This window comes from Streptomyces sp. Je 1-332 (assembly GCF_040730185.1).
In the GTDB taxonomy this organism is placed as follows: domain Bacteria; phylum Actinomycetota; class Actinomycetes; order Streptomycetales; family Streptomycetaceae; genus Streptomyces.
Map to the genome: position 1 here is coordinate 6,433,822 of NZ_CP160402.1, position 57,671 is coordinate 6,491,492.

Below are 57,671 nucleotides of genomic sequence, written 5' to 3' on the forward strand. Positions count from 1 at the left end.
GGTCACGGTGAACCGGCACTCCGCCGGGGAGACCTGGAGCGCCACGGGGCGCCCGGAGACGTGCTGGCTGCGTGCCACGCGCCGCTCACCGCCGCGCAGCCCGTCCTCCCAGGAGATGAGGGTGAGGACGGCGGGCTCGGGCCACGCGAACCGCAGCTCGGCGCGGTCGGCGGCCACGCGCCGCACCTCCAAGTCCCGTACCTCCCCCTGGTGTTCGACCACCACGTTCGGTCCGGATACCGCGCGGTCGCCGAGCACGCTCACGGCCGTCATCCGCAGCCGCTCACGGGGCGGCGGCAGCACGTCGACGGAGGTCGGCGGCGTGCCGTCGGGCGGGCCAAGGCGGCCCACGTGCTCGGACACGTCGGCGCCGGCCGGCACGGGATGAGCGAACCACGGCACCAGGTGGGCATCCCCGCGGGCGGGCGGACGCCACGCGACACGTACACGACCGTCGTCGAGGCGCCGTACGGAGAGCTCCTCCACCGGCGACGGCCAGCGTTCGACACGGGCGGTGACCGTACGCCCCGGTGACCGGACGAGCCGCCCGCCGGGGCCGGCGTACGCGCACCGGACCTCGTAGACGTAGCCGCCCACGGCGAGCGGCGTGTCCAGGAGCCGGTCGTGCTCGCAGAACACCCGCTGCCCGGGGCCGTTGTCGCCCTCGGCCCTCCGCACGGCACTGACCTCCAGGGCCGAGGGGTCCGGCAGCCACCGCAGCCGCACGCCGTCCGGCACCGCTTCGACGCGCAGCTGCGTGACGTCCGGGGTGAGCAGCACCTGCGCGGTGACGCGCGGGATCCCGGCGATGCGGTCCCCGCGCATCGGGAACACGGCGTAGCGCAGCGGACGCCCGGTGGGGGGATCGAGGTCGGCCCGTGCGAGGGCGGTGTCGTCGGCGGACACCTCGACGGCGAGTTCGGGAGCGCCGTCGGGGTACCGCAGCACGCGGTACGACACCGGGGAGGTGCCCGGGCGCGAGTGCGTGTGCGTGTCCCGGCCGTGCCCGCTCGGGGCGCGCCAGGAGAGTCGTACGGTCCGTTCGCCGACGGCGGCCGTCACCTCCGACTCCGGTGAGGTGGTGGGGGCGTCGGCCAGAAGCGCGGCCACGCGCAGGAGTCCGGCCCGCGCGTCCACGTCGTCGCGGGCCTGCCGCAGGGCGTCGAGCCAGGCGCCGGCCGCGCCACGGAGGTCGCCCTTGCCCGTCAACTCATCTGCTGTGCGGCAGAGTTGGCTGACGGCGGCCGCCCGGGATCGAAGCGTGCCGAGCAGCGCGGACAGTACGTGATCCGTGGCCGCCGGGGCGAGCAGCTCCGCGAGCCGTTCGGCCTCGCGCAGACCGGTGCCGGGCCAGACGTCGTTGAGGGTCTCGGCGGCGTTCCGGGCCTCTCCGGCCGTCGGGAAACGGACGGCGGAGACGGCGTCCGCGAGCGGCCCGGCCTCGGCGTGGTGCACTCCGAGGGCGACGGCGTGCGCGGCAGAGGGAGGTGTGCGGGAGGCCCCGCCCTTACCCTCCGCGACGCTGTCGACCAGCCGGCAGCACAACTCCCACAGGACGATGCGGCGCAGGCCCATCGGGTCGTCGCGCACGACGGTCTCCAGGGTGTCCACGACGGCGGCCACGTCCAGGGCGCGCGGGTACCCGGAGGCCATCCACTGGGCGCGGCACTCCTGGACGTACGCCAGGTCGGCGCGCCGCCACAGGCCGCCGCGGGCGGGGAACCACAGGCCGTCGAGGATGCGGAAGCCGTCGTCGGTCTCCGCCTGCGGCAGCGTGCCGAAGAGCGCCTGCGTCGACTGCCCCGAAGCGTTCGCGGGAGCGGGAGCGCGGAGGGCGTCGGCGGCGTGCCGGAAGCCCAGTTTCCTGATCTCCGCGTGCAGTTGGACGTAGCCGCGCATCGCGGGGAAGGCGGGGAGGCTCGGCAGGGGGAGCCTGGAGATGTCGTCCGGCGGGCGCTCGCCGGGGAGCCAGTTCGTCATGGATCAGCCGCCGGGCACCGTGTAGAAGTACACCCTGACCGTCGCCGTCGACGCGGGGTCGCCCAGTTTGTGGAAGTCGTCCGTCGCCGTCTTCTTGGTGAACATCCCCGGACGGCCCTTGTCGAGCAGCGAGTTGACGCGGTGCGCGTACGCCTCGCCGCTCCTGGACCCGCCGAACGTCAGCACCAGCGCCGCCTCACGGCCCGCCCACCTCCCGGTGCTCTTGTGGATCTGCGCGGCGAGATCACCCTTGTCGGTGCCCTTGACCCGGAACTCCTCGGGCTGCAGCTCCACCGAGCGGGGACCTGTCGGTGTGGGGGACGGCGAGGGCTTCGGGCTCTGTTTGGACGCCTTGGGGCGGTCGGCCAGGGGGTCCGGACGGTCGGCCATCGACACCAGGGCCAGGACGAGGAGCAGATCGGCGAAGAGCCATCCCGCGAGTACGACCACGCTGATCCGCCCCCGGCGCCGGGTCCGGCTCACGCGTCGCCTCCGGCGGGCGGCCGGTGCGGTGGCCACGGTGGCGGATCGACGGGGTCGGCGGGGGCGGGGATGTGTCGTCCGCGGGCATGCAGGGCGCGGGTCGCCTCACTGCGGAGACTGTCGTCGGCGACGTGCTCGTCGATCGTCTGCTCGTCGGCCCTCCGCTCGGCGAGCCCCTGACCATCGGCAGCGAGCCCGTCTCCGGCGTGCGCGTCGGCCGTGTCGACGCTGAGGCCGCTCCACGGATCGCCGCCCGTCGCTTGGACGCCCGTCGCTTGGACGCCCGCCGCTTGGACGCCCGGCGCATGGACGCTCCCCGTGCCGCCGTTCACCTCCGCGCCGCCGCTCCAGCCGTGCCCATGGCCCGCGGCCCCGGCAGAGGCAGGCACGGTCGGCGCCCCCAGCGGCATCGAAGACCCCGCCAGCGCACCGATCCGTGCGTCGAGCCGTGCCGCCGCGTCCTGCCAGTGCGCCGCCGCCGCGTCCCACCGCTCCGTAGCCTCACGCATCCCGTCCACCGCGTCGCCCGTACGCCCGGTGCTCGCGACCAGCGCCTGCGACGCGCGGTCGGTGGCCTCGGCCACCGACTCCGACTTGATGACCAGCGACTGCTGCGCGGCGATCAGGGACTTCAACGAGGCCTCGACCGTGTCGCCCGCCGCCTTGACGCGGTCGGCGATACCGCGCGCCGCGTCCGCGCCCGCCGTGCTCGCCTTGTCCGCCGCCGTCCGGCCGTCGCGCAGGGTCTGCTCGATACGGGATGCCGCGACGCCCAGCTTCGGCACTTCGAGGGTGAGCGCGTCCGCCGCCGCCTTCAGCGCGTCGATGGACTGGCTCACCGCCGTCGTCGTACCGGTCAGCGCCTTGTGGCTGGTCTCCGCCTTCGACGCGAGCTGCCGCATCTGGCCCGCCGCCTTGGTGAGCTCGGAGGTGAACTGCCTCGGTGAGGCGCTGCGGTGCGGGGCCAGCACCATCTGCGTACGCGTGAGGACGGAGGCGAGTTCGGCGAGCAGCCGCTCCCGCTCGCTGTGTTGCTCCGTCTCCTCGCGCTCCGTGCGCGACCGCACCCGTGCGTGCCACACCGACAGCAGGACGAGGAGGGCGATCAAAAGCACCGCCATCAGGGCGACGTTCTCGAAGCGGCCGAGAGCCGACAGATGCCCGCCGAAGCCCGACTGCCACAGCTGGAGGAAGGGGCGCGTCGATTCCTTGGGATCCTCCTTGCTCAGTTCGCCGTACGCCCGCACGGCCTCCCGCAGCCCGAACCACGTGACCAGGAGCGGGATGAACACGAGGATCCCGAGGGCGGCTTCGAGGCGGCCGTCGTGGCGCCCGGCCCGCCCGGCGGGCGGCGTGAGGACGCTCTCGGGACGTACGTAGGCGTCCACGAGGTCCACCTCGGCCCACCGGTCGAGCTGGTGGGCCGGTTTCAAGTCCGCTGCAAGCACCGACAGTTCGGCCGAACGGGGCGCGAGCGATGGATGGGCCGCCAGACGCTGCAGCTCGTCGACGAGTTTCTGCTTGTCCAGCAGTTCTGCGGGCGTCAAACGCTTCCCCCTGTTCTCGGGCCCCGCCGGTGGCGCCCGTCGCGGTTCAACCGCCGCAACAGGGCTCCGGCATCGGCATGTTCAGGATTCCATGTGAGGCACTTCCCCAGGGCCTCGATCGCTTCATCGCGCCCCCCGAGTCGCTGTACTTCGACCGCGTGCCGGTAGGTGCGCTCCGCGAGCAGGCCGCGCACGCGCTCACTGGTCGGGTCGTGGCCGTACGCGCACCGCAGCCAGCGCTCGGCGTCGGGGAAGTGGGCGGGCGAGGTGTCGGCCATCGCGGCCGCGCAGTGCACGTCGATCATCGCGTCGAGCACGTCGGCTCCGGCGGGCCTGGTGGCCGCCCCCATCCACGCCGCGTGCGAGGCCTGCACGGCATCCTCGTACCGGCCTAGTTCCAACAGACTCTCCGCGCGGGCGAGTTGACGCAGCGCGACCCGGTCGGCCGGAGGCGGTGTCGGTGCGTCGGGCGCGACCGACGGCGGCTCCGCCGTCAGCTCGTCGAGCAGCTCGGCCGCCTCCGAGACGATCTCCCGCAGGAGTGTCACCGCCTCTCCCGCGCGCCCCTGTCCCGCGAGCAGCCGCGCCTGCTGCACATCCCTGCGCGGCGAGAACGAGAACTCCCGGGCCTGTTCGACGCCCCCGACCACCGTGGCAGGCAGGGCGGGCGCGTCCGACAGCGTGTCCTCCGCCGGGTCGGCGGGCTGTGGCGGGCCCTCCTCCAGCGCGGCGGACCCGGCGGCCCCGCCCGCGAGCCGTACCGCGTGCTTCAGCGCCCCCAGGGCGAGCAGCTCGGGCGGCGCCTGCACCCGGTGCCGGCCGAGCTCGGCCACCCCCGAACCGATCTGCTCCATCAGGGTGGTGCCGCCCGTCAAAAGCAGCGTGTCGACGTCCGCGGGCCTCATCCCGGCCTGGTCGAGCAGCGACCGCGCACGGTCGACCGTGCGCCGTACGTGCCGGGCGAGATAGGCGTCCACGTGGGGCCGTGTGAACCGCACCTCGAGCGGCGGCCCCGCCCCCACGTCCAGGGACAGCTCGGCGGCGCCCGCGCCGCCCGGTGTGCTCAACGCCTCCCGCGTCTCCTGCGCCCGCGCCCGCAGCGCGAGCCACACCTGAGGGTCCACCCCGGACACCGAGCCGGGACCGCGGTGCTCGCGGAGCAGACGTACCGCCGACGACAGGACCTCCCCGTCGAAGGCGCGCCCGCCCGAGGTGGCCGCCCCCTCGAGGCCGAGCGCGCGGTAGTGCCCCCGCACCCCGCGCACCAGGCCGAGTTCGAAGCCCTCGTACCCCATCCCGTACACGAGGAAGGTCCCGCTGTCCCGCTCCGAGGCGTGCCCGGCCACCGCGGCCATCGCGTCGCTGATGAGCCGCGTGGGGGCGAGGCCTGCCTCCTGCGCCGCGTCCCGCAGCGCCGCACGCTGGGCCGACCGGTAGGCGACGGGAACGCTGATCACGGTCTGCGCGACCGTCGCCGACGTCCGGGCCTCAAGGCGCTCCCGCAGCTCCCGCAGCATCCGCACCACCAGACGCTCCGGTGGGTACGAAGCCCCCCGCACCGGGACGGGCCGCCCGCCGCCGACCCGGCTCTTGAGGCTGGGGAAGGAGACGGGCAGGACGCCCGCCGGTGCGGGCTCGCACAGCAGCCACGGCCAGTCGGGCCGGTCGGGCCGGTCGAAGGGCGCCGCGTCGAGCCGGCGCGCGGGCTGTCCCGGCAGCGCGAACAGCGCACGCAGGCCCGTGCCGCCGAAGTCGAGCCCGAGGCACACGGAGTCGCGCCCCACCGCTGCACTCATCCGTCGACCGTGTCTTCCCCGACCTGGAGGATGCCGCCGTAGTCGGGCCGGTCGGGCAGCGACCGCACCCGGCGCTCCGACTGGGCCACCGCCACCAGACTGCGGAGGTTGCGGGCCTGCTGCGACGTCTGCACCCGGTTGCCCTGCCGGTGTGCCTGCTTGACGAAGTCGACCGCCTCGTTGATCTGCCGCACCGTGTCCGGCGGCGCGCCCTCCGAGGCCAACTCCGCCTGCCGGAACTGGCTGGCCAGGCCGCACTGGTGGAACACGTCGTCGAGGAGCAGCTCGGTGAGCCGCTTGTACTCACCGCTGTCACCCATCGCCGCCGCCCGTTGGGCCTGCTCGATGTCGCGGCGCACCTTCATCGCCTGCACCGGCTCGATGTACGTGCCGTACCGCTTCAGGAAGTGGTCCGCCTCCCGCTCGGCGTACCCCAGCTCCTCGCGCAGCACATGGCTGTCGACCTCCGCGCCCGTCTCCGGCGGCGGGGTCCTCGGCCGCTCTCGCTTCGGGTTCGCCTCCAGGGTCATGTCCGTGCCGCGCACGTTGATGCGTACGGTGATGATGCGGTCGGCGGAGTAGTTGAACGACACGTCCACGTGCCGGTTGACCTCGATCTCCTGCGGCAGGTCGAACTCGACGACGCCCTGCTCGTGGTTCTCGCTCGCCACCTGGCTGTCGCCCTCGTAGACCGGGACGCGGATGCGGCGGCTGTCGGTCGCGTGGAAGGTCCGCTGTCGCGGCTCGGGCAGCGGATAGGGCGAACCGGCCGGAATGATCTCCACGAACACATCGCGCTGGGAGCCCTTGACCGCGGCGATCCCCATGGCCATGGGCGTCGACTCGTACAGGCCCGTCGAACCGACGGGACGGGCGTTGACCAGGCTCTCCGCACAGTCCTCGCAGGTCTGCGCGGAGTCGTCGTTGACCTTCGCGCACCGCGGGTCCGGGCACTCCACGCCGTCCAGGGTCTCGGCGAGCACGCCCGCGCCGAAGGCGACACACTCCATGGGGTTGATGTTCCTGCGGACCTTCTCCTTGCCGAAGTACCCCTCGACCGCCTCGTACACCGGCCTGGTGAGCGTGCCGCCGCCCACCAGGAGGACGTCGGAGATGTCGCCGGGCGCAAGTTCGTAGCGGCCGAGGGTCTCCGTCACCAGGTCCATCGTCCGGGACACCAGCGGCGCGATCATCGCGTTGAACTCGCCCTGGGAGAGCGTCATCTCGACGTCGAGCACGCCCTTCTGGCCGGTGTACGCCGCCGGGATCACGATGTACGTCTCGTCGAGGTCGTTCAGCTCACGCTTGGCGCGCTCGGCGGCCTTCTTCGCCTGGAAGAGGAACGACTTGTCGCCCGACGGGTCGACCTGGTGCTCGTCCCGCATCCACTGGATGATCCGCTCGACGATGGCGAGGTCGAAGTCGTCACCGCCGAGCCAGATGTCGCCCGCCGAACGCAACACCTGGAACTGGCTGTTGCCCGCCCCGTCCTTGACCGCGTTCAGGACCGAGATGTCGAAGGTGCCGCCGCCCAGGTCGTAGACGAGGACCCGGCTGCGCTCGCCGCCCGGCTTGTGCAGGCCGAAGGCGACGGCGGCGGCCGTGGGCTCGTCCACGATCTTCTTCACCACCAGGCCCGCGCGCTCGGCGGCCTCACGGGTGGCGGCGCGCTGGGCGTCACGGAAGTACGCGGGCACGGTGATCACGGCGTGCGTCACCTGTTCGCCCAGGGTGCGCGTCGCGTCCTGGACGAGCTTCTCCAGGATCATCCGCGATACGTCGGCGGGGGTCAGGATCTTCTCGCCGAGCACCACGTGGGCGCGCGGGTCGTCGTCCGGCCCCGCGACGATCTCGTAACTCAGCCTGCCGCGCGCCTCGGCCACCGACGTGTCCGCGAAGTCCCGGCCCATCAGTCGCTTCACGGACACCACCGTGTCCTTGGGCTGCCTCATCGCCCAGTTCAGCGCGTCCTCGCCGACCAGCGGCTGGTGCGGGCGGTCCTGCCGGGCCAGGCCCACCACGGACGGGGTGAGCCGTTCGCCCTTGCTGTTGGTGAGCACCGCGATGTTTGCGCGGTGCGGGTCGTGGGCGGCGACCGCGCTGTTCGTGGTGCCCAGATCGATGCCGATGGCCTTCATGAACGCTCCGTTCCCTGCTCAGGGCCGCCGGTGACGGCGACGACCACCCGGGCGGCGCGCAGGACGTGCCCCCGGTATCGGTATCCGCGCTGCTGAACCTCCAGGACCTCGTCGTCGGCGGCACCGGGCGGTGCGGCGCGGACCTCGGTGACGTGGTGGGTCTCGGGGGCGGCGCGCTCACCGACGCGGCCCACGGGCTCGACTCCCTGGCCTGTCATGGCCGTTTCCAGCTGCCGCGAGATCAGTTCCAGGCTTCTGCGGTAAGACTCCGGGTCGCCCGACCTGCCGTCGGCGAGCAGCCGGTCGAAGGAGTCCAGGGTGTCGGCGAGCACGAGAAGAAGCTGTTCGGTCAGCACCCGGTGGGCGGCGTCCCGCGCGGCGATGGCCAGCGAGTTCTCGTAGGCGAGACGGGCGGCGGTGGCCGTCGCCGCGGGGGGCGGGTCCTGCGTACTCATCGAAGGCGGTTCCTCAGATGTCGAAGGAGATGAGGTCGTCGAGGAGGTGCACGATGTGATCCGGCAGCGGGTGTGGGGGCGGATCCTCGCGCCCGCGAGGCTCCCGCACCAAGAGCGTGGCGTCGAGTGCGGCGTCGAGCGCCGCGTCCGCCGCCGCTAGCTCCGTGGTCAAGTCAACGTCGTACAGGAGCAGTTCGGCCAGCATTCTGCGGCGTACGACGCGCAGCTCCTCCCAGGCCTGCTGGGTGGCCGGTGTCATCAGGCGCCGCGCGAGCAGCTCGAACGAGACGTCCTGAAGGCCGGCGTGCGTCATGCCGGGGGTGACGCCCACCTCGGCGAGCGCGTCGTAGGGGTACGGGCCGCCGTCCCAGCTCGTCGCGGGGTCCCTGATCACTGTTCGTCTCCTTCTGCCGCGCTGTCGGTGAGGCCGTCGAACCGCCGCCGCACCGCGTCGAGCAGAGCCCGCCGGATACGGCTGTTCGTCGGGTCGGCGCGGGTGGCGCGGATCAGGTGGTGCAGGGCGCGCCGGATGTCGCCGCTGCTGAGGGATTCCTCTGCCTTGTCCGTCAACAGGGCTGACCATGCTCCTAGTTGGGTTTCATCGGGCGGGTCCTCCTCGCTGTCGCTGCGCATCAGCTCCCGCAGTCCTGCCACCCCGAGGTCCTGGGCGAGGAGCCGCTCCAGCTCGTCGAGGGCCTCGCCGAGGGTCTCTCGGTAACCGTGCGTCAGGGCCTGCCCGAGGCCCACGTCCAGGAGGCCGAGCGCTTCGTGGAGGATCTCCAGGCGGCCCGGGATCGTGTGCGTGTGCGCGTCGAGGGTGAAGACCAGGGCGCGCGCGAGATTGTCCCGGGCGTGGCTGGACGCCGGGTTGAGGGCCAGGGCGCGGCGCAGGTCGGCCTCGGCCCCGTAGGCGTCGGAGCGCATGCCGTACTTGGTCCGTGTGTAGCCGCGCCACACGCCACGCGTGGACAGCAGCGCCGACAGTCTCGCTCGCAGTTGATCAACCAGGTCGCGGTCGAGCGGATGCAGGACAGGCGGTACCGCCTCGACGAGCGTGACGGCCTCGTCCAGGCAGTCGCCGCGCTGTGCGCCACCGCGGTCGACCAGCGCCTCGACGCGGCCGAGCACGGCGGTGACCACCGCCTTCTTGCTGCGGGCCTGCATACCGGCCCGCCGGGACACGCGCACGAGCTCGGCCCACTCGTCGAGTGCGCGGTCGAGGCCGCCCGCGCCGTCGGTGAGGGCGGTACGGGAGAGGGCAAGGCGCACCCGCACGGCCAGCTCGACGCCGTCCTGGAGCAACTTGGTCCGCCGCTCGGCAAGTTGCACGTACGCGGGGTTGCGGCGCAGGAAGTCCTGGCAGTACGCGCACGCCTCGATGTGCGCGGCGGGGGCGGGGGCGGATGCCGGGCCCGCGCAGTCCTCCGGAAGCGTGGTGAGGGTGGCGAAGGCCGGCAGCGCACGCAGGGCGGGCTCGAACTTGTGGACTTCGGAGAGGGCGAAGCTCTGCGCCAACTCCGAGAAGGCCCACCGTAGTTCGCGCGCCGCATAAGCCCCGGGGTCCTTTCCCTGCTCGGCTGCCGCGTCCAGGGTGGCGGCGAGTGCGCCGAGCGGTGCCTCCAGGTGGAGCAGGCGCAGGTAGCGGGGGCCGCAGGCGAGGGGTGCGGAGCCGGTGCCGGGCACGTCGCGCAGGCCGCCCAGGTCCTTCAGGACGCGGGCCGCGCCGAGTTCGGCCTCCAGGAGGGCGGCCAACTCCGCATAGGCAGCGGCCTGTTCGGGCCGCTCCTGCTCGGTGTGCCGCTGTTCGCACGCGGACAGCTGCCCGAAGAGGTGCTGGCTCAGTTCGAGTCGCAGCTGGGCCATGTCCTCGCCCGGCAGATCCCGTGCGTAGCAGGCGGCGCGCTCGGCCCGCCAGCCGTCCCAGTACTCGTCGTCGCTCAGGAGCGCGGCCCAGTAGGCCAGCGCGGACTCCCAGGCGGTGACGGCGTGCTCCCAGGCCCCGCTCTGCTCCAGCTCCTGCGCCTGCCAGAGCCGGGCGGCGGCGAGTCCATGGACGACGGCCATGTCGCCCGGGGCCGCCGCGAGCCGCCGCTCCCATTCGGCGGCGGCGGCTTCCCGGTCCCGGGCGAGCAGCAGCAGGAGGGGCGCGTCGCGCGGAAAACGTTCGCACAGGTCGCCGATGAGCCCGGCCCCCGCTCCCGCCCCGGCTCCCGTCCCGGACCCCGCCCCGTCGTCCGGTGAGAGTCCGGCCATCGCGTCGCGCAGCGCGGCGGGCGAGTGCCACCGGTACAGGAGCGCGTCCAGTTGGAGCCGCCGCGCCGGAAGCCGCAGCCGGTCCCAGGCGACGCGCTCGGACCACGTCATGCCGCCGCGTTCGAGCAGCGTGTACGAGGCGTCGTTGACCACGTCCATGGTGGCGCCGGGGTCGACGCCCGCGTCGCGGAGCGCGAGGTAGGGGTACGTCGGGTCGCTGGACGCGAAGGGGTCGGCGACGAGCGGGGCGCTGGTGAGGCCGTCGGCCCACGGCAGCAGTTCGAGCAGCCGCCGGAGCCTGCGGCAGCGCGCGTCGGCCCGGTCGAGGCCGTCGCCGGCCTGCTCGTACGCGGCGACGGCGTCGCTCCACCGTCCGTCCGCCTCCAGCAACCGGCCCTGTGCGTAGGCGAGATGGGCATCGGCGTCTCGGTGCCCCGCACATCGCTGGAAGGCGTCGGCGGCCTGCTGCCACTCCTGGTGGGCGTCGGCGAGGCGCCCGCGTGCGTAGGCGCAGAGCGCGGCGGCGTCCCGGTACTCCCCGAGTGCGGCGGCCTCCTCCTGCACCCGCCCCCAGTCACCCTCGGCCTCGGCGAGCCGCACCTGGGCGTACCTCCGCCGGACGCCGGCATCCGCAAAGCCTGCGGCCTCGGTGCTCAGGGCGCCGTAGGCACACACGACACCACGCCACTCCGAAGCGCCGGCGGCGCCCGCCTCGTCGATCCGAGCTCGCGCATATCGCCGCCGCACGACCACATCCTCCCAACTACCGGGCAGCGCCTCGTAGCTGAGGAGCGCATCGGCCCAGGAGTCACTGAGCTCGTGGGCGCGGGCGAGGGCGTAGAGGTGGAGGTTGCGGGGTTCTCGGCGGGGGTCGGGCTCGCTGTCCGGGGAGGCCGCGTTCGCCCCGTCGGCAGCTTCGGTGGGGCAGGACAGGGGATCCCGGTGGGTGGTGTTGTCGGCGCTCGCTTCGGGGTCCCCCGTGGGGAGCCCCCGGGCGTAGATCTCGCAGGCCCCCGCCCAGTCGCCCCTTGCCTCGGCCAGGCGGCCCTCGGCCTTGCGGCGCAGGGCGCCGACCGTGCCGGCGCGGCCCGTGTCGGGGACGTCGGCCAGCAGGCTCAAAACCGCGTTCCAGTCGCCGCGCAGTTCGGCGGCGACGCGGGCGCGCGCGTAACGGCGGCGGTCGCGCACATCGCCGTGGGCGTACGTGTCGGGCAGCCGGCCGAAGCCGTCGATCACGCCGGACCACTCGGCGCGGGCGTCGGCGACCCGGCCGCGTGTGTACAGGAGGCGGTCGGGCACGTCGAGGAGGTCCGACGAGAGCCGGGCGAAGCAGTCCAGCGCGTCCTGCCAGCGAGACTCGTCCTGGCAGCGGCGGCCCCGCGCGTAGGTCCCCAGCTCATCCGCGTCGTCGAGCCCGCCGCCCGCCTCGGCCGGCCCCGCGGCGACGCACTCCGCGAACGCCTGCGCGGACTTCGGCCAGTCACCGTCCGAAGCCGCCAACTGGCCCTGGGCGTAGTACATGCGTGGCCGCACGTCCCGGTGCTCCGGGGGCAGCAGGTCGAGGTTCGCCCGTGCTTCGGGCCAGTTGCCGGTGGCCGCCGCCTCCAGCGCCTGCTGGTACACCCGTTCGCGTAACCCGCTCAACCACGGCTCCGCGTCCCACCCTTGGGCGGCAGCGGCTTCCAGGTCGGCCATCGCCTCCGGCCAGGCTTCGCGGTCCGCTGCACAACGCCCCCGCGTGTACAGCAGCCGCACACCCGCGTCCAGGAATCCATCGGCATCGGCGAACCCCGCCACGGCGTCGGCCCAGCCGTCTTCCCTCTCGGCGGCACGCCCGGTCGCGTAGGCGTGCCAGTGGGGGAGGTCGGGGCCGGGGGTTTCATTCCCCGCCTCCCCGAACGCCGCCTCCGCCCCCGCCTCCGCGAACGCCGACCGCGCCGCCCCCCACTCCTCCGCCTCCGCCGCAGCACGCCCCCGTACGTACGCCGCCCGAGCCGCGGAGTCCTCGAGCCCTCCGCCCGCCGCGTACCCGGACTCCGCCCCGCCCCACTCCCCGGCGTCCTGCGCGACCCGCCCGCACACGTAGGCCGCGCCCGCCGCTGCGCCGAGGTGGTCGGGCCGCAGGGCGAGGACATCGGCGTACGTGGCCGAGGCGGACGCCCAGTCCGAGCGGTGGCGGGCCCGCTCGGCGGCTTCGAAGGCCTCCGACACGTGGAGTTCGTCGCGGGCCGCGGCGAGGCGGGACGCCGTGTCCCTGAGGCCCGTGGGGTGCGCGCGGAGCAGTTCCTCGTACCGCGCCACCGCCTCGGCCCAGTCGCCGGACTCCTCGGCGGCACACGCCTGCTCCGAGAGCCCGCTGAGGTGACGCGAGCGCTCCACCTCCGCGGTGAGGCAGGCCGGCGGGGGACCGGGCAGCGCGCCGCGGAAGGCCTCGAACCGCTCGACGACCGCCTCCGCGTCCGCGTCACGCTCCGCGGCCAGCAGCGCGCACAGCTCCTCCAGTTCGTCCCAGGCGAGCTCGAACGCCGCCTCCGCGCGCAGCCGCCGCTGTTCGTCCTCGAACTGGCGGGTCTCGGCCCGCAGTATCCGCTGCACCTGCGCCCACTGCCCCAGGTCGCGCTGGTACCGCGCCGCGCCGATCAGGACCGTCGACTCGACGTGCCCGACGGGCCGTTGGAAGGCCAGCAGCGCATCCGCCCCTTCACGCAGCGGATCGGCGACCGCGCCCCCGTCGTCCCGCACCTCACGCGCCTTGAACAGCCAGCCCTGACGGCACGACTCGTGCAGGAACAGCGCGGGCGTCGCCCACTCGACCGCCGTGTGGCCCGGCAGGTGCGAGATGCGGCGGCGCGCGGCGCCCATGGCCTCGTCGATGGTGCGGTTCGCCGCGAGCCCCTTGAACAGCTCCGGGCTGAACTGCCCCGCCGACACGTCACTCACCCGCCCCCGCATCGCCACCACGGCGGGGACACCCCCGCCGATCAGCGCCTGGGCGAGCCCGGAGAAGGGCTCCGCGAGCGAACTGTCCGCGCCGGCGCAGAGGTTGAGCGCGACGAGGCGCAGGCCCGGCGCCTTGAGGAGGATCCCGCTGAGAAGATCGGCGGGCACGCGGTCGACGCCGCCGCCCTCGGTCTCCAGGGCCACCACCCCCTTGCCGAGTTCATGGTCGTACGTCCCGTGCGCGATCAGCAGCAGTGCGGTGGGCAGAGGGGAGTGGGCGCCGATGGCCATCTCCAGGCTCTTGCGCGTCGCACGTTCGAGCACGGTGGTCTGCACGGCGACCTCTGGCAACTCCTGCCGCAGCGCTGCCACTTCGGCGTCGAGGCGCAGGGGTCGCAGACCCGCGTCGAGGGGCGACGCGCAGGCCACGAGCAGCCGGATCAGGCTCGGCTCGTCCGCGGGTTCGGGGAGCCGCTGGCCCAGCGGGCCGCCGGGCAGCGAACGCACCAACGAGTAACCGTGGTTGAGGGCGAGCGACTGCTGCGGTTGCCCCGGCGGCGCGCACAGCGTCTCGAAGGGGAGATCGCGCAGCTCCTCCGGCACGTCGAACCGGATCCGCAGCCCGCGCGCGGGCCGCATCCGCTGGGCCCGCTCAAGCGCCAGGCCGACGCAGGCGCCGACGCCCTCCGGGTCGGGCCCGGTGCCGGGCCCCCGCTCCCCGAAGAGCAGCCGGAAGACGCCGCGCCCAAGGCCCCGAAGCTGGGCCACGGTGTGCTGCTCGCCCATCGGGGCGAGGCCGAGCTCGGCGGAGATCAGCTGGTCCCACTGGTCACGGAACGCCGCGGGCTCGCCGTTCACCGCGATCACTTCGGCGGCGGACGCGGGGCCGTTCGCCGTGACGAGGTAGCGGGACGTGCCGATGGGCCGTATACGGATACGGAGTTCCTCGTAGGCGAGCATCGGGCGCCGTCACCTCCCGCTCTCTGGCCGCGCGGCCTCTTGCGGCGCTGCTTCTTGCCGCTCTGTCACGACGTGATCCAGGTCTGCCAGGGCCGCGTCGCGCTGCTCCGTCAGCTCGGGATCCTCGGGGAAGTGGATGAGCGCGGCGTCGATCCGGTCCAGTGCTTCCCGCAGGGACGCCCTGGCCCCGGACACGCTCCCCGAACGCCACCGCCGCGCCGCGAGCCCGCGCAGTACGACACTGAGGCTGACCTGCGCGCGCAGCAGATGCGGGTTGAAGGCGACGGAGCGCCTCAGGTCTGCCGCGGGTCCGTCGAGGAGGGTGCCGTCCCGATTGGCCGCGGAGATGGCTCGGTCGGCGAGCAGCCGTGCCAACTGCCCCTCCAGTCGCCCGCGTTCATTCGCGCCGGTGATGGAGCGGACCGCCTCCAGCGTCTCCACGGCCCGGGTCGGATCTCCCGCGCGATGCGCCGCCCGCGCCGCGCCGAGCGCGAGGTCGACGACGGCGACCTGGGTCTCGCGGTAACGGTCTGTCTCCCGGCCATGCACCAGGGCGCGCCGCCACGAGGCCGCCGCCGCGTCGAAGTCGGGCCGCTCCGTGTTGAGTTCGTGGCGCCCCAGGTCGATCCGGGCCCGCAGCGCCAGAGCCCGGGCGTCGCGGGTGAGGCGGTGGTGCTTGTCGGGATGCCCGGCATAGGCGGGGTTCAGCTCGTCGAAGCGGGGGCAGTCCGGTTCGCAGATGGCGGCGGCGACGGCCCGTTCGCGGCAGTCGGGGCAGCGCAGTTCGGTGAGCGCGGCGAGGGCGTCGGCGGGCTTGTCCTGCTTCAGGAGGAGCTGAGCGAAGCCGAGTTCGGAGAAGGCGTAAGCCAATTGGGTGCTCCCGGTCGCGGGCCCGGTCCAGGCCCCGGCCCCGGTCGCGGTCCCGGTCGGGCTCACACTCGCGGCGAAGGCGCCGAATGCGTCGACGAGCCCGAGCCCAGTGACACGTAACGGACCGCCCACCAGAGGGGCCCGCTGCCCGGCCGCCGGGAACCCACCCGCCCCGGCCAGGATCCTGGCGGCGTCGGCCTCCCGCTGAAGCAGCGCACCGGGCGGCACACGGCCATCGGTGGCACTCTCGGGCAGCCGTCGCTCAAGCAGCTCCCGCAGATCGGCCCGGAGCCCCGCATCGAGCCCGGCCTCCACGAGCACGCCGAACCGCGCCTCGGCCGAGCCGCGCCGGTGCTCCCAGAAGGAGTCGTCATGCAGAAGCGCACCCCAGGCGGCGACACACTGCTCCCATCCCCGGCCGTCGACTCCGGCCGAGTTGAGGAGAGCGAGCCCCAGGGTGTGGGTGATCCGGTGGTCGGCGGGTCGCCGCCGAGTGGCACCCGCCAAGAGCTCAATGGCGGCTTCACGCCGCCCGCCGAGGACAAGGACAACGGCGTACAACGGCACGAACGCATCCCCGACAGCGCCGTCCAGCGACAGGGACCCCTCAACCAGCCGAGCAGCTCGCCCAACCTCCCACCCCTCCAGACCACCACCCCACTCCACCCCACCCGCGTCCCCCTGCCCGTCCAGCACCCCCAACGCCGCCTTGCGCAGCAACAGGCCAAGGCCACCCTGCGCTCGCTCGCCCGACAGCGCGGCCATGACCCAGCGGCCGTCCGCGTCCAGCGCGTCCTCTTCCCTTGCCGTGCGCAGATCGGCCAGCGCTTCCTCGTACCGCCTCAACCGCGCTCGCACATAAGCCCGTTGAACGCGCGATCGGGGATGTGGGCGCGTGCAGTCCAGCGCCGAGGTGAAGTACTCGTCCGCCGATGCGTACGCCCCCATGTGCGCCGCCGCGCACCCCAGCCAGTGCAGGGGATCGGACGCCTCGGGGTGCGCCTCGTGCGCCCGGCGGAAATGCACGGCCCCCTGCTCGAAGTCGCTCGCCGCGAGGCGGATCCGCCCGAGGCCCACATCGGCCCGCGCCCGGAGAGCCTCGTCGCCCCCTGCCTCGCCCCCGGTCAGGGCCAGCGCCGCCAGGAAGTCCCGCTCGGCGGCTTCGAAGGCGCGGCGCGCCAGGCTCGACTCGGCCCTCGCGCACACATGTTCCGCGCCGCTTTGGTCCGTCTGCGGCCCCACCTCACCACCCCCGATCCCCGGCGGGTCAGCCGGCGGCCGCCTCGTCCAGTTCGGAGCGCCAGCGGCCCTGTTCCTTGTCGTAGTGCAGCGGACCCTCGCTGAAGTGAGCCAGGTCGAGGGCGAGGAGCTGGTCGTACGCCGCGCCCGGCAGGCCCGGCTCCAGGACCACCCGCAGTCCCGTACGCCGGTCCTGGAGCACCAGGGGGCGAGGGGCGGAAGTGGCAGGGGCCGCGGGGTCCGTCGTGCGCGGCGACCTGCGTACGACATCCTTCAGCGCCGTGTACGAGTCCTTCACCGCCTCCGCGCCAAGACCGCTCAGGAACGCCTGCAGTGGCAGGGACGCCAGCATGATCCAGGGGATCTCCGCCGCGCCCCGATGGTCGACCGTGCGGCGCACCCGGGCCGTGTGGACGCCCAGGCCTTCCAGAGCGGAGACCAGATCCCGCCGCAGGTCGTCGGGGGCGTCCCGGTCGAGAAGCAGCTCCGCGGGCAGCGGGGCGTCGGTCATGTGGGCGGTCCTTCCCGGTCGGCTGGTGTCGGGCGTGGTCTCGTCGCTGACGTGGAAGCTGATCTCCGTCCCGCAGCCTAGAGGCGGCCACCGCGCCGGTGCGGGGAAACCTACGATTCCGCCGCCGCGGCTTCCACCGCCTTCCGCTCCAGCTCGGCCAGGAGCGCGCCGGTGGCAGCCCGGCCCCGGTCGGTGTCCTGCAGCGAGTGGAGCTGACGCTGTGCCCGTATCGCCTGGGTGTAGTCACCGATGAGCTCGAACTCCTCGCGGAGGAACGCTAGTTGCGGCCGACTGGGGTTGGTGGCGTCGAGCTCCCTGATCAGGTAGGCGCGGGCCTGCTCCACCATCCCCTGCTCCCGCGCCAGCTCCAGCCAGGTGCATTCCAGTTCGTCGTCCGGGTCCACCCCATAGTTGGAGTCATCGAACGAGCGCGCCCACTCCCGGACTTCACCGGCCTCCTCCGGAAGCCCGGCCAGGCCGCACCAGGTGTCGTACGTCGTCTCGTGGACCTCGCGCAGCAGCGGTAGGTCCTCGGGCAGGCACTGGAGTCCCACGAGGACGACGGCGAGCCGCAGTTCGTCGGACATGGAGGCGTCCGCCTCGTGCTTGAGGAGGTGGCGCAGGAGGGTGTGGTCCGTGTTCCGCCGGTCGTACTGCGCGGCGCGGAGCACCGCCACCCTGCGCCCGCGGTTCCCGGCCACGCCGTCCCAGACCGTGCGGTCGCCCGTCCGCAGCAGGGCCAGGTCGGTGCGCCCCTTGGCGAGCACCTGTTCCCACAGGGGCGGGCGGGGGTGGGGGTCGAGACGCCGGTACGCCAGGTGCTCGACCGCGTTGAGGAGGAGGTGGTCCGGTTCGGTGTGCAGGAGCGCCGCGTGCAGGCGCGCGACCAGCTGCACGGGGGAGCGCTCGGGGAGCCCGAGCGCGCCGCGCAGCTCGGTGCGGCGCTCGTCGAGATCGGGCACGCAGTCCTCGCGGAAGTCGCCCTCCGTGTCGGCGATCTCGGCGAGTATCCGCGCCTCGCCGTCGGTCGGCGACAGGCCTACGTAGTCCTGCCAGCCGGGCAGCCCGACGAGGATCTCCAGGGCTTCGTCCACGCTGTCCCCGATGGTCCCGGCGGCCCCCTCGGAATCGGCGTACAGCACGGAACCGTCCCCGCACACGAAATACGTGCCCCCGGAATCGTCCCCCGCGATCGGTTCCAGCGGACCGCCCGACGCGAGGCGTACCTCTTCGACGTGGTCCGCGCGGGACAGGTCGAATGCGAAAGGGAACGCGGCCAGCTCGGCCAGGCGTGGATCCTGTCGCAGCAGGCGGAGTGCACGTTCGGTCATGCTTCGAAAGTAACAGCGGTCACTGACAGCAGACCCACAACAGGACTCCCCAATTCCCTATGCGCTTTCCGATACTTTTACTGCGGAATGGGAGATTCGCGGAACTGTGCCGGGGGTGCCGGGAGTCTTCTCATGTGAGGGGGCGGCCACTGACCAGGCCGCTCAACCGGCCTCAGAGCAGGGGAATTCGGGGCATTCGGCCCCAGGGCTGAGGCGCATTGCGTATGCATTGATCAACACGGGGGTGTTCATCTTGACCGACATCATTGAGCGCATCGCGGAGAGCCTCACGGAGCGCCCGGCGGGGAGGCCGGCGGAGGAGTCGACGGGGGAACTGACGCCGTACGTCACGCCGCTGCCGGTGCCGCCGGTCCTGCGGCCGGACTCCGTCGACGTACGCGACGAGACCGATGTGCCGGCGGAGACCGAGGTCGCGCTGCGCCCGGCCTGGATCCGTCTGCACCCGCAGCTGCCGCCGACCCTGATGTGGGGGTACGACGGATGTGTGCCGGGGCCGACGATCGAGGTGCGGCGCGGCAGGCGCGTCCGGATCGCGTGGACCAACCGCATCCCGAACGGCGCCGAGTATCCGGTCACTTCAGTAGAGGTGCCGCAGGCCGTCCCGAGCCCCGCCACCCTGCCGGGGCGCGCGGGCGTCGAGCCGAACAAGGACGTGGCCGCGCTGCCGCCCTGGTCGGTGACGCACCTGCACGGCGCGCAGACCGGCGGGGGCAACGACGGATGGGCGGACAACGCCGTGGGGCCCGGCGACGCGCAACTGTCCGAGTACCCGAACGACCACCAGGCGGTGCAGTGGTGGTATCACGACCACGCCATGAACATCACCCGCTGGAACCTCCAGGCGGGGCTGTACGGCACGTATCTGGTGCGGGACGACGAAGAGGACGCGCTCCATCTCCCCTGCGGGGAGCGGGAGATCCCGTTGCTGCTCGCCGACCGTAACCTGGACACGGACGAGGACGGACGTCTGAACGGCCGCCTGCTGCACAAGACCGTCATCGTCCAGGCCGAGAACCCCGAGACGGGCAAGCCGGTCTCGCTCCCCTTCACGGGCCCGTACAGCACGGTGAACGGCCGCATCTGGCCGTACGCGGACGTCGACGCGGCCTGGCACCGCTTCCGCCTGGTGAACGCGTCGAACGCCCGTATCTACGACCTCGTCCTCGTCGACGAGGACAACAACCCGGTCCGGGGTGTGATGCACCAGATCGGCAGTGACGGCGGCCTGTTGCCGCGTCCCGTGCCGGTCGACTTCGACGAGGAGCTGCCCACGCTCACCGTCGCGCCGGCCGAGCGTATGGACCTCCTGATCGACTTCCGTGCCCTCGCGGGCACGCGGGTGCGTCTGGTGAACAAGGGCCGCGACGAGGCCCCCGGGGTGCCCGACCCGGCGAACGACGTGCGCTACCCGCAGGTCATGGAGTTCCGGGTGCGGGACGCCGAGGTCGAGGACCCCTTCGCGCTCCCGGAGATCCTCTCGGGCTCGTTCCGCCCGCTGAGCCATGACGTCGAGCACGGCCACCGCCTGATCGTCCTGACGCCGCCCGCCACCAAGGGCGGCGGAGGACATCCGGAGATCTGGGAGATGACCGAGGTCAAGGACGCGGGCGACATCCGGGTCCCGACCGAGGGAGTCATCCAGCTGCGGGGCGCCGACGGCAAGACGAAGACCTACCGCCGCACCGCCCGCACCTTCAACGACGGTCTCGGCTTCACCATCGCCGAGGGCAGCCACGAACAGTGGAGCTTCCTGAACCTCGCGGTGGACCCACCGGTCACCCACCCCATGCACATCCACCTGGCCGACTTCCAGCTCCTCGGCCGCGACGCGTACGACGTCTCGGGCTTCGACGTCACCGTGGGCGGCACCCTCGCGCCGGTCGCCTTCGACCCGAAGAGGGAGATCCCCCTCGCCCCGAACGAGCGGGGGTGGAAGGACGTCTTCCTGGTGCCGGGCGGACAACTCCTGCGGGTGATGGGCAAGTTCGACGGGGCGTACGGCCGCTTCATGTACCACTGCCACCTCCTGGAACACGAGGACATGGGCATGATGCGGCCCTTCGTCGTCATGCCGAAGGAGGCCCTGAAGTTCGACCACGGCGCGGGACACGGCGGCCACGAGGGAGGTCACACGGGCTGACGGCGGCCGCACACCTGGACGTCACTCTTTCGTGAATCGTCGCGCCGGGTGACGCCGGGTAGTTCTGTGGCCGGAGGCGAGCCCATGGAACAGACTGCGTTGCGTCCCAAGCCGATGCCCGGACAGGAATCGGGGCCGGGCGGCGAATACGGCAGAGTCGGCAGATTCGGCGCCGGGCGGAGGTTCGGCATCGGGCGGAAGACCCGCGGCGGGCGGACACCCGGCACGGGCCGCAGAGGCGGGTCCGGCTCCGGCTCCGGGTCCGGAGCCGGACCCGGGGCCAGGTCCGGCCACCGTCCGCACGCCGCGCGGCGGCGCGGACGGCGGCTGATCACCCTGCTCTTCGGGCTGCTCTTCTCGGCGGTCCTCGTGTTGACGGGGGTGGGCCTTGGCACCGTCAGCGCTACGGTCATAGGCATGAGCAAGCTCGCCGACATGCAGAAGCAGGCGCAGAAGCAGGCGCAGGCGCAGGGCGACGCCAAGGGCAAGGGTGCACAGGCCCCACCGGGCGGCCCCGCGGGGCCCGGCGCCCCTGCCGCTCCGGGTACGGCGCCCAAGCCCGCCACCCCGCCGAAGCCGCCGCGGAAGGAGCCCGACAAGGCACGGGAGCGGACCGCCGCGCGCCCCACGCTCGGCGTCGAGGCCGTCGACGCCCCCAAGGGCGCGGGGGCCCTGCTCGTGGGCGTGCACAGCCCGGGTCCGGGCTATACCGCCGGTCTCGTACGCGGTGACGTACTGCTCGCCCTCGGCAAGACCCGCGTCACGTCGGCCAAGGCCCTGGCGGCCGCGGTCGCCGCAGCCGCACCGGGGAGGAACGTCACTGTGACCGTCCGCCACGCGAGCGGAGGGCGGCAGCTGCTGTCGGTGACGCCGGGCTTCGTGACATGAGGTGGCGTGCGGTGAGCTGGCGCGCGGCGAGGTGGCGTGCGGCGACGTGGAGTGCGGTGAGCTGGCGTGCGGCGAGGTGGCATGGCGTGACATGACGGGAGGGGTCCGCCGCGAATCGGCTCGCGCACGCGCCAGGGCAGGGGCAGGATCGGCACCACCGGTACCGCGCGGTACCGCCGTACCCGCCGTCCCGCCGAACCGCCGTGCACGCCGCAGCGAGCAGCCCTGGAGGCCCCCATGACCGGCACCCCCGCGACCGGTACAACCGGCACCCCCGCACCCTTCACCTCCGACGACTACAAGGCCCGCATGGACCGCGCCGCGGCCGACGCGGCGGACGCGGGGCTCGCCGGGCTGCTGGTCGCGCCGGGCCCCGACATGGTCTGGCTCACCGGCTACCGGCCCACCGCCGACACCGAGCGCCTCACCGTCCTCGTGCTCGCCGCGGGGCAGGAGCCGGTGCTCGTGGTGCCCACCCTGGAGGCCCCGGACGCGGAGCTTGCCGCGGGCGCGAGGGCGCTCTCCTTGCGGGACTGGACCGACGGCAAGGATCCCTATGCGGCGACCGCGCCGCTCCTGGACGTCGACGGCCGCTTCGGGATCAGTGACAACTCCTGGGCCATGCATCTCCTCGGCTTCCAGAAGGAGCTGCCGAACACCTCCTACGTGTCCCTCACCGAGGCCCTCCCCATGCTGCGGGCCGTCAAGGACGCCGCCGAGCTGGAGCGCCTCGCTGCCGCGGGCGCCGCCGCGGACTCCGCGTACGAAGAAATCAAGAAGGTCCCCTTCGCGGGCCGCAAGGAGACGGACATCGCCGCCGATCTCGCCGACCTGCTGCGGCGGTTCGGGCACTCCCAGGTCGACTTCACCGTCGTCGGCTCGGGGCCGAACGGCGCCAACCCGCACCACGAGGCGAGCGCGCGCGTCATCGAACACGGCGACATGGTCGTCCTGGACTTCGGCGGCCTGCTGCACGGTTACGGCTCCGACACCTCGCGCACGGTGCACGTGGGTGAGCCGGGGGCCGAGGAGCAGCGCGTCCACGACATCGTCCGCGAGGCGCAGGAGGCGGGGTGCCGGGCGGTGCGGCCCGGCACCGCCTGCCAGGACGTCGACAGGGCGGCGCGGGCGGTGATCGCCGATGCCGGGTACGGCGAGCAGTTCATCCACCGCACCGGGCACGGCATCGGCGTCACCACCCATGAGCCGCCCTACATGATCGAGGGCGAGGAACTGCCGCTCGTGCCCGGCATGTGCTTCTCCGTGGAGCCCGGCATCTATCTGCCGGGCCGCTTCGGCGTGCGCATCGAGGACATAGTGACGGTCACCGAGGACGGCGTACGGCGCCTCAACTCCACGCCGCGAGAGCTGGCGATCGTCAACTGACCGCCCCCGTAGGCCTCATCCCGTAGACCTACCCCATCCCGTGACCTGCCTCCTCCCGTAGCCTCATCCCGTAGTGCTCAGGGCGTCGCGAGCACCACGCACGACTCGGCGGGCAGCCGCAGCAGCCCGTCCGCGCCGGGTGCGGTGACCGGCTCCCACGCCGCGAGCACCCGCGCGCCACGGCCGCCCAGCGGGATGTCGACCGTCTCCTTGCCGATGTTCACCGCGACCCGCAGATCACCGCGCCTGATCGCGAACCAGCGCTTCTGCTCGTCGTACGCGACCCGCAGCGCCGCCAGGTCGGGGTCGAGGAGGTCCCCGCGGGAGCGGCGCAGGGCGATCAGCTCGCGGTACCAGGCGAGCACGCGCGCGTGGGGGTCGGTCAGGGGCTCTGCCCAGTCGAGACAGGAGCGGTCCCTGGTGGCCGGGTCCTGCGGATCCGGAATGTCTCCCTCGGCCCAGCCGTGCGCCGCGAACTCCCGCCGCCTGCCCCGGCGTACGGCATCGGCGAGCTCGGGATCGGTGTGGTCCGTGAAGAACTGCCAGGGCGTCGCGGCGCCCCACTCCTCGCCCATGAACAGCATGGGCGTGAAGGGCCCGGTGAGGGTGAGCGCGGCGGCGCAGGCGAGCAGGCCGGGGGAGAGGGTGGCGGAGAGCCGGTCTCCTTGCGCGCGATTGCCGACCTGGTCGTGGGTCTGCGTGTAGCCGAGGAAGCGGAACGCGGGAGTCCGGGCGCGGTCCACGCGGCGGCCGTGCCGGCGCCCCCGGAAGGTCGAGTAGGTGCCGTCGTGGAAGAAGGCGCCCGTCAGCGTCTTGGCGAGCGCGGCGAAGGGCGCGCGGGCGAAGTCTTCGTAGTAGCCGCTCGCCTCGCCGGTGAGCGTGGCGTGCAGCGCGTGGTGGAAGTCGTCGTTCCACTGCGCGTGCAGGCCGAGACCGCCCTCCGCGCGCGGGGTGACGACGCGCGGGTCGCCCTGGTCGGACTCGGCGATCAGCGCCAGCGGTCTGCCGAGCTCGTCGGCCAGCTCGTCCACGGCCCCCGAGAGCTCTTCCAGGAAGTGGCACGCGCGCGTGTCCCGCAGCGCGTGCACCGCGTCCAGGCGCAGGCCGTCCAGGCGGTAGTCGCGCAGCCAGGCGAGCGCGCTGCCGGTCAGGTACGCGCGCACCTCGTCCGAGCCGGGGGCGTCGAGATTGACCGCGGCGCCCCAGGGCGTCTGATGGGTCTCCGTGAAGTAGGGCCCGAAGGCGGGCAGATGGTTGCCCGAGGGGCCCAGGTGGTTGTGGACGACATCTAGGACGACCCCGAGGCCGTGGGCGTGCGCGGCGTCGACAAACCGTTTCAGCGCGTCGGGGCCGCCGTACGGCTCGTGCACGGCCCACAGGGAAACACCCTCGTACCCCCAGCCGTGCCGCCCTGGGAACGGGCACAGCGGCATCAGCTCCACATGGGTGACGCCGAGCTCGGCGAGGTGGCCGAGCCGCCCCGCGGCCGAGTCGAGCGTGCCGTCCGGTGTGTACGTCCCCACGTGCAGCTCGTACAGGACCGCGTCCCGCACCCCGCGCCCCGCCCAGGGCGCGCGCCACGCGTACCGGTCGTGGTCGACGACGGCGCTGAGCCCGTCGGGGCCGTCCGGCTGGCGTCGCGAGCGGGGATCGGGCAGTACGGGCCCCTCGTCGAGCGAGAAGCCGTACCGCGCCCCGTCGGCGGCGTCCGCCCGCGCCGTCCACCACCCGGCCCGGCCTTCGGCCCGCTCCATCGCCCTGGTGGCGCCCTCGCACTGCAGCGCGACGCGCTCGGCCCCGGGTGCCCACACCTCGAACTCCACCGACAGTTCCCCCTCGTGCGCCATCCGCCGCCGTCCGTCCGTCTGCTGCCATCTGCTTCCGTCTTCATCCGTACGTCATCCGTGGTGACGTACGTTCCATCGTGCTGCAGAAGTGATCGGTTCGCGGTCGTTCCGCGTTTTCTGGACACCCCGGCCGAGCTGACCGACAATCACCAGGGTGACGTCGTCCTTTGAGATCCACACGTACCCCGCGCGGCTTACCGACGCCGAGCGCGACAGGGCGCTGGAGGTGCTCAGGGAGGGCGCCGCCCTCGGCAAGCTGTCGCACGACACGTTCGTGCGGCGCATGGAGCTCGCGCTGGCGGCCCGTCAGCCCGACGAACTCGCCGCCCTCACCGCCGATCTGCGGACCGAGGGACGCCTGGCGCGGGCGGTGTTCGGCACCGTCGGCGCGGTCTCCGGATTCACGGTCCGGCTGCGCAGGGCCTGGCAGGCCGAGAAGCTGCCGAAGCTGCTTCTTCCGGTGCCGGGGAACCCGTATCCGCTGCGGATCGGCCGCGACCCGGCGAACGGCCTCAGGCTCAGCCACGAGACGGTCTCCCGGGTGCACGCCGAACTGAGCAGGCAGGGCGGCATGTGGGTGCTGCGCGACCTTGGTTCGACCAACGGCACGTCCGTGAACGGCCGCAGGGTGATCGGCGCGGCCGTCGTGCAGGACGGCGATCAGGTCAGCTTCGGGAAGATGGGCTTCCGGCTCTCCGGTTCGTGAAGCCCGCTTTCGTGAAGCCCGCTCTCGTGAAGCCCGCTCTCGTGAAGCCCGCTCAGTTCCCCACGCGCGCGTGGCGCGCGGCTGCGACCGTCGTCCGTGACTGGTGCTCGACCTGGTTCTCCAGTGGCACCCAGCGAGCCCTGAACCGCTCGGCGAACGCGTCGCTCCACTGCAGGACGAGCCGTTCCAGGCGTGGCGCCGCCCGGTCCCCCGCCGCGTCGAGGACCCGCAGCAGCATCGCCGCGGCCCGCAGTGGAAGGCGGCGCCCGAAGGCGTCCACGCTGCCGATGTACGCCATCGACGTCCCCGCGGGCGGCAGCCGGGCCCAGTCGTCGGCGAGGCCAGGCACCAGGTCGAGCGCCCAGCGCGCGGCCCGCAGCAGTGGCCCCCGCGCCTCCGGTAGCCGTGGCAGCGCCTCGTCGAGGATGTCCTCGACCAGGCGCGCGTCCCGCCGCAGCCGCTGCGAGAAGCCGCGCAGCGCGAGCACCGGTGAGGGATGGACCGCCGCGTCGTCCACGAGGTCGCTGGCCCACATGGGGACCTCGACGATGGCCGTCAGGCCGCCGTACCGGTGGGCGTGGTGCCAGGTGGTGTGCCGGGCGTCCTCGGGAAGGCTCGGATAGGCGGCCGCCGAACCGGGGCCCGGCAGCACATGGACCCCCGGCCCCGAGACCGGCCAGCCCGCCGCGTCCGAAGCCCCCGTCTCCACCGGTATGTGCAGCTCCGCGGCCGACTTGGCGAACGGCTCCGCCAGTCCCGGTATGTCCCGCGTCAACTGCACCCAGCTGCCGCCGAGATCGGTCCCGTGCAGCGACACCTGCAGGTAGGGCCGCAGTTCGTCGATGACGCCGGTCAGGACGCGGGTCTCGGGAGGCAGCCGGTCCGGCGGCAGCACGGAGGGGGACCACTCGGGCTGCTCGGGGCCCGCGGGGCGGAAGAAGTGCCGGTGGTAGTCGAAGAGGGAGCGCGGGGCGGGCGTGCGGTGCAGGTTCGCGCCGTCCGGGTCGGCGCACAGGAGGAAGTGCCAGGAGGTGTCGGCGCGCAGATCCTCGTCGCGCAGGGTCCACTCCGCGAGGTGCAGCAGTGTGGAGCCGCCGGTCGGTTCGTTCGCGTGCGCGCCCGCGACGACCAGAACGGCGCGCGGGGAGCTGCCGACGGACAGCAGGTGCAGAGGTCTTCCGGCGCGCGACGCGCCCACCTGGCGCAGGGAGCTGAGCTCGGGGCGATGAGCGGCCAACCCCCGGGCGGACAGCACGAGTTCGGCCACACTGGGATAGCGCTGCTCCGCCAGTTGACTCACCCCCGTCTTGTCCGCTGACGCAACCCGCAGTACGCCACGCGTTCGGGCACGTGTCAAGCGTGCGACCCAAGGGATGTCACCCCACGTCGCCCTTGTCCGACAGTGTCACCCGAATGGGTGTATGGGAACTGCGTGAGCGGCCCTTCGGTGATGCTCTGAATCCGTGCCCCCGAGAACCGTGACGTCGAGCTCGGCCCTTCGCGGGCACCCTTTGTCACCGTCCCCGCCGAGTCCGTCCTCAACCCCCGGACGGACCGCCACCCCCAGCCTGCCGGCCCCCGGCAGCCTGCTGGCCCCCGGCGTGGAGCGTGATCCCTACCCGCTCTACCGCACGCTCCGCGAGGGCTTCCCCGTTGTCCGCGACGAGCTCCTCGGGGCCTGGCTCCTGAGCCGGTACGCGGATGTGCGGGCCGCGCTCGTCGCCACCCGGCTCGGTCCGCCGGGCCCCCGGCCGAGCCCGGTCCACCTCAGGCTCCTGGAGCCCGCGCTGCGGTCCTCCGCAGGGCGCACCGCCTTCGTGCTCGCCCGGCGGATAGCCGGGCGGCGAGAGGCCGACCTCGTCGCCGAGTTCAGCGCCTGGCTCCCCGCGGCCGCCGCCGTCGCCGCCCTCGGACTGCCCTGGGAGGACGCCACGCGCGTGCAGGAGTGGTGCCGTACGGGTCACACGCAATCCGGCGCCCTCCACCCGGAGTTGGCCGCGCTGCTGCGCCCCCACATAGCGCGGCGGCGTGCCCACCCCGGTGCCGACCTGCTCTCCGTGCTGTGCGGCGCCCGGGTGGACGGGCAGGCGCTCTCCGACGCCACCGTCACCGGTCTCGCCGGGACGCTCCTCACCGGAGGCGGCGAGGCCACTGCCCTCGCGCTGGCCTCCTTCCTCGCCAACCTCCTCGATCACCCCGCCCAGTTGAACCTCGTGCGGGCCCGCCCGGGGCTGATACCCGGCGCCTGGGCGGAGTCCCTGCGCCGCGACCCACCTGCTCCCGTCGTACTGCGCCGCGCGACCGCGCCGATGACCCTGGGCGGCACCACGCTGCCCGCGGGAGCCGTGCTGGCCTGCCTCGTCGGCTCCGCGGGCCGCGATCCGTTCCGCTTCGCCGACCCCGACCGCTACGACATCTTCCGCGCGGACCCGGTGGACCCGGCCGGCCCGGAAGCCCCCGCGCACCTGGCGTTCGGCGCCGGACAGCACCTCTGCCCGGTCTCCCCCCTGGCCGGCCTCGTCGCCGAATGCGGCCTGCGGGCCCTGCTCGACGCCATGCCCGGCCTGCGCTGGGCGCCCGGCTTCAGACCCGCGCCCCGGGGCCTGATGGCGCGGGCGCCACGCCTGCTACTCGTCCGCCCCTCCTGAGACCGGCTCCCGCCCTGCCGGGACCCGCTGGAGAAGCACCACTGGCAGCTCCCCGAGGAGTTCCTCCACGCGCGCGTGCCCCGTGAACTCCCGCCCCGGGGCGAGCAGATCCACCCACCGCCCCTGCGGAAGCTCAAGTTCCGTATCGCGCCAGCCGCCCGCTTCGGCCAGGCGCGAGGAGAGCCGGGTGACCGCCGCGATCACCTCTCCGGAGCGCGCGAAGGCCACGCAGTGCCCCGCTCCGGAACCCCGCGCCGCCAACGGCTCGTACGTCGCCGCGCCGCCGAAGAGCTCCGGGCGCCGTCTGCGCAGCCGCAGCGCGGTCGCCGTGAGCGCCAGCTTCTCCTCGGAGAGGTCCCAGCGGTCACGGTGCTGCTCCAGGTACTCCAAAACGTGTGCCTGGAACCGCACGGGACGCCGGTTGTCCGGGTCCACCAGGGCCCGGTACTCGCCCTCCGTGCCCTGGTAGAGGTCGGGCACCCCGGGCATCGTCAGCTGGAGCAGCGCGGCGCCGAGGACGTTCGCCCGCACATGGGGCCGCAGGGCGCCCGCGAACTCCGCCACGGTGTAGAGCGGCGGCCCGCAGGGGCCCGCCTCCACGAACGCCGTCACGGCCTTCTCGTAGGCCTCGTTCGGCTCGGTCCAGCTGGTGTGCAGGCCCGCCTCGCGCACGTGCTTCAGGAGGGCGTTCTGCAGCCGTTCGTCGTAGGGGAAACCGAAGCCGACGGCCGTCTGCCAGGCCGCCCAGGCAAGTTGGGGATCCGGCGCGCTCGTGCCGCCCACGCGCGCGGTCTGCTCGGTGACGTCGACCAGGAGGTCGGCCCACCGCTCCGGGCACTGCGTGAGGACGGCGATGCCCGCCCGCACGTCGGCGCTGCGCTTCGTGTCGTGCGTGGTCAGCACCGTCCCCCCGTAGGGCCAGTCGCGCTGCACGCGCGCGCAGTACGCGTGGAAGGCCTCCGGGGAGAGCGCGGGGCGCTCGGGGGCGCCGCCCACCTCGGCCGCCGACAGGAGCGGCGCGTGCCGGTAGAACGCCGTGTCCTCGACGGCCTTGGCCCGCAGCGCCGACGAGGTCTGCGCGAACCGCGCGCGAAAGCCGTCGACCGCCGGCCCGGACCCGAGACGGCCGAGGGCCAGGTCCCGTACGACGTCGACCGCCTCTGCCTCCTCCCGCACGGCGAAGGCCGCCTTCGCCTCCTCGGCGGCCCCCACCGTGAGCACCGAAGCCGGTTCGGCGCCCCCGGAGACGTAGGGCCGGTAGACGGGAAGCCGCACGAGCAGCTCCAGGAGCGCGGTGCGCAGGGCCCACGGGGCGTGGTCGCGCAGTGCGGGGTCCGCGGCGCAGAGCGCGGTCGCCTCACGCGTGAGGCGGTCGGTCTCGGCGGCCAGCTCATGGGTGAGCACCTTGTACGCCGCCCGCCGCACTGTCGCGTCCCAGTCGCCGCCCCGGTCCACCGCCGGCGCCGCGAACCGCCGGTACTGGCCGAGGAGCTCGCCCGCCCCCGCCGGGTCCGTGAAGAGGCCGTCGAGGTGGCGCAGCGCGTCGTAGCCGGTGGTGCCCGCGACGGGCCACGCGGCCGGCAGGCGCTCCCCGTCGGCGAGGATCTTCTCGACGACCGTCCAGCGCCCGCGTGTGGCTTCGTGGAGCCGCTGGAGGTATGCCCCCGGCTCCGCGAGCCCGTCGGGATGGTCGATCCGCAGCCCCTCCACGACCCCTTCCCGCAGCAGTTCGAGGATCTTCGCGTGGGTCGCGTCGAACACCTCGGGGTCCTCGACGCGCACCCCGATGAGGTCCGAAATGGTGAAGAAGCGCCGGTAGTTGAGTTCCGTACGGGCAAGGCGCCACCACCCGAGCCGGTACCACTGGGCGTCGAGGAGCTGAGGCAGCGGCAGCTCAGCGGTGCCGTCACGCAGGGGGAACGCGTGCTCGTGGTAGCGCAGTACGTCGCCATCCACCCGCAGACGCTCCAGTTCGTCCCCGATCCCGCGGCCGAGCACCGGCAGCAGCACGCGCCCGTCGCCCGCGTCCCAGTCGATGTCGAACCACCGCGCGTACGGCGACGCGGGGCCCTCCCGCAGGACCTCCCAGAGGGCGTGGTTGTGGCGCGGCACCGCCGCCATGTGGTTCGGGACGATGTCCACGACGAGGCCGAGCCCGTGCGCCCGCGCGGTGCGCGAAAGGGACCGCAGCCCCTCCTCGCCGCCCAGCTCGTCGCGCACGCGCGCGTGGTCCACGACGTCATAGCCGTGCTTGGACCCCGGAACGGCCTCGAGGACCGGAGACAGGTGCAGGTGCGAGACCCCCAGCGATGCCAGGTACGGGACGGCCGCCTCGGCGGCCTCGAAGGGGAACTCCGGCTGGAGCTGCAACCGGTACGTGGCGGTGGGCGGCGGCGGGACCGCGGACTCTGGGCGCTCAGGCGTCATGCGAACGTACGTACCCGCCTGGCGGGCTTTCGTGCCATCGACTCATGCTTCTGGCCGTCAGAGTGTCGCTAGCTTCGGACGATGGCTGCAAAAGCACAGGTCGCACAGGACGGGCCGCGGGACGACCGGGACAACCCCGAGAACCGCGAGTACCGGGGCGCGCCCGGCCTCCTGGAGACCTACCGGGAAGTGATCGGGCACACCGGAGCGCTCCTTCCGGTGATCTCGTTCCTCGGCAGGCTCCCCGTGGCCATGATCCAGTTCGGCAGCGTGCTGCTGGTCACCGAGACCAGCGGATCGCTCGCCACGGGCGGCGTGGTCGCCTGCGCGCTGGCACTCGGCCAGGTGACCATGGGCCCGCTCGTCGGCCGCCTCGCCGACCGGCTGGGCCAGCGCTCCGTCGTCCTCGCCTTCTCGCTGCTCAACGCCGTGGCGATCGCGGTGTACACCCTCGGCGCCCTCCTCGACCTGCCCACGCCCGTGCTCGTCGTCCTCGCGGTGCTCGCCGGCGCGAGCATCCCGGGCATCGGGCCGCTGGCCCGCGCACGCGCCGTCCCGCTGGTCCGCCGGGCAGGCGGGGACAGTCGGCAAGTCAACACCGTGCTGTCCCTGGAGAGCACGATGGACGAGCTCTCCTTCGTGCTCGGCCCCGCCTTCGTGGGCCTGGCCGCGGTGGCGGGCCACCCGGCCTACGCCTTCGGCGCCGCCGCGCTCCTGGTCGCCGTTTGCGGCTCCGGTTTCGCGCTGCACCCCACGGGCCGGACGGTACGGGCGACCCAGGAAGCGCCCCATGTGACGGGGGAAGCACCACGCGCGCGTGGCGACCGCGGCCGCCGGCGCCTCCCGCGCGCGGTCGTCGTCGTACGCGTCGGGCTCGTCTTCGTCGGTGTCCTGCTCGGAGCCTGTGGAGCGGGCATCACGGCCCTCACCGAGGAGTTGGGGCAGCCGGGCCAGGCGGGGCTCGTCTACGCCGCCATGGGCGTCATGAGCGCCGTCGTGGGGCTCTCCATGGCCGCGCTGCCCGAGCGCTTCGGCCTGTACGCGCGCTGGCGCGTGGCGACGGCCGCGGCGGCGCTGCTCTCGCTGCCGCTGGTGTGGACGGACAGCATGACGGGTCTGTACCTCGTGGTGACCGTCTTCGGGGCGATCTTCGCCCCGAACCTGATCACCGGCTTCGCGCTCACCGAGCGCTCCTGCCCGCCCCAGCGCCTCGCCGAGGGGATGACGTTCGCGGCGAGCGCGTTCGTCGGCGGCCAGGCGGTCACGCTCGCCGTGGCGGGCCGCCTGGCCGAGTCCTACGGCCCCGGAGCGGCGTTCGCGCTCGGCAGCGCGGCCGCCGCCGTCGCGTTCCTCGTCGCGCTCGTCGCCCGCCCCCCGGCGGAGGGCGGGCGCGAGGTCACGCGGGACGCCGCAGGACGGTGAGGCTGCGGTCGGTGAGCGTCAGGCGTTCACCGGCCCCCGCCTTCGCCCCCGTGTCCGGCGGCACGCCCTCCGCCAACGAGGTGTCCACGATCACCTCCCACTGGCGGCCGTGATTGACCGGGACGACGAACTCCAGCGGCTGGTCCGACGCGTTGAACATCATCAGGAACGAGTCGTCGGTGATCCGCTCGCCGCGCGTACCCGGCTCGGAGATGGCGTTGCCGTTCAGGAACACCGTCAGGGCCCGGGCCTGTGACGCGTCCCAGTCCTCCTGCGTCATCTCCTCGCCCTCCGGCGTGAACCACGCGATGTCGGACAGCTCGTCGTGCGTGCCCTCGACCGGGCGGCCGTGGAAGAACCGCCTCCTGCGGAACACGGGGTGGTCGCGCCGCAGCCACGCCATCGCGCGCGTGAACTCCAACTGGCGGCTCTCGCCCTGCGGCCAGCGCACCCAGGCGATCTCGTTGTCCTGGCAGTAGGCGTTGTTGTTGCCCCCTTGCGTGCGGGCGAACTCGTCGCCGTGGCTGAGCATCGGGACGCCCTGCGAGAGCATCAGCGTCGCGATGAAGTTGCGCATCTGCCGCTCGCGCAGCTCCAGGACTTCCGGGTCCTCCGTATCGCCCTCCGCGCCGCAGTTCCACGAGCGGTTGTGGCTCTCGCCGTCCTGGTTGTCCTCGCCGTTGTCCTCGTTGTGCTTGTCGTTGTACGAGACGAGGTCGTGCAGCGTGAAACCGTCGTGGCAGGTGGTGAAGTTGATCGACGCCAAGGGGCGCCGCCCGTCGTCCTGGTAGAGGTCGGAGGAGCCGGTGAGCCGGGACGCGAACTCCGCGAGCGTGCGCGGTTCGCCCCGCCACAGATCGCGCACCGTGTCGCGGTACATGCCGTTCCACTCGGTCCACAACGGCGGGAAGTTGCCCACCTGATAGCCGCCCTCGCCGACGTCCCACGGCTCGGCGATCAGCTTCACCTGACTCACCACGGGGTCCTGCTGCACGAGGTCGAAGAACGACGAAAGCCGGTCCACCTCGTGGAACTGCCGGGCGAGCGTCGCCGCGAGATCGAAGCGGAAGCCGTCCACGTGCATGTCGGTGACCCAGTGCCGCAGCGAGTCCATGATCATTTGGAGGACGTGCGGCGACCGCATCAGGAGCGAGTTGCCGGTCCCCGTGGTGTCCATGTAGTAGCGGGGATCGTCGGTGAGGCGGTAGTACGAGGCGTTGTCCAGGCCCTTGTAGGAGAGCGTCGGGCCCAGGTGGTTGCCCTCGGCCGTGTGGTTGTAGACGACGTCGAGGATCACCTCGATGCCCGCCTCGTGCAGCGCCTTCACCGCCTGCTTGAACTCCAGGACCTGCTCACCCCGGTCGCCCCAGGAGGCGTACGCGTTGTGGGGCGCGAAGAAGCCGATCGTGTTGTAGCCCCAGTAGTTGTTCAGGCCCATGTCGACCAGACGGTGATCGTTCACGAACTGGTGCACCGGCATCAGCTCCAGCGCCGTCACCCCCAGTTGCACGAGATGATCGATGACCGCCGGATGCGCGAGCGCCGCGTACGACCCGCGCAACTCCTCGGGAAGATCCGGGTGTCGCATGGTCAGGCCCTTCACATGGGCCTCGTAGAGCACGGTCTCGTTGTACGGGGTGCGGGGCGGCCGGTCGTCGCCCCAGTCGAAGTAGGGATTGACCACCACGGACGTCATCATGTGCGGCGCCGAGTCCATGTCGTTGCGCTGGTCCGGGGCGCCGAAGCGGTAGCTGTACACCTCCTCGCCCCAGTCGATCCTGCCGCTGACCGCGCGCGCGTACGGGTCGAGAAGGAGCTTCGCCGAGTTGCAGCGGTGCCCCTGCGCGGGGTCGTACGGACCGTGCACACGGAAGCCGTACCGCTGGCCCGGCATCACGCCGGGCAGGTACGCGTGGCGTACGAACGCGTCGGACTCACGCAGCTCGACGGCTGTCTCCGAGCCGTCGTCGTGCAACAAACAGAGCTCTATGCGGTCGGCGGCCTCGGAGAAGACCGCGAAATTCGTACCGGCGCCGTCGTACGTGGCACCGAGTGGATACGCCTGCCCTGGCCACACCTGCATGCATCTGACTCTTCCACTACCGCCCCCTCGGCTCGGGGTCACTTCGCTCAAGGTTCCCCGAAAGTAGGGCAACCACCCAGGAGTTGAGTCCGTCTAACCGATCGACCACATACTCGGTATGCCCATGAGTGGGACACCAGGGGAAGAAGGGGGAGGATGTGCGCGAACTAGTCAGACGCCATCTGGGGAAGGTAGTGGCGGGCACGGCGGTCGCCGTGGCCGCCACCGCCGTGATGGTAGGAATCACACTGCCGGGACCGGCCGGGGCGGGGGAGTCCCGAGGTCAGGACCGCAGTGTGGCCGCGGGAGCGGCGCAGCAGAACGCGATCCCGAAGGACGCGGTCGTCGAGGCCGCGCCCGAAGAGGGCGAAAAGGGCATCGGCAGCGACCCGTTGACCGACGACGAGATGAAGCGGGCCGAGACGATAGCCATGAAGGGCGACCTCCGCAGGTCCGCCCGTGACGTGGAGGGGGACCGCGGCCCCCAGCTCCTCGCGAACAATCTGAGCGAGGTGGACCCGACCGAGGCCGTCGACCCCGACAGGCCGCGCCGCGCGGACATCGTCTACTACGACTACAAGAACGACGCGCTGGTCACCAAGACCGTCAATCTCGCCACCGGCAAGGTGGAGGACACCGACACCTCGCACGGCGTCCAGCCGCCGCCGGCCAAGGACGAACTCCGTGAGGCCGCGGAGCTGTTGATCGCCGACCCGCTCGGCGCGGACCTCAAGAAGGACTACAAGGACGCGATGGGCAAGGAGCTCACCTCGCCCGGCCAGCTGACCCTCAGCGCCTTCGTCTTCCACAAGGAGACCGTCGAGAAATTGCCGGCCCCGCTCGCCAAGTGCGGCGAACACCGGTGCCTCAGCGTCGTCAGCAAGGTCGTCAACGGTCCCTGGATCGACACCCGCGACCTCATCGTCGATCTGAGCGACCGCAAGGTCACCCGCCTCCGCTGAGCGGCACAGGCACCCGCTCGCACCCTTTCGCTTCCGCACAAGGGAGTCATCTCGCATGCACGTGAACAGACTTGGGCGCGCCCGCAAGCGCGCCTCCATCGGCCTTGCGGTCACCGCGCTCCTGGGCGCCGCCGTCGCCGCAGCAGGCCCGGCGGGCGCCACACAGAACAGCGCCAAGGACGCCCCCGCTGCCGCCGCCCCGGCCTGCAGCGCCGACTACCGCATCGAGCAGACCGTCGACGGCGGCACCACCTGGCGCATGTGCTGGCACTACAACACCAACGCCGGTCTGGTGCTCGACAACATCTCGTACCAGCCGAAGAACGAGCCCAAGCCCATACCGGTCCTCACCAGCGCCCGTCTCGCACAGGTCCACGTGCCCTACGACGACGGCGAGAACGAGTACCAGGACATCACCGGCGCCTCCTTCGGCACGGACCTCCTGCCCCTGAAGCCCGCCGAGTGCCCCGGCGGCACCATCAAGACCGTCAAGGTCGGCAACTCCTCGCCCATCCCCGGCGGCAAGGTGAAGGGCCTGTGCACCACCACGCGCGCGCGTGGCCACGCCTACCGCATGACCCCGGACATCTACGAGAATCCGGAGAAGATCTACCAGGCGCAGGGCAAGGACCTGCTCGTCTACACCGTCAACCAAGCCTCCTGGTACGAGTACATCACCGAGTGGCGCTTCTCGTCGGACGGCACGATCACCTCGAACGTCGGCGCCACCGGCAGCCTCTCGCCCAGCGACTACAACGGCACCGACGGCCGCGGCTGGCCCATCGGCAAGGGCGCGAGCGACTACGCGGAGAGCCACAGCCACAACGTCTCCTGGCGCCTCAACTTCGGCCTCGACGGCTCCCCGAAGGCCAAGGTCGAGCAGTACGACTCCAAGGTGACGCCGCCCACCGGAAACGGCCAGCCCAAGACGAAGACCACTCGTACCCCCGTCACCAAGGAACTCATCGGTGACGTCAAGGGCATGCGCTGGTGGCGCGTGGTGAGCACGGCGGGCAAGAACGAGGACGGCCACGCCAGGTCGTACGAGATCGTGCCGGGCCGCTCCGTCAAGCACCCGGGACGCGCCTACAGCAACCACGACGTGTACTTCACCGAGTACAAGAAGTGCGAGCAGTACACGAGCGACAACCTCTCGTCGAACTGCGGGCCCAAGAGCGTCGACAAATGGGTCAACGGCCAAACGCTCAAGCACCCGATCACCTGGGTCAACATCGGGTTCCACCACGTCGCACGGGACGAGGACCAGCAGCCCATGCCGGTCCACTGGCAGGGCTTCTCGATCGCCCCGCGTGACGTGACCGCTATGAATCCGCTCACTCCCGCCGACCTCGCCGGCCAGAACGGCAATCCAGAGGGCGGTAGTTGAGAAAGCTCCCTCTCCATCCTGCTGCACCGGCCGCCGCTCCCGGAGTACCCTTCCTTGATCGTTGAACGGGGGAGTGCTCGGGGGAGCGGAAGGGGTGCGCTGGGTGAGCTCGGGAGGGCGGGAACTGCCCCCTGGTGACGAGGGTCACGAGGGGGGTTCCGCGGACGGCCCGCCCGGAGCGGTGTCCCTGGCGCGGCCGATGGAGATGGGATCCCAGATCGGACCCGAACTGGACTGGGGCGCCGACGCCTGGCGCGAGGTGCGCACCCGCGCCCAGCGCGCCGGGCGGGCCTACATCTGGCTGAATCTCGTGGAGCAGCGGCTGCGCGCGGTCGTGGCCGCTGTCCTGCGCCCCATCTACGAACCGGTCCACGCCGACGACTGGGTGGTCGCGGCCGCCGGGCCCGCCGGACAGGAGTGGGTGCAGCGCGCCGTCGCCGTACGCGAAGTGAGCCGCCGCAAGGGCTACTTGCTCGACCCGGCGGACGACAACGTCCTGAGCTTCCTCACGCTGCCCCAGCTGCGCGAGCTGATGGTGCAGCACTGGCCGTGCTTCGAGCCGTACTTCGACGACCGCAGGGACGTCGAACTCGCCCTCGACGAGCTGGAAGTGACCCGCAACGTCGTCTCGCGCAACCGCGCCCTGTCCACCGCCGTGCTCGCCCAGGCGGAGCGCGCTTCGGCGAGGCTCCTGGACATACTCGGCACGGGCACCGACACACCCTCCGCACGCCGGTTGCCCGTCGACGCCGTCGAGTCCCTGGTCGGCGACCGGTACGCCGACGTGGTGGGCGTCCACCCGGACCGGGTGCGGCTCCTGCGGCAGTTCCCCGCCGAGGACATCTTCGGCGGCGCCCGGCGCGTCGACGCGATCGGGATAGGCCTGAACCTCCTGGTGCAGAACTTCTCCGGACGCCGCCTGGTGCGGCTCGCCGAGTCCGGCTGCCGGGTGCGGCTGCTCTTCCTCAACCCGGCGAGCAGCGCGGTCAAGCGCAGGGAGCGTGAACTGGGCCTGAAGCGGGGCGAGCTGAGCCGCAGCGTCGAGATGAACATCCTGCACATGCGCCGGGTACGGGCCCGGCTGCGTGACCCGGGCGCCTTCGAGATCCAGGTCTTCGACGAGACGCCGCGCTTCACCGCGTATCTGGTCGACGGGGACGGCGCCGACGGCATCGCGGTCGTCCAGTCGTATCTGCGCAGGACGCGCGGGATGGAGGCGCCGGTGCTCGTGCTGCGCGGCGGCCGCCGGGTGGTCAAGGCGGACGAGCCGGACGAGAACGGACTCTTCGCGACGTACCGGGAGGAGTTCGAGCTGGCCTGGGCGGACTCGCGGCCGGTGTCCTGAGGCCGACCTCCCGCGCAGCTAGCCCGGTCTCCCGCGCCGCTCAGGCCGGCAAGCGGAACGCGGACCTCGGATTGTCAGTGGTGCGTGGGATCGTGGTGGTCAATGGGGGAAAGCACCACAGAGAAGGGGGCGGCCATGGGCTGGCACCGGGAGCTGCTGATCGGTTTCGACCTGGAGACCACCGGGACGGACCCGCACGAGGCGCGCATCGTCACGGGCGCGGTGATCGAGGTCAGGGCCGGCGAGACGCTGGGCCGCAAGGAGTGGCTCGCCGACCCGGGCGTCGAGATCCCGGCGGAGGCCGTGGCGGTGCACGGCATCTCGACCGAGCGGGCGGCGGCGGACGGCAGACCGGCCGCGGAGGTCGCCGACGCGATAGCGGCGGTCCTCGTGTCGTACTGGCAGACGGGCGTCCCGGTCGTCGCGTACAACGCCACCTTCGACCTGACCCTGCTCGCCGCGGAGTTGCGCAGGCACGGACTGCCGTCCCTGCGTGAGCGGCTGGGCGGCGCGGAACCGGCCCCGGTCATCGATCCGTACGCGATCGACCGCTCCGTCGAGCGGTATCGCAAGGGCAAGCGGAACCTCGAAGCGGTCTGCACCGAGTACGGCGTGCTCCTGGAGTCGGCGCACGACGCCACGTCGGACGCCCTGGCCGCGGCCCGCCTGGCCGGCGCGATAGCCGAGCGTCACCCCAAGCTGGCCGCTTTCGGCCCGGCGGAGCTGCACCGCCGCCAGGTCGAGTGGTATGCCGAGTGGGCGGCGGACTTCCAGAGGTTCCTCAGGAAGAAGGGCGAGACGGACGCGGTGGTGGACGGGACGTGGCCGCTGCGCGAGGAGTTCAGCGCGTCCGGCGTCTGACGTCTCAGAACGGATACCACCGCACGGTCGCATCCCCGTCCCGCAGCGACGCCACCCGGCGGCGGAACTCGGCCAGGGCCTTCGGATTGGTGGGGGCGTGCTGCGCGACCCACGCGCAGCTGGCCGTCTCCCGGGCGCCGCGGAGCACTGCGCACCCTTCCCACTCCCGCACATCCCACCCGTACTCGTCGACGAACCCGTCGTACGCGTCGGCCGGCAACCCGTAGCGGTCCCGGGAAAGCGCCATGACGACCAGATCGTGCTCGCGCAGATCGGAGGAGAACGTCTCGAGGTCCACAAGAACCGGCCCGTCCGCGCCCACCAAAACGTTCCGCGGCAGGGCGTCACCATGAATGGCCCCGGGAGCGAGCCGTGGCGAGAGCGCCGACGCCGCCGCCTCGAACCCGTCCCTGCGCTCGCGCAGGTAGTCCGCGTCCTCGACGTCGACCGCGTCGCCCGCCAGGCGCAGCCACCTCTCGACCCCGCCGAGGAGCTCACGCCGTGGCAGCTCGAAGCCGGGGGCCGGCAGCGCGTGCACGTGCCGCAGCAGTGCGGCGAGGTCGCGCGGCTCAGCGGGCCGCACGGCCTCCGGCAGCCGGTGCCACACCGTCACCGGATGCCCGTCCACCAGGCGGGGTTCGTCCTCGGCGGCCCGCACCGCGGGCACCCCCGACTCCTCGAGCCAGCGCGCGACCCGCAACTCCCGCCGCGCACGGTCGAGAAGCTCGGGCGCCGCCCGCCCGACCTTGACCACCGACCCGCCGGAGCCGAAGACCGCGTTCTCGCCGAGCGCCAGCAGCGCCGCGTCCCGGTCGAGACCCGCGGCGTCCAGTACGTCCCGTGCCCGCGCCTCGTCCATCCGTTGCCTCCCGCACCCTTCGTTCCGTTCGCCACGTTCGCCGGCACAGTCTCCCATTCGCACTGGCCAAGCGGCTGCGAGGCCTGCGTAGCTGCTTGACGTATCAAGATCCCATCAGCACGATGACGGGGGCCGCCTGGGCGGCCAAACCCCGATGAGCCGCCCAAAGGAGCCGATTCCGTGACATTGGCGACCGCGCAGAAGCGGTCAGCGAACGGCGCGTCCGCCCGCAGAGGTGCGGACCACGGCGCCTGGTTCCTGGTCCTGCCCGCGCTGATCCCGATCCTGATCCTCAGCGTGGGCCCTCTCCTCTACGGCATCACGCTCGCGTTCACCGACTCCCAGTCGGGCCGCACCGAGCCCACCGAGTGGATCGGCCTCCTCAACTTCCAGGACCTGTGGCACGACACCCTGTTCTGGGACTCGTTCCGCATCGGCCTGCTGTGGGCGGTCGGTGTGACCGTGCCGCAGTTCCTCCTGGCGCTCGGCCTGGCCCTGCTGCTCAACCAGAATCTGCGCTTCCGCTGGCTGGCGCGCTCGCTCGCGATCATCCCCTGGGCGATGCCCGAAGTGGTCGTCGGCATCATGTGGCGCCTGGTCTACAACCCCGACGCGGGTGTCCTGAACGAGACCCTGAGCAACCTCGGCCTGGGGGACGGCCGCGACTGGCTCACGGGCCTCGGCACCGCGCTGCCCGCCGTCATCGTCGTGGGCATCTGGGCAGGCATGCCGCAGACCACCGTCGCGCTGCTCGCCGGACTGCAGAACACCCCGCGTGAACTGCACGAGGCGGCCGAGGTGGACGGCGCCGGAGCCTGGCGCCGCTTCCGCACGGTCACCTGGCCGGCGCTGAAGCCGGTCGCCCTCGCCATCACGGCGCTCAACTTCATCTGGAACTTCAACTCCTTCGCCCTCGTCTACGTCCTGACGAACGGCGGCCCCGGCGGCCGCACCCGCCTCCCCATGCTCTTCGCCTACGAAGAGGCCTTCCGCTACGGCCAGTTCGGCTATGCCGCGGCGATGGGCTGCGTGATGGTCGCGGTGATCTCGGTGATCCTCGCGTTCTACCTCGTGGGCCGACTGAAGGGAGGCGACGAGAAGTGAGCACCACACGCACCAGCAAACCCGCGCGCGCCGGACAGTACCTCGCGCTCCTCGGCTACCTCGTCTTTCTGGCCTTCCCCTTCCTCTGGCTGATCTCCACGGCCTTCAAGCCGCCGCGCGAGCTGGCCAGCCTGCACCCCACCTGGATTCCCAAGGACCCGACCCTCGCCAACTTCCGGCAGGCGTTCGACGAGCAGCCGCTCCTGCGCGCCGCGGGCAACTCCCTGATCGCGGCCGTCTGCGCGGCGCTCATCGCCGTCGCCATCGCGACCCCCATGGCGTACGTCATGGCGCGCCACCGCACGTTTCTCGCGCGGGCGGCCACGGGCTGGGTGGTGGTCAGCCAGGCGTTCCCCTTCGTCCTGGTGATCATCCCGCTCTTCCTGGTCCTGAAGAACCTCGGCCAGATCAACTCGCTGCCGGGTCTGATCATGGTCTACGTGGTCTGGGCGCTGCCCTTCGCGCTGTGGATGCTGGTGGGCTATGTGCGCGCCGTACCCACGGAGTTGGAGGAGGCCGCGGCCGTCGACGGCGCGGGCAAGCTGCGTACGCTCGTCTCGATCACCGCGCCGCTGCTCGCGCCCGGCATCGTGGCCACGATCCTCTTCGCCTTCATCACCGCGTGGAACGAGTTCTTCTTCGCGCTCGTCCTGCTCAAGACCCCGGAGAAACAGACGTTGCCGGTCGTCCTCACGCACTTCATCGGCGCGGAGGGTGCCGCCGACCTCGGCCCGCTCGCCGCTGCCGCGTTCCTCGCCACCCTCCCCTCGCTCGTCATCTTCGCGATCATCCAGAAGCGGATCACGGGCGGCATGCTGACCGGGGCGGTGAAGAGCTGATGCGCGCACGCCTCACCACCGCGGTGACCGCCGCCCTCGTACTGCTGCTCGCCGGATGCAGCGGTGACTCCGAAGGCTCCGACGACGGCAGGATCACGCTCCGCTTCCAGTCGCTGGCCTGGCAGAAGGAGTCGGTCGACGCCAACAAGGAACTGGTCAAGGAGTGGAACGCCAGCCACCCTGACGTCAAGGTCGAGTACGTCCAGGGCAGTTGGGACAGCGTCCACGACCAGCTCCTCACCTCCTTCGAGGGCGGCGAGGCGCCGGACATCATCCATGACGCGTCGGACGACCTCGCCGACTTCGCGTACGGCGGGTATCTCGCGGACCTCGGCGAGCTGCTCCCCGACCGGCTCAAGTCCGACATCCCGAAGCGCAGTTGGCAGACGACGACGTTCGGGGACGGCGTCTACGGCGTGCCGTTCCTCCAGGAACCCCGCGTCCTGATCGCCAACGCGAAGTGGCTGAAGGAGTCGGGCGTCCGTATCCCGACCCCCGAGAAGCCCTGGTCCTGGGACGAGTTCCGCTCGGTCACCAAGGAACTGAGCGACGGCAAGGGCAAGTACGGGGTGGCATGGCCGCTCAAGGAGCCGGTGTCAGCGACGCTCAACCTCTCACTCTCCACCGGCGGCCGGATGTTCCACCGCGGCGAGGACGGCAAGGTCGACATCCGCTTCGACAAGGCCGACGAGATCATGCCGCGCACGGTCCACGATCAGGTCAACACCGACAAGAGCGCGTCCAGCACCACCCTGGGCATGGGCGGCTCCGACACGCTGCCGGGCTTCTTCGGCGGGAAGTACGCGATGGTCCCGCTCGGCTTCTCCTACCGTCAGCAGATCGTCCAGCAGGCGCCCAAGGGCTTCGACTGGCAGGTGCTTCCCGCCCCGGCCGGAGCGGAGGGCCTCGCGCAGGGCGTCAGCCCGCAGACGCTGTCGGTCTCCGAGGACACCGAACACAAGAAGGAGGCGGTCGAGTTCATCGACTTCCTCCTTCAGCCCGAGAACATGGTGCGCCTCGCGCAGGGCGACTGGATGCTTCCCACGGGCACGGAGGCCTTGAAGGACCCGGCCCTGCGCACCGAGAAGAACGACTGGGCGGTGGGCACGGCCCTGGCGAAGGATCTCCGCTCGGCCCCCGCGCAGTCGGTGCGGGGCTATGCGGAGTGGAAGGACAAGGTGGCGACCCCGGCCCTGCAGGAGTACTACAGCGGTGCCATCGACCTGGACGAGCTGAGACACCGGCTGGTCGAGGACGGGAATCTGGTGCTCGCGCGGTACCAGCGGTAGGCGCGGTTCCCCGCGCCCCCTCGGGGGCGCGGGCGACGCTCAGACCGCCACCGACTCCTCCATCTCCTCCTCGGACGCCGCGGCCTCAGCGGACTTCGCGGACTTCGCGGAGGGTTCGTGGCGCCGGCCCCGCTCCCAGAGCGCCGCGATGGCGGTGATCAGCAGGCCGGCGAGCAGCCAGACCGCCAGCGTCCAGACGTGTCCGCCCAGCGCGTGGCCACCGAAGTAGAGGTGGCTGCGGATGCCCTCGACGAACCCGGCGCCGTTCCAGAAGGCGTGCAGCGAGCCGAAGAAGCCGTTCTGGAGCTCCGGCCTGAACAGGCCACCGGAGGACGTGAAGTTGAGCATCACGAAAAGGATCATCATCGTCAGCGTCGTCCAGCGCTTCAGGAACGTGTGCAGCCCGACGCCGATGAAGAGGATGCCGGCCGAGTACAGCCACGCCATGGCCCACACACCCCACAGGCCCTGGTGCGCCAGGTGGAAGACGGGCCCGGCGAGCGCCGCGCCGATCAGGCTCACGGCGAACGAGACGCCGACCGCGAGCCCCGCCCGCGCCCGCATCCGCATCCCGGCCCCCGCGGCGCCGAGCGCAGCCACCGACGCGTACGAGCCGATGCTCACCGCGACGAGCAGGAAGAACAGGCCCTGCCCTGTGGGGTCGTCGTCGACGGTCGCCGCGACGTCGGTGACCTTCAACGGGACACCGTGCCCGGCTGCGACCGGCGTGAAGACCTTCTCCACCGCCATGGCGCTCATGTCGGAGCCCGCGGTGGCCACGATCACCTCCGGGGTCCTGGCATCGGGGATGTAGGCACCCGAGATGTCCATCGACCTGAGCTCGTCGACCGCCTGCGCGCGGGAGCCGACGGTCCGCACGTCCAGAGCGTCGCCCGCCTTGTCCTTGACGGTCTGCGCGAGGGCCTGCGTCTGCTCGCCCGATCCGACGACGGCGACCGGCAGGTCGTGCGGCTCCGGAGTGACGAACGCGCCCATGTAGGCGAGGCCCATGCCGAGGCACATCAGCAGGGGCGTCACCAGGTGGAGCAGGACGTGGCGGAGTGGTCCGGAGGCGGTTGCCGGGCCGGCTGATGCCTTGTGGGCGGGCGCCGAGGTGGCGGTCATCGGGGAGACCTCTCGAAATGGTTGGCTTATACACTCATCCTTGGTGTTGTACTGTACAACCATTCGCGAAGAGGGAGAAATCGTGGCCGACGGTGACGGGTCCGACAGGGATGGGTCCATCGAGATCATTCAGCGGGAGATGACGGCGTTCGCCCGGCGGGCCCGCGCCACCGCCGCACGCATGCACCCCGAGCTGTCGCTGGTCTCGTACACGCTCCTGAGTCATCTCGAATACCAGGGCGGATGCCGGGCCACGGACCTCGCGGCGCACTACACACTGGACAAGTCGACGATCAGCAGGCAGGTGGGCGCGCTGGAGAAGGCAGGTCTCGTGGAGCGGCGGCTCGATCCGACCGACCATCGGGTGCACGTGCTGCATCTCACCGACCGAGGGGTCGATGTGCTCGCACAGGTCACGGACGCGCGCCGGGTCGCGTTCCATGAGCGCCTCGCGGAGTGGGGCGAGTCGGACCTGGAGAAGTTCGCCGAGTGCTTGCTGCGCTACAACGACGCCGCGTCGCGCGGTGACCTGACTGTCGAGTAGAGAGGGTCGCATCGAGCGAGTGGGAGAGAGGTCCATCGAGAGAGGTTGCACGAGACGTCTCGTCTCGCCTAGAGTCGGCGCATGACCTCACGCCAGCGTGCCCACATCGCCATGTTCTCGATCGCCGCGCACGGCCACGTCAACCCGAGCCTCGAAGTGATCCGCGAGCTCGTCGCCCGCGGCCACCGCGTCACGTACGCGATCCCGCACCTCTTCGCCGAGAAAGTCGCCGAGACCGGCGCCGAGCCCGTCCTCTTCGAGACGACGCTGCCGGGCCCCGACGACGACCCCGAAGCCTGGGGGACCGAGCTGATCGACAACATCGAGCCGTTCCTCACCGAGGCGATCGAGACGCTGCCGCAGCTGGCGGCGGCGTACGCAGGCGATGAGCCCGACCTCGTCCTGCACGACATCACCTCCTACCCCGCACGCGTGCTCGCCCGCCGCTGGGGCGTGCCCGAGATCTCGCTCTCGCCGAACCTGGTCGCCTGGGACGGATACGAGGAAGAGGTCGCCGATCCGATGTACGCCGAGCTGAAGGAGACCGAGCGCGGGAAGGCCTACTACGCGCGCTTCCACGCCTGGCTTCAGGAGAACGGGATCACGCAGCACTGTGATCCGTTCGTCGGCCGCCCGCCGCGCTCGCTCGTCCTGATCCCCAAGGCGCTCCAGCCGAACGCGGACCGGGTCGACGAGAGCGTGCACACGTTCGTCGGCGCCTGCCAGGGCGACCGCTCGGCGCAGGGTGACTGGCAGCGTCCCCCGGGCGCGGAGAAGGTGCTGCTCGTCTCGCTCGGCTCGTCCTTCACCAAGCAGCCCGGCTTCTACCGCGCCTGCATCGAGGCGTTCGGGGAGCTGCCCGGCTGGCATGTGGTGCTCCAGGTCGGCAAGCACGTCCAGGCGGCCGAACTGGGGGACGTTCCCGGGAATGTGGAAGTCCGCCCGTGGGTGCCGCAGCTCGCGGTCCTCAAGCAGGCCGACGCCTTCATCACGCATGCCGGTGCCGGCGGCAGCCAGGAGGGGCTCGCCACCGGGACACCGATGGTCGCGGTGCCGCAGGCCGTCGACCAGTTCGGTAACGCGGACATGCTCCAGGGGCTCGGGGTCGCCCGGCACGTACCGATGGAGGAGGTCACCGCACAGGCGCTGCGGGACGCGGTGCTCGCCCTGGTCGACGACCCGGAGGTGGCACGCCGCCTCGCCGAGGTCCGGGCGGGGATGGCGGGGGAGGGCGGCACGAAGATGGCGGCCGATCTGATCGAGGAGGAGCTCGCGAAGGCGGCCGGGCGTGACACTCCGTGAGGCATTTCCGTTCCGTCACGGGTGTTTCTGTTACGTACCTGTCGTTCGATAACGCTCAGGTAACGCATGGTGGTTCTGGCATGGGTATTGACTCGTCCTGAAAGGTTGACCGTTACCCCCGGCCAAAGGTTGCACACTCAGGTTCTTGTTCCTTGAACCAATACCTTCCTAGCGTGAGGTGAACGCTCCGCGAACGCCAGGAAGTTGACCCCCATGCGACGAGACATACCGCCCCTCGACGAGGTGCGCCGCATCACCCAGAAGAAGCGCGACGCGTGGTGGACCGTGATCCTGGTCGATCCGGTCGCCACGCCGCTCGTGCGGTGGACGGCGATGCGGACCGGAATCACGCCCAACCAGATCACCTGGGGCGCGTTCTTGCTGGGGCTCGTCTCTGCGGGGTTCTTCGCGCTGGGTGACTGGCAGTGGCTCGTCGCCGGCGCCGTCGTCTACCACTGCAGCTTCATCCTCGACTGCATGGACGGCAAGGTCGCCCGTCTCACCGGCACCGGTTCGGTCTTCGGCGCGTGGCTCGACTTCGTCTTCGACCGCATCCGCGTGATGGCCTGTGCGGTGGCCCTGATGGGCGGCCAGTTCCACCGCACCGGGGATGCCTTCTACATCTGGGCCGCGGTCGCCGTGGTCGCCCTCGACACGCTGCGCTACATCAACGGCCTTGAGATCTTCAAGATCCGGCACACCATGCGCAAGCAGATCAAGGTCCGCATGAGGGCGGCCCGCCGGGCCGAGAACGAGGCCGAGCTGGCCTTCATGGAGGACCTGCTCCGGGAGAACCCCGAGGCCGACATCGAGCAGGACCTTCAGAAGACGCGGTCGGAGCAGGGAGTTCCCGAGGCCCCGGAGACTGCTGTGCCCGCTCCCAGGCGTCAGGTCATCGACCTGCACCAGGAGTTCCGGGGCAAGTTCCCCGCCTATCTCCGGGCGCGTTCCTTCCTGCTGCGGCACCGCATCCGTACGCACCTGGTCAGCGGCATCGAGTTCCAGATGGGCGTCTTCATGATCGGCCCGCTGTTCGACGTGGTGCTTCCGGCGACGATCGTCTCCGGGGCCCTGCTCCTCGTCTTCGAGCTGGCGATCATCTACAAGCTGCTGCTCTCGACGCGGGACTTCACGCGGACGATCGACTCCTTCGAGGAGCGCAAGCTGATCGCCGCGGCGTAGACGCGTACCGCCGAGTTCGTCATCGAGCGCCGGACAGGCTGGGGACCTCCAGCCCATCCGGCGCTCGACGTGCGTCACAAGCCCCTTACATCTATGAGGACTTGAGGGATTCGGCCTCGCGGTGTCCGATCTGCCGCCGGGGGCCCGTTTTGTTATTACAGAACCTTGTTGAACAAGTCACAGGTGTATGTAGGTATTGATCTGCGCGCGTCAATCAGACATGGTTTCGTCCCAACGCCAGGAGATCTTCCGGATCTCAAGGGTCGTTGCAGTGAAGTTTTGAAACCCCCCACATCCCCCCACATCACCACGAGGAGACCCCTCTTCATGGCAACTCACAAGCGTGCACGCTCGGTGAAGCTCGTCTCGGCGATAGCCGCCACGGCCACCGCAGTCGGTGTCACCGTCTTCGCCACCTCGTTCGCCGGCGCGGCGACCCCCGCCGAGGGCAAGGTGTACGGAGCCGACGCCAAGGGCGCGGTCTCGGGCAGCTACATCGTCATGCTCGACGAGAAGGCCGACAAGGGCGCCAAGTCCGACCTGGCCAAGGAGTACGGCGGCGAGCTGAAGCGGAACTACTCGTCCGCGATCAACGGCTTCTCGGCCAAGAGCCTCAGCGAGACCGAGGCCAGGCGCCTGGCGGCCGACCCGGCCGTCGGCAAGGTCGTCCAGTCGAAGAAGTTCACCATCGACGCCACGCAGGACAACCCGCCGTCGTGGGGCCTCGACCGCGTCGACCAGGCGGACACCGCGGGCGACAAGAAGTACACGTACCCGGACGCCGCCGGTGAGGGCGCCACCGCGTACGTCATCGACACCGGTGTGCGCGTCAGTCACAAGGACTTCGGCGGCCGCGCCACGTCCGGCTTCGACGCCATCGACAACGACGACAACGCGGACGACGGCAACGGCCACGGCACGCACGTCGCGGGCACCATCGCCGGTGAGGCGCACGGCGTCGCCAAGAAGGCGAAGATCGTCGCGGTCCGCGTCCTCGACGACCAGGGCTCCGGCACCACCGAGCAGGTCGTCGCGGGCATCGACTGGGTCACCAAGAACCACCAGGGCCCGTCGGTCGCCAACATGAGCCTGGGCGGCGGCGCCGACGAAGCGCTCGACGCGGCGGTCCAGAAGGCGATCGCCGCCGGCGTCACCTTCGCGGTCGCGGCCGGCAACGAGTCCTCGGACGCCGGCCAGGGCTCGCCCTCCCGCGTGAAGGAAGCCATCACGGTCGCCTCCTCCACCAAGGACGACGAGCAGTCGGACTTCTCCAACTTCGGCTCGGTCGTGGACATCTACGCCCCGGGCTCGGACATCACGTCCGCCTGGAACACGGACGACAACGCCACCAACACGATCTCCGGCACGTCGATGGCGACCCCGCACGTCGTGGGCGCCGCCGCCCTCTACGTCGCGGCCCACCCGGACGCCAAGCCGGACGCCGTCGCCAAGGCGCTGACCGACGGCGCCACGGCGGACAAGATCTCGAACCCGAGCGAGGGCACGCCCAACAAGCTGCTCAAGGTCGTCGAGTAAGCACCCTCTCGTTGCTCCCAGGAGCGACACCCACAGGACCGACGGCCGTCGCGCCCACCCCCACGGGGCGCGGCGGTCGTCCTATGGTGTGCGGATGACGGTCAAGGCATACGCGGCTCTGCTCCGCGGCATCAACGTGGGCGGCAGCAGGAAAGTGCCGATGGCTCAACTGCGCACGCTGCTCGACGGCCTCGGACTCGGCGACGTACGCACCCATCTGCAGAGCGGCAACGCGGTCTTCACCTGCGAGGCCGGCGACGAGAACACGCTGGCCGCGCTGATCGGCGCGGCCATCGAGCGGCACTTCGGGTTCACCGTGGACGTCCTGGTGCGCGACGGCGCCTACTTGAAGGGGGTCGTCGACGCCTGCCCCTTCCCCGCGGCCACGCTCGAAGGCAAGCAGCTGCATGTCACGTACCTCTCCGAGCCGGTCGACGCGTCCCGGTTCGACGCGATCGACGCGGCGGCCTTCCTGCCCGAGGAGTTCCGGCTCGGCGACCGCGCGCTCTACCTCTACGCACCGGACGGCCTCGGCCGCTCGAAGCTGGGCGCGGCCCTGGCGCGGCCCGCCCTGTTCCGGGGCGTCACCGCCACGTCCCGCAACTGGAACACCGTCACCAAGCTGGTGGAACTGACCCAGGAGCAGGACCGTGGCTGACCGCACGCCCGCCGTCGAGGCGGCCATCGAGGCCGAACTGCGCCTGCTCGCCCCCGAGGTGCGCGCGTCGCCCGAGCTGCTCGGGCAGCTGCTGCACCCGGAGTTCACCGAGTTCGGCACTTCCGGCACCCACTGGGACCGCGCGTCCATCATCAAGGCCCTGACCGAGAGCACGGACAGGGAGGGCCGCCCGATCATGACCTCCCGGATGCGTGGCGTCCAGCTCGCCGAGGACATCGTCCACCTCACCTTCGACACCGACAGCAACGGCCGTACGTCGCATCGCAGTTCGCTGTGGCGTCTTCACGAGGGCGAGTGGCTGCTCTGGTTCCACCAGGGAACGCCGTTCTGCGCGGACGGGCAGGAGCAGCGGTCCAGCCGTCGTCAGTGAGCGGTCCAGCCGCCGTCGAGGACGAGGTTCGCGCCGGTCATGTACGAGGAGCGGTCCGACGCCAGGAACAAGGCCGCCTCCGCGGCCTCCTCCGGGGTGCCGAGCCTTCCCAGCAGGGTCCGTTCCTCGAACTGCCTGCGCCGCTTGTCCGGGTCGCCCGTCGAGTCGAGGGCCGTCTGCAGCAGGTCGGTGAGGATCACGCCGGGGCTCAGGGTGTTGACCCGGATACCGTCGGCGGCATGGTCGACGGCCACCGCCCGGCTCAGCTGCAACACACCGGCCTTGGACGCCGAGTAGGCCGCGACCGCCTCCGAACCGACCAGCGCGAGCTCGGAGGCGACGTTGACGATCACGCCACCACCGGCGTCGCGCATCGCGGGCACAGCATGCTTGACGCACAGGAAGACGCCCTTGAGGTTGACGTCCATCAGCCAGTCCCACTCGCCGACCGTGGTGTCCTCCACCCGCTTGGCGAACTCCACCCCCGCGTTGTTCACCAGCGCGTCGAGCCGCCCGAACCCTTCCACGGCACGGCGCATCAGAGCGACGACGTCTTCCTCGCGGGTGACGTCGCAGCGCACCGCGAGCGCCTCCCCGCCCTCGTCCGCGATCAGCCGCACGGTCTCCGCGAGCGGCCCCTCCTTGTCCCCGGCCACCACGACCCGAGCCCCGTCCGCCGCCAGACGCCGTGCGATGGCGCGCCCCAGCCCGCTGCCCGCTCCGGACACCACCGCACACCGGCCGTCCATGGTCATGCTCCGCTCCCGTTCACTCGTCACCGTCCCATTTGAACCTGTCCTCAGCCGAGGACCGAGGTCATCAGGAGCGTGGTGCGGCCGTTGTCCTCGGGGACCGCCTTGCCCTGGGTGTAGCCGAGGCGCTTGAGGACGGTCAGGGAGGCCGTGTTCTCCGCGTCCACCGTCGCGTGCACCTCGGTCAGGGCCAGGGTCTGATGGCCGTACGTGGTGAGCAGGCGGGCCAGCTCCGTGCCGAGCCCCACGCCCCAGCTGCCGCGGAAGAGACCGTAGACGATCTCGTGACCGTCGAGCCATTTCTCGGGCGACGGCTTGATCTCCGCGTGGCCTATGTAACGCCCCTCGTGCCGCACCGCCCAGACCGGGTACTGGTTCTCGGCGTACACGAGGCCGAAGATCCGGCGGAACAGCGCGTGGGTCTGCTCCACGCTCTGCATCCCGTCCCCGAACCAGCGGCCCACGGCCTCGTCCTGGAGGAGCGAGACGAAATGTTCCTCGTCGGCGGCGACATAGGGGGACAGAATCAGGCGCTCGGAACGGAGTACGGGGGTCATCGGCGTGACGGTAGGGGCACAAGGGGTAGTTCGGCAACCGGATTGACTAATCCGCGGGCCGCGGAAGGCCGATCGGGTTGGGGAAGGGGACGACGCCCGCCGCCAGGATCTGGCGCACCGGCCGTTCCAGCGAGGCGAGCAGCGTGTCCGCGTCCCGCGCGGCCAGCGGGCGCAGCAGGCGCGCCGACAGGCGGTCCGTGGCGTCCTCGATCAACTCGCGCTCGGTGCGGCCGTGCTCGGTGATGTGACCGTCCCCGTCCACGAGGCCGCGCCCGCGCAGCCGGTCCACCGCGTGCGCCCACTCCTGCTCGTCCCACCCCCTGTCGTGGCGGATCGTGTCCTGGTCCACGCGGCCCGTGGCGGCGGCGAGCACCAGCGACTCACAGGCGTCGAGGCCGTGGTCGGCCAGTGCGGCGACATGCGCGTCGCCCCTGAACTCGCGCACGCACGTGACCAGTTGCCACAGCCGCTGCACCGGGTCGGTCCGCTCGCTCACGTCGCGGTTCGCCGCGAAGAGCGGGCGGGCCAGCGCAGGCGCGTCCTCGACCATCGCCGCGAGCGGCGGACACAGGGCGGCGGCCTGGTCGTCGATGTCCGGGACCACCGCGCGCAGGGCCCGCGCCGTGCAGGCGGCGCGCTCCTCCACGATCCGGCCCGGCGACACGTACTGCCAGGCGGACGGAAGGGCTCGCTCCACCATGCCGGGGGCGAAGACCCCGAGCGCGGCCGTCGCGGCGCCCGACTCGACCGGGCCCATGGGAGCCGTGCGGGCCGCGAAATAGCCCATCCAGAAGCCCTTGAGGCCAAGCGTCCTGCCCAGGTCGCGGCAGCGCTCCTCGAAGTAGATCACTGCGTGCAGGGGCTCGGTCCGCAGCCAGAGCGTCCGGGATCTGGAGAGCGTCATGAACCCACAAACTAGGCCAGCACGGGAACCCGCGCCACCCGCCCGACCACACCGTTCGCGGCACATGCCTCGTCGTGGCGCCGCAGGAGCAGCCGTGCCAACCCGGTTGAGGGGCCGAGGACTTGGGCCGTGACGTCCGCTTCGGCGGCGCCGCGCTCGATGCGGTCCGGCAGGAAACCCGGCGCGATGACGTAGGGAGCCACCGCCACCCTGCGCACTCCGAGAGCACGCAGCTCCCGTACGGCGTCCTCGGTACGGGGCAGAGATGCGGAGGCGAACGCAGGCCGCACGGCGCACCAACCGGTGTGCCGCCACTCCCGCGCGATTTCAGCGATCACTGCGATCGCCTCCGGGTCGGATGACCCCGCCGAGGCCAGCACGACCCCGGTCGAGGACTTGTCGGCGGGGGAGAGCCCCGCCTCGTACAGCCGCTGGTCCAGAGCGGTCAGGAGCAGGGGAGAGGGGCCGAGGACCGCCGCCTGCCGGATGCGGAGGCGGGGCGGTGCCTGGCTCAGGACCGCGGGGATGTCCGACTTCGCGTGGAACGCCCGCGTCAGGAGCAGGGGAAGCGCGATCACGTCGCGAACTCCCTCCGCGTCCAGGGATTCGAGGACCTCGGGGACCGAGGGCGAGTTGAAGTCGAGGAACCCCGTCTCCACACGCAGCCCCGGCCGCTGCTCCCGCACCCGGCGCACCAGGGCGCGCACCGTCGCGGCATGCCGCGGATCGCGGCTGCCGTGGGCGACGACGAACAGGACGGGGCGGGCGGGACGGCCGTACATGGTGGGTCAGCTCCTCACGAGGAGTCCGCGGCTGCGCAGGACGCGCCGCTCAAGCGGGCTGAAGATCAGCAGGTCGATGGCGATGCCGACGACGAGGATGAGGAGGATCGCGAAGAACACCTGAGCCATGCTGCTGTTGGTGCGGCCCGCCTCCAGGAGCTGGCCGAGCCCCATGCCCAGGTCGGGCGACTGAGCGATGATCTCCGCGGCCATCAGCGAGCGCCACGAGAACGCCCAGCCCTGCTTCAGGCCCGCGAGATACCCGGGCAGCGCGGCGGGCATGACGATGTGCCAGGTGTGACGCAGGCCGGTCGCGCCGAGCGTGCGGCCCGCCCGCAGGAACAGCGGCGGCACCTGGTCGACGCCCGCGACCAGACCGTTGGCGATCGAGGGGACCGCGCCGAGCAGGATCACCGCGAACATCATCTGGTCGTTGAGACCGAGCCAGATCACGGCGGGCGGCACCCACGCCACCGACGGCAGCGATTGCAGGCCGGAGAGAATCGGGCCGATCGCGGCCCTGATGAAGCGCACCCGGGCCACGATCAGACCCAGCGGCGTACCGATCGCGAGGGCCATCAGGAAGCCGAGCAGACCGCGCGAGACGGACGTCCAGATGTACTCCAGGAGCGTGCCCTGCAGCCAGGCGTCCTGCACCTCGTGCCAGACGTCGCCGGGCGGCGGCAGCACGTAGGTGTCGGTGACGTTCGTCCACACCAGGACCTGCCACACCACCAGGACCAGCAGCACGGCGGTCACCGGCGGCAGGACCTTCTGGACGAGCGTCTGGCGCAACGGCGTACGCCGGGTCTGGACCGCGTCCAGGGCGTCGAGGCCCGCCTCCAGGCCGGCCAGGTCCTGGCTGCTGTCCCGGTCGGCCTTGTCGACCGGGGTCTCAGTGCTGGCCATGTCGGCGGATCTCCCCACGCAGTTGTTCGGTGATCTCGACGGACAGTTCCGCCACGGCGGAGTCCTCGATGCGGCGCGGGTGGGGGATGTCGACGCGCCACTCGTGCGCCACCCGGCCGGGACGCGACGAGAGGAGCACGACGCGCTCGGCGAGGCGGACGGCCTCGCGCACGTTGTGCGTGACGAAGAGGACGGAGACGTTCGTCTCGCGCCAGATGCGGGTCAGCTCGTCGTGCAGGACGTCACGCGTGATCGCGTCGAGCGCCGCGAACGGCTCGTCCATCAGCAGGATCTTGGCGTCCTGCGCGAGCGCTCGGGCCAGCGCCACCCGCTGGCGCATGCCGCCCGACAGCTCGTGCACCCGCTTGCCGTGCGCCCCTTGCAGCCGTACGAGGCCAAGGAGCTCCTCGGCCCGCTCGCGCCGCTCGGCCTTCGCGACGCCGCGCAGCTTCAGGGCGAGCTCGATGTTCTTGCCCGCGGTCAGCCACGGGAACAGCGCGTGCTCCTGGAACATCAGGGCCGGGCGGCCGTCGGTGGCGATGTCGCCCGCCGACGGCTTGTCGAGCCCGGCCACCAGGTTGAGCAGCGTCGACTTGCCGCATCCCGAGGCTCCCAGGAGGGTGACGAACTCTCCCGGAGCGACATCGAGCGTGATGTCGTCAAGGACGAGCTGCTGCCCGGCCGGCGTGGCGAAGGACTTCGAGACATGCTCGATCCGGGCTGCGTGCGGGGCGGCCGTGATCTCGTCCGCCGCCTTGGCGAGGGTGGGTGTCGCCATGGTCGTCACCTCCTGGGAACTGGTCTGATTCCGGGGTTACTTGACGCCGAGACCGGCGTCGTCGACAGCGGACTTGCCCTCGCCCTTGAGGACCTTGTTCAACGGCCTCAGGTCGTAGATGCCCTTGAGGTTCGGCTTCTCCAGGAGGCCTGCCTTCACGGCGTGCTTCGCCTCGGAGTCGAGCGTCGCGGCCAGCGGGTCGTCGGTGGTCTGGATGGACTTCCACGCCGGGTCGATGACCTCGGCGGGCAGCTCCTTGCCGGACGCCTCCTTGAGGGCGGCGTTGGCGGACGCCTTCGCCTTCTCCGGGTTGTCCTTGATCCACTGGTTGGTCTTCACCGAACCGCGCAGGACGGCCTGGACGACCTTCGGGTGCGCCTTCAGGAACGACTGCGACACGATGATGTTCGTGATCACGAACTTCTTGTCCGGCCACAGGTCGGCCTCGTCGAGGATCGCCTTGCCGCCCTCGGCGACCAGCTTGGAGGCGGTCGGCTCCGGGACCCAGGCACCGTCGATCGAGCCGGAACGGTAGGCGTCCGGGGTGATCTTGTTGTCGGTGCGGACCACCGAGACATCGCCCTTGCCGCTCTCCGCGTCGACCTTCCAGCCCTTTTCCTTGATCCAGTTGAGGAAGGCCACGTCCTGGGTGTTGCCGAGCTGAGGCGTCGCGATCTTCTTGCCCTTGACGTCGTCCAGGGACTTGATCTTGTCCGGGTTGACCACCAGCTTCACGCCACCGGATGCCGAGCCGCCGATGATGCGCAGGTTCTTGCCCTGGGACTTGGTGTAGCCGTTGATCGCGGGCGAGGGGCCGATCCAGCCGATGTCGATCGACTTCGAGTTCAGCGCCTCGATCTCCGAAGGACCCGCGTTGAACTGCGTGTACTTCGCCTTCGTCGCGCCGAGTTCCTTCTGGAACAGGCCTTCCTGGTCACCGACGAGAGCGGTGGCGTGCGTGAGGTTCGGGAAGTACCCGATCCTCACCTCGTCGAGGCCCTCGATCTTCTTCGCGCCCGCGGCCACCTCGGCCTTGTCGTCATCGTCCTCCGCGGCGGATCCGTAACCGCAGGAGGTGATCACCACGGCGAGCAGCGGCAGGGCGGCGACGGCGACCAGGGCGCGGCGGCGGCCGGTGGTGCGTGGAGTGCGGAAGCTGGCAGGCACGGGAGGTGGTCCTCTCGTTGGCCCGGTCCCTACGCCCTCAGGGCGTGGCCGGGAGATCGGCGGGTTTTCGTCTTCGCAGGTGGAACTCGCGGGGGGTGTGGGCGCGCAAGCGGTGCGCGTACGTCACTACGCACATCGCCCGACTCCGCCCTGCCCCGCGCCGAGGGCGCCGCTGCCGACGCGGCCGCCCTCCTTCGCGAAGGTCGAGAAATAGTCGATCGTGGCCATGGTCAGAAGTCCCAGCCCTCGTCGTCCGCCGCCTTCTTGGCCTCTTCGACCGTCTCGACGGCTTCGGCGAACGCGTCGCCCGCCATGCCCGCCGCGAGCGTCGTGCCGTCGGCCGGGTCGATCAGGAGGAACGAACCGGTGCGGCGCGAGGCGGCGTACGAGTCGACGGCGATCGGCTCGGCGGTGCGGATCACGACGCGGCCGATGTCGTTGGCGACCAGCTGCCCCGGCTCCGGGTGCTGGGAGAGGTCGTCCAGGGTGAGCCGCGAGGGGATCTCCTTGACGATCGCCTTGACCGTGCGGGTGGTGTGCTTGAGCAGCACCCGCTGGCCCACGCTCAGCGCGGTGTCCGCGACGTGGCAGACCGTCGCCGTGAGGTCCTGCGAGGTGCCCGGCTGGTCACCGCTCGGCACGATCAGATCGCCGCGCGCGATGTCGATGTCGCTCTCCAGGAGCAGCGTCACGGACTGCGGCGTCCACGCGACGTCCACCGGCGTGCCGAGGAGGTCGATGCCCGCGATCTTCGACGTCTTGCCCGAGGGCAGCACTGTCACGGACTCGCCGACGCGGAAGGTGCCCGCCGCGATCTGTCCCGCGTAGCCGCGGTAGTCGGGGTGCTCGGCGGTCTGCGGGCGGATCACATACTGGACGGGCAGGCGCGCGTGGCAGGAGGTCAGGTCGTGGCTGACCGGGACCGTCTCCAGGTGTTCGAGGACGGTGGGGCCGCCGTACCAGTCCATGTTGGAGGAGGGCTCCACCACGTTGTCGCCGGCGAGTGCCGAGATGGGGATCGCGGTGATCTCCGGGACGCCCAACTCGCTGGCGTACGCGGTGAACTCCTCGGCGATCTTCGCGAAGACGGTCTCCTCGAAGTCGACGAGGTCCATCTTGTTCACGGCGAGCACCACGTGCGGGACGCGCAGGAGCGCGGCGACGGCGGCGTGGCGGCGGGTCTGCTCGATGACGCCGTTGCGGGCGTCGACCAGGACCACGGCGAGGTCGGCCGTGGAGGCACCGGTGACCATGTTCCGCGTGTACTGCACGTGCCCGGGGGTGTCGGCGAGGATGAACCGGCGCTGCGGGGTGGCGAAGTAGCGGTAGGCGACGTCGATGGTGATGCCCTGCTCGCGCTCGGCCCGCAGGCCGTCGGTGAGCAGCGCCAGGTCGGGCGCCTCGGCGCCGCGGCTGGCGGAGGCGCGCTCCACGGCTTCGAGCTGGTCGGTGAGGACCGACTTGGAGTCGTGCAGAAGACGGCCCACGAGGGTGGACTTTCCGTCGTCGACGGAGCCCGCGGTGGCGAACCGCAGCAGGGTGGTGGCCGACAGCTGCTCGGCGGAGAGCGGCTGTGCCTTGTCGGGTTCGGTGGTGCTGGTCATGTTTAGAAGTACCCCTCGCGCTTGCGGTCTTCCATCGCGGCCTCGGACATCTTGTCGTCGGCGCGGGTGGCGCCACGCTCGGTAAGACGGGACGCGGCGATCTCGGTGATGACGGCGTCCAGCGTGGTGGCGTCGGAGTCGACGGCTCCGGTGCAGGACATGTCGCCGACGGTGCGGTAGCGCACGAGCCGCTTCTCGACCGTCTCGTCGTCCTTGGGGCCGCCCCACTCGCCCGCGGTCAGCCACATGCCCGAGCGCCGGAACACGTCACGCTCGTGCGCGAAGTAGATCTGCGGCAGCTCGATGCCCTCGCGGTCGATGTACTGCCACACGTCCAGCTCGGTCCAGTTGGACAGCGGGAACACGCGGACGTGCTCGCCGGGGGCGTGGCGGCCGTTGTAGAGCTGCCACAGCTCGGGGCGCTGGCGGCGCGGGTCCCACTGCGAGAACTCGTCCCGCAGCGAGAACACCCGCTCCTTGGCGCGGGCCTTCTCCTCGTCACGGCGTCCGCCGCCGAAGACCGCGTCGAACTTCTCGCTCTGGATCTTCTCCGTGAGCGGCACGGTCTGGAGCGGGTTTCGCGTCCCGTCCGGGCGCTCGCGCAGCTTGCCCGCGTCGATGTACTCCTGCACGGAGGCGACGTGCAGCCGCAGGCCGTGCTCGGCGACGACGCGGTCGCGGTACTCGAGCACCTCGGGGAAGTTGTGCCCCGTGTCGACGTGAAGGAGCGAGAAGGGGATCGCCGCGGGGGCGAACGCCTTCA

The 57,671-nt window shown here is 71.6% G+C and carries 45 protein-coding genes (2 of these 45 only partly in view); 19 read left to right on the forward strand and 26 right to left on the reverse strand.

What is annotated here, in order from left to right; translation table 11 throughout:
* The 11 genes from ABXJ52_RS29055 to ABXJ52_RS29105 form a co-directional block, all read right to left on the reverse strand.
* On the reverse strand, positions 1-1,980 hold the 5' portion of the coding sequence (locus tag ABXJ52_RS29055) for a hypothetical protein (protein ID WP_367045826.1). It extends 162 nt beyond the left edge of the window; the window shows 1,980 of its 2,142 coding nt (coding positions 1-1,980); the start codon lies at positions 1,978-1,980; its stop codon lies beyond the left edge, outside the window.
* Positions 1,981-1,983: 3 nt separating this feature from the next.
* Positions 1,984-2,463 (reverse strand): hypothetical protein, encoded by a 480-nt coding sequence (locus tag ABXJ52_RS29060; protein WP_367045828.1) that lies wholly within the window; start codon positions 2,461-2,463, stop codon positions 1,984-1,986.
* On the reverse strand, positions 2,460-4,010 hold the full coding sequence (locus ABXJ52_RS29065; RefSeq protein WP_367045830.1) for a hypothetical protein: 1,551 nt from the start codon (positions 4,008-4,010) through the stop codon (positions 2,460-2,462). Before ABXJ52_RS29065 ends, ABXJ52_RS29060 begins: the two co-directional genes overlap by 4 nt.
* Complete coding sequence (locus tag ABXJ52_RS29070) at positions 4,007-5,806, reverse strand: Hsp70 family protein (RefSeq protein WP_367045832.1); 1,800 nt, start codon at positions 5,804-5,806, stop codon at positions 4,007-4,009. The genes ABXJ52_RS29065 and ABXJ52_RS29070 overlap by 4 nt, the downstream gene beginning before the upstream one ends.
* The gene (locus ABXJ52_RS29075; protein WP_367045834.1) at positions 5,803-7,944 is read right to left on the reverse strand and encodes an Hsp70 family protein; all 2,142 of its coding nucleotides are present in this window, start codon (positions 7,942-7,944) and stop codon (positions 5,803-5,805) included. The genes ABXJ52_RS29070 and ABXJ52_RS29075 overlap by 4 nt, the downstream gene beginning before the upstream one ends.
* Complete coding sequence (grpE, locus tag ABXJ52_RS29080) at positions 7,941-8,399, reverse strand: nucleotide exchange factor GrpE (RefSeq protein WP_367045836.1); 459 nt, start codon at positions 8,397-8,399, stop codon at positions 7,941-7,943. Before grpE ends, ABXJ52_RS29075 begins: the two co-directional genes overlap by 4 nt.
* A gap of 13 nt (positions 8,400-8,412) precedes the next feature.
* On the reverse strand, positions 8,413-8,793 hold the full coding sequence (locus ABXJ52_RS29085; protein ID WP_367045838.1) for a hypothetical protein: 381 nt from the start codon (positions 8,791-8,793) through the stop codon (positions 8,413-8,415).
* Positions 8,790-14,552 carry a CHAT domain-containing protein gene (locus tag ABXJ52_RS29090; protein WP_367045841.1) on the reverse strand — a complete coding sequence of 1,921 codons (5,763 nt, stop codon included), beginning with the start codon at positions 14,550-14,552 and terminating at the stop codon, positions 8,790-8,792. The genes ABXJ52_RS29085 and ABXJ52_RS29090 overlap by 4 nt, the downstream gene beginning before the upstream one ends.
* A gap of 9 nt (positions 14,553-14,561) precedes the next feature.
* Complete coding sequence (locus ABXJ52_RS29095) at positions 14,562-16,664, reverse strand: tetratricopeptide repeat protein (RefSeq protein WP_367045844.1); 2,103 nt, start codon at positions 16,662-16,664, stop codon at positions 14,562-14,564.
* A gap of 25 nt (positions 16,665-16,689) precedes the next feature.
* A complete protein-coding gene (locus ABXJ52_RS29100; protein ID WP_367045846.1) occupies positions 16,690-17,172 on the reverse strand; it encodes a hypothetical protein in 483 nt (160 codons plus the stop codon).
* A 110-nt stretch (positions 17,173-17,282) separates the two neighbouring features.
* Complete coding sequence (locus ABXJ52_RS29105; protein ID WP_367045847.1) at positions 17,283-18,503, reverse strand: hypothetical protein; 1,221 nt, start codon at positions 18,501-18,503, stop codon at positions 17,283-17,285.
* 274 nt (positions 18,504-18,777) lie between these two features.
* On the opposite strand from ABXJ52_RS29105, the gene phsA reads away from it, so the two are divergent.
* The 3 genes from phsA to ABXJ52_RS29120 all read left to right on the forward strand — a co-directional run bounded on the left by phsA (position 18,778) and on the right by ABXJ52_RS29120 (position 22,938).
* On the forward strand, positions 18,778-20,664 hold the full coding sequence (gene phsA, locus ABXJ52_RS29110; RefSeq protein WP_367049345.1) for an O-aminophenol oxidase PhsA: 1,887 nt from the start codon (positions 18,778-18,780) through the stop codon (positions 20,662-20,664).
* 84 nt (positions 20,665-20,748) lie between these two features.
* Positions 20,749-21,552: a S1C family serine protease gene (locus tag ABXJ52_RS29115; protein ID WP_367045849.1), complete on the forward strand. Its 804-nt coding sequence runs from the start codon at positions 20,749-20,751 to the stop codon at positions 21,550-21,552.
* 237 nt (positions 21,553-21,789) lie between these two features.
* Complete coding sequence (locus ABXJ52_RS29120; protein WP_367045851.1) at positions 21,790-22,938, forward strand: aminopeptidase P family protein; 1,149 nt, start codon at positions 21,790-21,792, stop codon at positions 22,936-22,938.
* 77 nt (positions 22,939-23,015) lie between these two features.
* On the opposite strand, the gene treZ is transcribed toward ABXJ52_RS29120, so the two are convergent.
* Positions 23,016-24,761 (reverse strand): malto-oligosyltrehalose trehalohydrolase, encoded by a 1,746-nt coding sequence (gene treZ / locus ABXJ52_RS29125; RefSeq protein ID WP_367049346.1) that lies wholly within the window; start codon positions 24,759-24,761, stop codon positions 23,016-23,018.
* Positions 24,762-24,939: 178 nt separating this feature from the next.
* Between treZ and ABXJ52_RS29130 the strand changes: the two genes are divergently transcribed.
* Positions 24,940-25,491, forward strand: a complete 552-nt coding sequence (locus tag ABXJ52_RS29130) for a DUF1707 and FHA domain-containing protein (RefSeq protein WP_367045853.1) — start codon at positions 24,940-24,942, stop codon at positions 25,489-25,491.
* A gap of 52 nt (positions 25,492-25,543) precedes the next feature.
* Here ABXJ52_RS29130 and ABXJ52_RS29135 read toward each other — a convergent pair whose 3' ends face one another.
* Entirely contained in the window at positions 25,544-26,791 is a 1,248-nt protein-coding gene (locus tag ABXJ52_RS29135; protein WP_367049349.1) for a M14 family zinc carboxypeptidase, read from the reverse strand.
* Positions 26,792-27,092: 301 nt separating this feature from the next.
* On the opposite strand from ABXJ52_RS29135, the gene ABXJ52_RS29140 reads away from it, so the two are divergent.
* The gene (locus ABXJ52_RS29140) at positions 27,093-28,139 is read left to right on the forward strand and encodes a cytochrome P450 (RefSeq protein WP_367045855.1); all 1,047 of its coding nucleotides are present in this window, start codon (positions 27,093-27,095) and stop codon (positions 28,137-28,139) included.
* Here ABXJ52_RS29140 and treY read toward each other — a convergent pair.
* On the reverse strand, positions 28,119-30,566 hold the full coding sequence (gene treY, locus ABXJ52_RS29145) for a malto-oligosyltrehalose synthase (protein ID WP_367045857.1): 2,448 nt from the start codon (positions 30,564-30,566) through the stop codon (positions 28,119-28,121). The genes ABXJ52_RS29140 and treY overlap by 21 nt on opposite strands.
* 81 nt (positions 30,567-30,647) lie before the next feature.
* On the opposite strand from treY, the gene ABXJ52_RS29150 reads away from it, so the two are divergent.
* A complete protein-coding gene (locus ABXJ52_RS29150; RefSeq protein WP_367045860.1) occupies positions 30,648-31,988 on the forward strand; it encodes an MFS transporter in 1,341 nt (446 codons plus the stop codon).
* Here the strand turns inward: ABXJ52_RS29150 and glgX are convergent.
* A complete protein-coding gene (gene glgX / locus ABXJ52_RS29155; protein ID WP_367045862.1) occupies positions 31,963-34,071 on the reverse strand; it encodes a glycogen debranching protein GlgX in 2,109 nt (702 codons plus the stop codon). The genes ABXJ52_RS29150 and glgX overlap by 26 nt on opposite strands.
* 296 nt (positions 34,072-34,367) lie before the next feature.
* On the opposite strand from glgX, the gene ABXJ52_RS29160 reads away from it, so the two are divergent.
* From ABXJ52_RS29160 to ABXJ52_RS29175, 4 genes are all read left to right on the forward strand, one after another.
* Complete coding sequence (locus ABXJ52_RS29160) at positions 34,368-35,033, forward strand: Tat pathway signal sequence domain protein (protein ID WP_367045864.1); 666 nt, start codon at positions 34,368-34,370, stop codon at positions 35,031-35,033.
* Between the two features lie 55 nt (positions 35,034-35,088).
* Positions 35,089-36,420, forward strand: a complete 1,332-nt coding sequence (locus ABXJ52_RS29165) for a copper amine oxidase (RefSeq protein ID WP_367045867.1) — start codon at positions 35,089-35,091, stop codon at positions 36,418-36,420.
* A gap of 103 nt (positions 36,421-36,523) precedes the next feature.
* Entirely contained in the window at positions 36,524-37,765 is a 1,242-nt protein-coding gene (locus tag ABXJ52_RS29170) for an SAV2148 family HEPN domain-containing protein (RefSeq protein WP_367045870.1), read from the forward strand.
* 135 nt (positions 37,766-37,900) lie between these two features.
* A complete protein-coding gene (locus ABXJ52_RS29175; RefSeq protein ID WP_367045872.1) occupies positions 37,901-38,626 on the forward strand; it encodes a 3'-5' exonuclease in 726 nt (241 codons plus the stop codon).
* A gap of 4 nt (positions 38,627-38,630) precedes the next feature.
* Here ABXJ52_RS29175 and ABXJ52_RS29180 read toward each other — a convergent pair whose 3' ends face one another.
* On the reverse strand, positions 38,631-39,485 hold the full coding sequence (locus tag ABXJ52_RS29180; RefSeq protein WP_367045874.1) for an aminoglycoside phosphotransferase family protein: 855 nt from the start codon (positions 39,483-39,485) through the stop codon (positions 38,631-38,633).
* A gap of 180 nt (positions 39,486-39,665) precedes the next feature.
* Here ABXJ52_RS29180 and ABXJ52_RS29185 point away from each other — a divergent pair, with 180 nt between their 5' ends.
* The 3 genes from ABXJ52_RS29185 to ABXJ52_RS29195 are packed head-to-tail and all read left to right on the forward strand — an operon-like array spanning position 39,666 to position 42,717.
* Positions 39,666-40,589 (forward strand): sugar ABC transporter permease, encoded by a 924-nt coding sequence (locus tag ABXJ52_RS29185; RefSeq protein WP_367045876.1) that lies wholly within the window; start codon positions 39,666-39,668, stop codon positions 40,587-40,589.
* Positions 40,586-41,428 (forward strand): carbohydrate ABC transporter permease, encoded by an 843-nt coding sequence (locus tag ABXJ52_RS29190; RefSeq protein ID WP_367045878.1) that lies wholly within the window; start codon positions 40,586-40,588, stop codon positions 41,426-41,428. The genes ABXJ52_RS29185 and ABXJ52_RS29190 overlap by 4 nt, the downstream gene beginning before the upstream one ends.
* Positions 41,428-42,717: a sugar ABC transporter substrate-binding protein gene (locus ABXJ52_RS29195; protein ID WP_367045880.1), complete on the forward strand. Its 1,290-nt coding sequence runs from the start codon at positions 41,428-41,430 to the stop codon at positions 42,715-42,717. Before ABXJ52_RS29190 ends, ABXJ52_RS29195 begins: the two co-directional genes overlap by 1 nt.
* 39 nt (positions 42,718-42,756) lie before the next feature.
* Here ABXJ52_RS29195 and ABXJ52_RS29200 read toward each other — a convergent pair whose 3' ends face one another.
* Positions 42,757-43,842: a hypothetical protein gene (locus tag ABXJ52_RS29200; protein WP_367045882.1), complete on the reverse strand. Its 1,086-nt coding sequence runs from the start codon at positions 43,840-43,842 to the stop codon at positions 42,757-42,759.
* Positions 43,843-43,981: 139 nt separating this feature from the next.
* Here ABXJ52_RS29200 and ABXJ52_RS29205 point away from each other — a divergent pair, with 139 nt between their 5' ends.
* The 6 genes from ABXJ52_RS29205 to ABXJ52_RS29230 all read left to right on the forward strand — a co-directional run bounded on the left by ABXJ52_RS29205 (position 43,982) and on the right by ABXJ52_RS29230 (position 49,455).
* Positions 43,982-44,386, forward strand: a complete 405-nt coding sequence (locus tag ABXJ52_RS29205) for a MarR family winged helix-turn-helix transcriptional regulator (protein ID WP_367049350.1) — start codon at positions 43,982-43,984, stop codon at positions 44,384-44,386.
* An 81-nt stretch (positions 44,387-44,467) separates the two neighbouring features.
* Positions 44,468-45,688: a macrolide-inactivating glycosyltransferase gene (mgt, locus tag ABXJ52_RS29210; protein WP_367045884.1), complete on the forward strand. Its 1,221-nt coding sequence runs from the start codon at positions 44,468-44,470 to the stop codon at positions 45,686-45,688.
* A 213-nt stretch (positions 45,689-45,901) separates the two neighbouring features.
* A complete protein-coding gene (locus tag ABXJ52_RS29215) occupies positions 45,902-46,870 on the forward strand; it encodes a CDP-alcohol phosphatidyltransferase family protein (RefSeq protein ID WP_367045886.1) in 969 nt (322 codons plus the stop codon).
* A 327-nt stretch (positions 46,871-47,197) separates the two neighbouring features.
* On the forward strand, positions 47,198-48,406 hold the full coding sequence (locus ABXJ52_RS29220; RefSeq protein WP_367045887.1) for a S8 family serine peptidase: 1,209 nt from the start codon (positions 47,198-47,200) through the stop codon (positions 48,404-48,406).
* A gap of 94 nt (positions 48,407-48,500) precedes the next feature.
* A complete protein-coding gene (locus ABXJ52_RS29225; protein WP_367045889.1) occupies positions 48,501-49,064 on the forward strand; it encodes a DUF1697 domain-containing protein in 564 nt (187 codons plus the stop codon).
* Entirely contained in the window at positions 49,057-49,455 is a 399-nt protein-coding gene (locus ABXJ52_RS29230; RefSeq protein WP_367045891.1) for a DUF4440 domain-containing protein, read from the forward strand. The genes ABXJ52_RS29225 and ABXJ52_RS29230 overlap by 8 nt, the downstream gene beginning before the upstream one ends.
* Here the strand turns inward: ABXJ52_RS29230 and ABXJ52_RS29235 are convergent.
* The 9 genes from ABXJ52_RS29235 to cysD form a co-directional block, all read right to left on the reverse strand.
* Positions 49,449-50,210 carry a glucose 1-dehydrogenase gene (locus ABXJ52_RS29235; RefSeq protein WP_367045893.1) on the reverse strand — a complete coding sequence of 254 codons (762 nt, stop codon included), beginning with the start codon at positions 50,208-50,210 and terminating at the stop codon, positions 49,449-49,451. The two genes, ABXJ52_RS29230 and ABXJ52_RS29235, sit on opposite strands and share 7 nt — an antisense overlap.
* A gap of 44 nt (positions 50,211-50,254) precedes the next feature.
* Positions 50,255-50,764: a GNAT family N-acetyltransferase gene (locus tag ABXJ52_RS29240; RefSeq protein WP_367045895.1), complete on the reverse strand. Its 510-nt coding sequence runs from the start codon at positions 50,762-50,764 to the stop codon at positions 50,255-50,257.
* Positions 50,765-50,810: 46 nt separating this feature from the next.
* Positions 50,811-51,668 (reverse strand): hypothetical protein, encoded by an 858-nt coding sequence (locus ABXJ52_RS29245; RefSeq protein WP_367045897.1) that lies wholly within the window; start codon positions 51,666-51,668, stop codon positions 50,811-50,813.
* 11 nt (positions 51,669-51,679) lie between these two features.
* Positions 51,680-52,450 (reverse strand): sirohydrochlorin chelatase, encoded by a 771-nt coding sequence (locus ABXJ52_RS29250; protein WP_367045899.1) that lies wholly within the window; start codon positions 52,448-52,450, stop codon positions 51,680-51,682.
* Between the two features lie 6 nt (positions 52,451-52,456).
* Entirely contained in the window at positions 52,457-53,359 is a 903-nt protein-coding gene (locus tag ABXJ52_RS29255) for an ABC transporter permease (RefSeq protein ID WP_367045900.1), read from the reverse strand.
* The gene (locus ABXJ52_RS29260) at positions 53,346-54,137 is read right to left on the reverse strand and encodes an ABC transporter ATP-binding protein (protein WP_367045902.1); all 792 of its coding nucleotides are present in this window, start codon (positions 54,135-54,137) and stop codon (positions 53,346-53,348) included. Before ABXJ52_RS29260 ends, ABXJ52_RS29255 begins: the two co-directional genes overlap by 14 nt.
* Positions 54,138-54,173: 36 nt before the next feature.
* Entirely contained in the window at positions 54,174-55,304 is a 1,131-nt protein-coding gene (locus tag ABXJ52_RS29265; RefSeq protein ID WP_367045904.1) for an aliphatic sulfonate ABC transporter substrate-binding protein, read from the reverse strand.
* 230 nt (positions 55,305-55,534) lie between these two features.
* Positions 55,535-56,908, reverse strand: a complete 1,374-nt coding sequence (locus tag ABXJ52_RS29270; protein WP_367045905.1) for a GTP-binding protein — start codon at positions 56,906-56,908, stop codon at positions 55,535-55,537.
* Positions 56,909-56,910: 2 nt separating this feature from the next.
* Positions 56,911-57,671 carry the 3' portion of a sulfate adenylyltransferase subunit CysD gene (cysD, locus tag ABXJ52_RS29275; RefSeq protein WP_367045908.1) on the reverse strand. Its footprint extends 178 nt past the window's final position, so 761 of the gene's 939 nt are visible here — the last part of the coding sequence; its start codon lies off the right edge, out of view — the gene reads right to left on this strand; its stop codon occupies positions 56,911-56,913.

Bases quoted from the DNA above. Each gene is read 5' to 3' on its own strand.
- ABXJ52_RS29240 (WP_367045895.1), bottom strand. From the start codon at position 50,764: ATGACCCCCGTACTCCGTTCCGAGCGCCTGATTCTGTCCCCCTATGTC.
- ABXJ52_RS29100 (WP_367045846.1), bottom strand. From the start codon at position 17,172: ATGACCGACGCCCCGCTGCCCGCGGAGCTGCTTCTCGACCGGGACGCC.
- ABXJ52_RS29205 (WP_367049350.1), top strand. From the start codon at position 43,982: ATGACGGCGTTCGCCCGGCGGGCCCGCGCCACCGCCGCACGCATGCAC.
- ABXJ52_RS29070 (WP_367045832.1), bottom strand. From the start codon at position 5,806: ATGAGTGCAGCGGTGGGGCGCGACTCCGTGTGCCTCGGGCTCGACTTC.
- grpE (WP_367045836.1), bottom strand. From the start codon at position 8,399: ATGAGTACGCAGGACCCGCCCCCCGCGGCGACGGCCACCGCCGCCCGT.
- ABXJ52_RS29225 (WP_367045889.1), top strand. From the start codon at position 48,501: ATGACGGTCAAGGCATACGCGGCTCTGCTCCGCGGCATCAACGTGGGC.
- ABXJ52_RS29175 (WP_367045872.1), top strand. From the start codon at position 37,901: ATGGGCTGGCACCGGGAGCTGCTGATCGGTTTCGACCTGGAGACCACC.
- ABXJ52_RS29090 (WP_367045841.1), bottom strand. From the start codon at position 14,552: ATGCTCGCCTACGAGGAACTCCGTATCCGTATACGGCCCATCGGCACG.
- ABXJ52_RS29075 (WP_367045834.1), bottom strand. From the start codon at position 7,944: ATGAAGGCCATCGGCATCGATCTGGGCACCACGAACAGCGCGGTCGCC.
- ABXJ52_RS29195 (WP_367045880.1), top strand. From the start codon at position 41,428: ATGCGCGCACGCCTCACCACCGCGGTGACCGCCGCCCTCGTACTGCTG.
- ABXJ52_RS29250 (WP_367045899.1), bottom strand. From the start codon at position 52,450: ATGTACGGCCGTCCCGCCCGCCCCGTCCTGTTCGTCGTCGCCCACGGC.
- ABXJ52_RS29115 (WP_367045849.1), top strand. From the start codon at position 20,749: ATGGAACAGACTGCGTTGCGTCCCAAGCCGATGCCCGGACAGGAATCG.
- ABXJ52_RS29165 (WP_367045867.1), top strand. From the start codon at position 35,089: ATGCACGTGAACAGACTTGGGCGCGCCCGCAAGCGCGCCTCCATCGGC.
- ABXJ52_RS29270 (WP_367045905.1), bottom strand. From the start codon at position 56,908: ATGACCAGCACCACCGAACCCGACAAGGCACAGCCGCTCTCCGCCGAG.
- mgt (WP_367045884.1), top strand. From the start codon at position 44,468: ATGACCTCACGCCAGCGTGCCCACATCGCCATGTTCTCGATCGCCGCG.
- treY (WP_367045857.1), bottom strand. From the start codon at position 30,566: ATGACGCCTGAGCGCCCAGAGTCCGCGGTCCCGCCGCCGCCCACCGCC.
- ABXJ52_RS29200 (WP_367045882.1), bottom strand. From the start codon at position 43,842: ATGACCGCCACCTCGGCGCCCGCCCACAAGGCATCAGCCGGCCCGGCA.
- ABXJ52_RS29120 (WP_367045851.1), top strand. From the start codon at position 21,790: ATGACCGGCACCCCCGCGACCGGTACAACCGGCACCCCCGCACCCTTC.
- ABXJ52_RS29150 (WP_367045860.1), top strand. From the start codon at position 30,648: ATGGCTGCAAAAGCACAGGTCGCACAGGACGGGCCGCGGGACGACCGG.
- ABXJ52_RS29235 (WP_367045893.1), bottom strand. From the start codon at position 50,210: ATGACCATGGACGGCCGGTGTGCGGTGGTGTCCGGAGCGGGCAGCGGG.
- ABXJ52_RS29255 (WP_367045900.1), bottom strand. From the start codon at position 53,359: ATGGCCAGCACTGAGACCCCGGTCGACAAGGCCGACCGGGACAGCAGC.
- ABXJ52_RS29180 (WP_367045874.1), bottom strand. From the start codon at position 39,485: ATGGACGAGGCGCGGGCACGGGACGTACTGGACGCCGCGGGTCTCGAC.
- glgX (WP_367045862.1), bottom strand. From the start codon at position 34,071: ATGCAGGTGTGGCCAGGGCAGGCGTATCCACTCGGTGCCACGTACGAC.
- ABXJ52_RS29105 (WP_367045847.1), bottom strand. From the start codon at position 18,503: ATGACCGAACGTGCACTCCGCCTGCTGCGACAGGATCCACGCCTGGCC.
- ABXJ52_RS29260 (WP_367045902.1), bottom strand. From the start codon at position 54,137: ATGGCGACACCCACCCTCGCCAAGGCGGCGGACGAGATCACGGCCGCC.
- ABXJ52_RS29220 (WP_367045887.1), top strand. From the start codon at position 47,198: ATGGCAACTCACAAGCGTGCACGCTCGGTGAAGCTCGTCTCGGCGATA.
- ABXJ52_RS29245 (WP_367045897.1), bottom strand. From the start codon at position 51,668: ATGACGCTCTCCAGATCCCGGACGCTCTGGCTGCGGACCGAGCCCCTG.
- ABXJ52_RS29215 (WP_367045886.1), top strand. From the start codon at position 45,902: ATGCGACGAGACATACCGCCCCTCGACGAGGTGCGCCGCATCACCCAG.